This is a genomic window from Microbispora amethystogenes, assembly GCF_016863015.1.
In the GTDB taxonomy this organism is placed as follows: domain Bacteria; phylum Actinomycetota; class Actinomycetes; order Streptosporangiales; family Streptosporangiaceae; genus Microbispora; species Microbispora amethystogenes.
The window spans coordinates 114,156-171,826 of record NZ_BOOB01000003.1; the positions used below are offsets into that span (position 1 = coordinate 114,156).

At 73.2% G+C, this 57,671-nt stretch carries 52 protein-coding genes (2 of these 52 cut by a window edge); 38 read left to right on the forward strand and 14 right to left on the reverse strand.

All coding sequences use genetic code 11. From position 1 onward, the window contains the following. From ribD to Mam01_RS01750, 7 genes are all read left to right on the forward strand, one after another. Positions 1-251 carry the end of a bifunctional diaminohydroxyphosphoribosylaminopyrimidine deaminase/5-amino-6-(5-phosphoribosylamino)uracil reductase RibD gene (gene ribD, locus Mam01_RS01720; protein WP_239100955.1) on the forward strand. 964 nt of this gene lie to the left of the window's left edge, so only the last 251 of its 1,215 coding nucleotides appear in the window; its start codon lies off the left edge, out of view; it ends in the stop codon at positions 249-251. A gap of 1 nt (position 252) precedes the next feature. Further along, positions 253-861: a riboflavin synthase gene (locus Mam01_RS01725; RefSeq protein WP_204283595.1), complete on the forward strand. Its 609-nt coding sequence runs from the start codon at positions 253-255 to the stop codon at positions 859-861. Then, on the forward strand, positions 858-1,490 hold the full coding sequence (locus Mam01_RS01730; protein ID WP_204283597.1) for a nicotinamide mononucleotide transporter family protein: 633 nt from the start codon (positions 858-860) through the stop codon (positions 1,488-1,490). Before Mam01_RS01725 ends, Mam01_RS01730 begins: the two co-directional genes overlap by 4 nt. Then, positions 1,487-2,746: a bifunctional 3,4-dihydroxy-2-butanone-4-phosphate synthase/GTP cyclohydrolase II gene (locus tag Mam01_RS01735; protein WP_239100956.1), complete on the forward strand. Its 1,260-nt coding sequence runs from the start codon at positions 1,487-1,489 to the stop codon at positions 2,744-2,746. Before Mam01_RS01730 ends, Mam01_RS01735 begins: the two co-directional genes overlap by 4 nt. A gap of 76 nt (positions 2,747-2,822) precedes the next feature. Then, on the forward strand, positions 2,823-3,293 hold the full coding sequence (gene ribH / locus Mam01_RS01740; RefSeq protein WP_204283598.1) for a 6,7-dimethyl-8-ribityllumazine synthase: 471 nt from the start codon (positions 2,823-2,825) through the stop codon (positions 3,291-3,293). Positions 3,294-3,401: 108 nt separating this feature from the next. Then, positions 3,402-3,851 carry a PH domain-containing protein gene (locus tag Mam01_RS01745; protein WP_204283600.1) on the forward strand — a complete coding sequence of 150 codons (450 nt, stop codon included), beginning with the start codon at positions 3,402-3,404 and terminating at the stop codon, positions 3,849-3,851. Positions 3,852-4,161: 310 nt separating this feature from the next. Further along, positions 4,162-4,890: a hypothetical protein gene (locus Mam01_RS01750; RefSeq protein ID WP_204283602.1), complete on the forward strand. Its 729-nt coding sequence runs from the start codon at positions 4,162-4,164 to the stop codon at positions 4,888-4,890. Positions 4,891-5,138: 248 nt separating this feature from the next. On the opposite strand, the gene Mam01_RS01755 is transcribed toward Mam01_RS01750, so the two are convergent. The 9 genes from Mam01_RS01755 to Mam01_RS01800 form a co-directional block, all read right to left on the reverse strand. After that, a complete protein-coding gene (locus Mam01_RS01755; RefSeq protein ID WP_204283604.1) occupies positions 5,139-6,269 on the reverse strand; it encodes an LLM class flavin-dependent oxidoreductase in 1,131 nt (376 codons plus the stop codon). Beyond that, the gene (locus Mam01_RS01760) at positions 6,266-7,249 is read right to left on the reverse strand and encodes an ABC transporter substrate-binding protein (RefSeq protein ID WP_204283607.1); all 984 of its coding nucleotides are present in this window, start codon (positions 7,247-7,249) and stop codon (positions 6,266-6,268) included. Before Mam01_RS01760 ends, Mam01_RS01755 begins: the two co-directional genes overlap by 4 nt. Continuing rightward, a complete protein-coding gene (locus Mam01_RS01765) occupies positions 7,246-8,019 on the reverse strand; it encodes an ABC transporter ATP-binding protein (protein ID WP_204283609.1) in 774 nt (257 codons plus the stop codon). Before Mam01_RS01765 ends, Mam01_RS01760 begins: the two co-directional genes overlap by 4 nt. Beyond that, positions 7,992-8,843 carry an ABC transporter permease gene (locus Mam01_RS01770; protein WP_204283611.1) on the reverse strand — a complete coding sequence of 284 codons (852 nt, stop codon included), beginning with the start codon at positions 8,841-8,843 and terminating at the stop codon, positions 7,992-7,994. The genes Mam01_RS01765 and Mam01_RS01770 overlap by 28 nt, the downstream gene beginning before the upstream one ends. 105 nt (positions 8,844-8,948) lie before the next feature. Beyond that, the gene (locus Mam01_RS01775) at positions 8,949-9,539 is read right to left on the reverse strand and encodes a hypothetical protein (protein ID WP_204283613.1); all 591 of its coding nucleotides are present in this window, start codon (positions 9,537-9,539) and stop codon (positions 8,949-8,951) included. Positions 9,540-10,349: 810 nt separating this feature from the next. Next, on the reverse strand, positions 10,350-12,707 hold the full coding sequence (locus Mam01_RS37510) for a TSUP family transporter (protein WP_307819770.1): 2,358 nt from the start codon (positions 12,705-12,707) through the stop codon (positions 10,350-10,352). 17 nt (positions 12,708-12,724) lie between these two features. Further along, on the reverse strand, positions 12,725-13,264 hold the full coding sequence (locus Mam01_RS01790) for a rhodanese-like domain-containing protein (RefSeq protein WP_204283952.1): 540 nt from the start codon (positions 13,262-13,264) through the stop codon (positions 12,725-12,727). 74 nt (positions 13,265-13,338) lie between these two features. After that, positions 13,339-13,659 (reverse strand): hypothetical protein, encoded by a 321-nt coding sequence (locus Mam01_RS01795; protein WP_204283615.1) that lies wholly within the window; start codon positions 13,657-13,659, stop codon positions 13,339-13,341. A gap of 74 nt (positions 13,660-13,733) precedes the next feature. Continuing rightward, on the reverse strand, positions 13,734-14,003 hold the full coding sequence (locus tag Mam01_RS01800; RefSeq protein WP_076437939.1) for a metal-sensitive transcriptional regulator: 270 nt from the start codon (positions 14,001-14,003) through the stop codon (positions 13,734-13,736). Positions 14,004-14,132: 129 nt separating this feature from the next. On the opposite strand from Mam01_RS01800, the gene Mam01_RS01805 reads away from it, so the two are divergent. After that, positions 14,133-14,411 (forward strand): DUF4031 domain-containing protein, encoded by a 279-nt coding sequence (locus tag Mam01_RS01805; RefSeq protein WP_117409761.1) that lies wholly within the window; start codon positions 14,133-14,135, stop codon positions 14,409-14,411. An 11-nt stretch (positions 14,412-14,422) separates the two neighbouring features. Here the strand turns inward: Mam01_RS01805 and Mam01_RS01810 are convergent, their stop codons facing one another. Further along, a complete protein-coding gene (locus Mam01_RS01810) occupies positions 14,423-15,037 on the reverse strand; it encodes an HD domain-containing protein (protein WP_204283617.1) in 615 nt (204 codons plus the stop codon). A gap of 121 nt (positions 15,038-15,158) precedes the next feature. Between Mam01_RS01810 and Mam01_RS01815 the strand changes: the two genes are divergently transcribed. From Mam01_RS01815 to Mam01_RS01870, 12 genes are all read left to right on the forward strand, one after another. Further along, positions 15,159-16,061, forward strand: a complete 903-nt coding sequence (locus Mam01_RS01815; RefSeq protein ID WP_239100957.1) for an AAA family ATPase — start codon at positions 15,159-15,161, stop codon at positions 16,059-16,061. Next, positions 16,054-17,316, forward strand: coding sequence for a vWA domain-containing protein (locus Mam01_RS01820; RefSeq protein ID WP_239100958.1), 1,263 nt, complete (start codon positions 16,054-16,056; stop codon positions 17,314-17,316). The genes Mam01_RS01815 and Mam01_RS01820 overlap by 8 nt, the downstream gene beginning before the upstream one ends. Next, positions 17,309-18,406: an XdhC family protein gene (locus tag Mam01_RS01825; RefSeq protein WP_204283619.1), complete on the forward strand. Its 1,098-nt coding sequence runs from the start codon at positions 17,309-17,311 to the stop codon at positions 18,404-18,406. Before Mam01_RS01820 ends, Mam01_RS01825 begins: the two co-directional genes overlap by 8 nt. 6 nt (positions 18,407-18,412) lie before the next feature. After that, complete coding sequence (locus Mam01_RS01830; RefSeq protein WP_204283620.1) at positions 18,413-19,174, forward strand: nucleotidyltransferase family protein; 762 nt, start codon at positions 18,413-18,415, stop codon at positions 19,172-19,174. Positions 19,175-19,209: 35 nt separating this feature from the next. Further along, positions 19,210-20,010, forward strand: a complete 801-nt coding sequence (locus tag Mam01_RS01835; protein ID WP_204283622.1) for an SAM-dependent methyltransferase — start codon at positions 19,210-19,212, stop codon at positions 20,008-20,010. Positions 20,011-20,149: 139 nt separating this feature from the next. Further along, positions 20,150-21,184 carry an LLM class F420-dependent oxidoreductase gene (locus Mam01_RS01840; RefSeq protein ID WP_204283624.1) on the forward strand — a complete coding sequence of 345 codons (1,035 nt, stop codon included), beginning with the start codon at positions 20,150-20,152 and terminating at the stop codon, positions 21,182-21,184. 35 nt (positions 21,185-21,219) lie between these two features. Further along, the gene (locus tag Mam01_RS01845; RefSeq protein ID WP_204283626.1) at positions 21,220-22,356 is read left to right on the forward strand and encodes an aminopeptidase P family protein; all 1,137 of its coding nucleotides are present in this window, start codon (positions 21,220-21,222) and stop codon (positions 22,354-22,356) included. Between the two features lie 24 nt (positions 22,357-22,380). Then, entirely contained in the window at positions 22,381-22,941 is a 561-nt protein-coding gene (gene efp, locus Mam01_RS01850; protein ID WP_150933075.1) for an elongation factor P, read from the forward strand. Position 22,942: 1 nt separating this feature from the next. Further along, a complete protein-coding gene (nusB, locus tag Mam01_RS01855) occupies positions 22,943-23,353 on the forward strand; it encodes a transcription antitermination factor NusB (RefSeq protein WP_150933076.1) in 411 nt (136 codons plus the stop codon). Between the two features lie 18 nt (positions 23,354-23,371). Beyond that, positions 23,372-24,124, forward strand: a complete 753-nt coding sequence (locus tag Mam01_RS01860) for a methyltransferase domain-containing protein (RefSeq protein ID WP_204283628.1) — start codon at positions 23,372-23,374, stop codon at positions 24,122-24,124. Positions 24,125-24,180: 56 nt separating this feature from the next. Continuing rightward, entirely contained in the window at positions 24,181-25,425 is a 1,245-nt protein-coding gene (locus Mam01_RS01865; RefSeq protein WP_204283630.1) for a DNA polymerase IV, read from the forward strand. Between the two features lie 147 nt (positions 25,426-25,572). Further along, complete coding sequence (locus Mam01_RS01870; RefSeq protein WP_117409750.1) at positions 25,573-25,950, forward strand: SCO2097 family morphological protein; 378 nt, start codon at positions 25,573-25,575, stop codon at positions 25,948-25,950. Between the two features lie 405 nt (positions 25,951-26,355). Here the strand turns inward: Mam01_RS01870 and Mam01_RS01875 are convergent, their stop codons facing one another. The 3 genes from Mam01_RS01875 to Mam01_RS01885 form a co-directional block, all read right to left on the reverse strand. Next, positions 26,356-28,848, reverse strand: coding sequence for a transglutaminase TgpA family protein (locus Mam01_RS01875; protein WP_204283632.1), 2,493 nt, complete (start codon positions 28,846-28,848; stop codon positions 26,356-26,358). Positions 28,849-28,882: 34 nt separating this feature from the next. Then, the gene (locus Mam01_RS01880; protein WP_204283634.1) at positions 28,883-30,109 is read right to left on the reverse strand and encodes a DUF58 domain-containing protein; all 1,227 of its coding nucleotides are present in this window, start codon (positions 30,107-30,109) and stop codon (positions 28,883-28,885) included. A gap of 73 nt (positions 30,110-30,182) precedes the next feature. After that, positions 30,183-31,163 (reverse strand): AAA family ATPase, encoded by a 981-nt coding sequence (locus tag Mam01_RS01885; RefSeq protein WP_150933081.1) that lies wholly within the window; start codon positions 31,161-31,163, stop codon positions 30,183-30,185. A gap of 495 nt (positions 31,164-31,658) precedes the next feature. On the opposite strand from Mam01_RS01885, the gene mraZ reads away from it, so the two are divergent. The 18 genes from mraZ to Mam01_RS01975 all read left to right on the forward strand — a co-directional run bounded on the left by mraZ (position 31,659) and on the right by Mam01_RS01975 (position 54,256). Then, positions 31,659-32,090, forward strand: coding sequence for a division/cell wall cluster transcriptional repressor MraZ (gene mraZ / locus Mam01_RS01890; RefSeq protein WP_117409747.1), 432 nt, complete (start codon positions 31,659-31,661; stop codon positions 32,088-32,090). A gap of 288 nt (positions 32,091-32,378) precedes the next feature. Next, positions 32,379-33,302: a 16S rRNA (cytosine(1402)-N(4))-methyltransferase RsmH gene (gene rsmH / locus Mam01_RS01895; RefSeq protein ID WP_150933082.1), complete on the forward strand. Its 924-nt coding sequence runs from the start codon at positions 32,379-32,381 to the stop codon at positions 33,300-33,302. Then, positions 33,299-34,327, forward strand: a complete 1,029-nt coding sequence (locus Mam01_RS01900) for a hypothetical protein (protein ID WP_204283636.1) — start codon at positions 33,299-33,301, stop codon at positions 34,325-34,327. The genes rsmH and Mam01_RS01900 overlap by 4 nt, the downstream gene beginning before the upstream one ends. A gap of 872 nt (positions 34,328-35,199) precedes the next feature. After that, entirely contained in the window at positions 35,200-36,930 is a 1,731-nt protein-coding gene (locus tag Mam01_RS01905; RefSeq protein ID WP_239100959.1) for a peptidoglycan D,D-transpeptidase FtsI family protein, read from the forward strand. Positions 36,931-37,043: 113 nt separating this feature from the next. After that, positions 37,044-38,651 carry a UDP-N-acetylmuramoyl-L-alanyl-D-glutamate--2,6-diaminopimelate ligase gene (locus Mam01_RS01910; RefSeq protein WP_204283956.1) on the forward strand — a complete coding sequence of 536 codons (1,608 nt, stop codon included), beginning with the start codon at positions 37,044-37,046 and terminating at the stop codon, positions 38,649-38,651. 153 nt (positions 38,652-38,804) lie between these two features. Further along, positions 38,805-40,172 (forward strand): UDP-N-acetylmuramoyl-tripeptide--D-alanyl-D-alanine ligase, encoded by a 1,368-nt coding sequence (locus Mam01_RS01915; protein WP_204283638.1) that lies wholly within the window; start codon positions 38,805-38,807, stop codon positions 40,170-40,172. Continuing rightward, a complete protein-coding gene (gene mraY / locus Mam01_RS01920) occupies positions 40,169-41,245 on the forward strand; it encodes a phospho-N-acetylmuramoyl-pentapeptide-transferase (protein WP_150933085.1) in 1,077 nt (358 codons plus the stop codon). Before Mam01_RS01915 ends, mraY begins: the two co-directional genes overlap by 4 nt. Further along, the gene (murD, locus tag Mam01_RS01925) at positions 41,227-42,603 is read left to right on the forward strand and encodes a UDP-N-acetylmuramoyl-L-alanine--D-glutamate ligase (RefSeq protein WP_204283640.1); all 1,377 of its coding nucleotides are present in this window, start codon (positions 41,227-41,229) and stop codon (positions 42,601-42,603) included. Before mraY ends, murD begins: the two co-directional genes overlap by 19 nt. Before the next feature lie 173 nt (positions 42,604-42,776). Then, a complete protein-coding gene (gene ftsW, locus Mam01_RS01930; RefSeq protein WP_239100988.1) occupies positions 42,777-44,099 on the forward strand; it encodes a putative lipid II flippase FtsW in 1,323 nt (440 codons plus the stop codon). Between the two features lies 1 nt (position 44,100). Continuing rightward, positions 44,101-45,180 (forward strand): undecaprenyldiphospho-muramoylpentapeptide beta-N-acetylglucosaminyltransferase, encoded by a 1,080-nt coding sequence (murG, locus tag Mam01_RS01935; RefSeq protein WP_204283642.1) that lies wholly within the window; start codon positions 44,101-44,103, stop codon positions 45,178-45,180. Next, the gene (murC, locus tag Mam01_RS01940; RefSeq protein WP_150933088.1) at positions 45,177-46,601 is read left to right on the forward strand and encodes a UDP-N-acetylmuramate--L-alanine ligase; all 1,425 of its coding nucleotides are present in this window, start codon (positions 45,177-45,179) and stop codon (positions 46,599-46,601) included. The genes murG and murC overlap by 4 nt, the downstream gene beginning before the upstream one ends. Further along, the gene (locus tag Mam01_RS01945) at positions 46,598-47,269 is read left to right on the forward strand and encodes a cell division protein FtsQ/DivIB (RefSeq protein WP_204283644.1); all 672 of its coding nucleotides are present in this window, start codon (positions 46,598-46,600) and stop codon (positions 47,267-47,269) included. Before murC ends, Mam01_RS01945 begins: the two co-directional genes overlap by 4 nt. Before the next feature lie 252 nt (positions 47,270-47,521). After that, on the forward strand, positions 47,522-49,000 hold the full coding sequence (ftsZ, locus tag Mam01_RS01950) for a cell division protein FtsZ (RefSeq protein ID WP_204283646.1): 1,479 nt from the start codon (positions 47,522-47,524) through the stop codon (positions 48,998-49,000). A gap of 99 nt (positions 49,001-49,099) precedes the next feature. After that, a complete protein-coding gene (locus Mam01_RS01955) occupies positions 49,100-49,798 on the forward strand; it encodes a YggS family pyridoxal phosphate-dependent enzyme (protein WP_204283648.1) in 699 nt (232 codons plus the stop codon). Positions 49,799-49,933: 135 nt separating this feature from the next. Continuing rightward, positions 49,934-50,461 carry a cell division protein SepF gene (locus Mam01_RS01960; protein WP_150933092.1) on the forward strand — a complete coding sequence of 176 codons (528 nt, stop codon included), beginning with the start codon at positions 49,934-49,936 and terminating at the stop codon, positions 50,459-50,461. Between the two features lie 83 nt (positions 50,462-50,544). Further along, entirely contained in the window at positions 50,545-50,835 is a 291-nt protein-coding gene (locus Mam01_RS01965) for a YggT family protein (protein ID WP_150933093.1), read from the forward strand. Between the two features lie 49 nt (positions 50,836-50,884). After that, positions 50,885-51,748, forward strand: a complete 864-nt coding sequence (locus Mam01_RS01970; protein ID WP_150933094.1) for a DivIVA domain-containing protein — start codon at positions 50,885-50,887, stop codon at positions 51,746-51,748. Positions 51,749-51,793: 45 nt separating this feature from the next. After that, positions 51,794-54,256: a hypothetical protein gene (locus Mam01_RS01975; protein ID WP_204283650.1), complete on the forward strand. Its 2,463-nt coding sequence runs from the start codon at positions 51,794-51,796 to the stop codon at positions 54,254-54,256. Between the two features lie 399 nt (positions 54,257-54,655). Here the strand turns inward: Mam01_RS01975 and ileS are convergent, their stop codons facing one another. Beyond that, a protein-coding gene (gene ileS / locus Mam01_RS01980) for an isoleucine--tRNA ligase (RefSeq protein WP_204283652.1) crosses the window boundary here: on the reverse strand, positions 54,656-57,671 show its 3' portion. 158 nt of this gene lie beyond the right edge of the window; only the last 3,016 of its 3,174 coding nucleotides appear in the window; its start codon lies off the right edge, out of view; its stop codon occupies positions 54,656-54,658.

Below are 57,671 nucleotides of genomic sequence, written 5' to 3' on the forward strand. Positions count from 1 at the left end.
ACCGGGTCGTCGGCTACCTCGCCCCGGCGCTGCTGGGCGCGGGCGCGGCGGCCCTCGGCCCGGCGGGCGTCTTGACGATCACCGAGATCCACCGGCTGGAGTTCGCCTCGGTGACCCCCGTCGGGCCGGACCTCAGGGTGGTCCTGCGGCCCAAGGCCCCCGCGCACCAGTCCTCCCTTCCCGCATCTTCCCTGGTCACCGATCCCCTGGTTGCAGATCCCCAGGTCGTACAGTCCCCTAAGGAGAGCTGAGATGTTCACCGGAATCGTCGAGGAGCTCGGCGAGGTCGTGGCTCTGGAGTCCCTGGGCGACTCCGCGCGCCTCACGGTGCGCGGCCCGGTCGTCACCGGCGACGCCCGGCACGGCGACTCGATCGCCGTCAACGGCGTGTGCCTCACCGTGGCGGGCGCGGAGGGCGACTCCTTCACCGCCGACGTGATGAAGGAGACCCTCGTCAGGTCCGCGCTCGGCGCGCTGCGCCCCGGCTCGCGGGTCAACCTGGAGCGCGCCGTACGGGCCGACCAGCGGCTCGGCGGGCACATCGTGCAGGGCCACGTGGACGGGACCGGGGAGGTGCTGTCGCGCGAGCCCGGGGAACACTGGGAGGTCGTGCGGATCTCGCTGCCCGCCGGTCTCGCCCGCTACGTCGTGGAGAAGGGCTCGATCGCCGTGGACGGGGTCAGCCTGACCGTGGCCGCGGTGACCGGAGACTCCTTCGCCGTCAGCCTGATCCCCACCACCCTGGAGCTCACCACGCTCGGCCGTAAGGGGCCCGGTGAGCCGGTCAACCTCGAGGTGGACGTCATCGCCAAGTACGTCGAGAAGCTGACCGCGGCGACCGCCAAGGAGGTCGTGGCGTGAGCTGGACCGAGGCGGGATTCGACGTGTACGGCCAGCACGTCCTGTGGACCGACCTGGTGGGCAACGTGTGCGCGCTGGGCACGGTCTGGCTCGCGATCAAGAAGACGATCTGGACCTGGCCGGTGCAGCTGCTCGGGTCGGTCCTGCTGTTCGTGGCGTCGGTCGGCGCGCACATCACGGGCAACGCGCTCAAGCAGGCGCTGTTCGGCGTCCTCGCGGTCTACGGCTGGGTGAAGTGGTCGCGCGGCACCCGCGGCGGCGCGGAGCTGCCGATCCGGTCGGCGCGACCGGGGGAGCGGGCGGCACTCCTCGGCCTGCTGGTCGCCGGGACGGTCGCGGTCGCGCTCACCTTCACCTTCCTCAACTCCCGGGGCTGGAACATCTCCTGGAGCCCCTGGCCCGACGCGTACATCTTCGTGGGCAGCGCGGCGGCGACGTGGGCGCAGGGCAGGGCCCTGGTCGACTTCTGGATCATCTGGGTGGCCGTCGACCTCGTGGGCGTCCCGCTGGCGTTCAGCTCCGGGCTGGTCGTCTCCGGAGTGGTCTACGGGCTGTTCTTCCTGATGGTGATGATCGGCTTCCGCGACTGGCTGCGCCAGTCGCGCGCGCTGCGGGCGGTGATCGCGTGAGCGGGATCAGGCTGGACCCGATCGAGCGGGCCGTCGCCGACATCCGGGACGGCCGGCCCGTCGTCGTGGTCGACGACGAGAACCGCGAGAACGAGGGCGACCTCATCTTCGCCGCGTCCAAGGCGACGCCCGAGCTGGTCGCCTTCATGATCCGCCACACCAGCGGCGTGATCTGCGTGGGCATGGAGGGCGCCACGCTCGACCGGCTCGGCCTGCCGCTGATGGTGCAGGACAACCGCGAGCGGCTGCGCACGGCGTACACGATCAGCGTGGACGCCAGGGACGGCGTGACGACCGGCATCTCCGCCGCCGACCGGGCCAGGACCATCAGGACCCTGTGCGACTCGGCGACCGAGCCGTACGAGCTGGTGCGGCCGGGGCACATCTTCCCGCTGCGTTACCGCGAGGGCGGCGTGCTGGCACGACGCGGCCACACCGAGGCGTCGGTGGACCTCGCCCGGCTGGCCGGGCTGTCCCCGGCCGGCGCGCTCGCCGAGATCGTCAACGACGACGGCACGATGGCGCGCCTGCCGCGGCTGCGCGAGTTCGCCGACGAGCACGACCTCGCGCTCGTCTCGATCGAGCAGCTCGTCGAGCACCGCCGCCGGTCGGAGCGGATGGTCACCCGGGTCGCCGAGACCGGCATCCCGAACCGGTACGGCATGTGGCGCGCGTACGGCTACGCCAGCGCGCTCGACGGCGGCGAGCACCTCGCACTGGTGTACGGCGACCTCGGCGACGGCGAGAACGTGCTCGTCCGGGCGCACTCCGAGTGCCTCACCGGCGACGTGCTCGGCTCCCTGCGCTGCGACTGCGGGGTGCAGCTCGACACCGCGATGCGGATGATCGCCGAGTGCGGCCGCGGCGTGATCGTCTACCTGCGCGGGCACGAGGGGCGGGGCATCGGCCTGCTGGCCAAGCTGCGGGCCTACGGCCTTCAGGACAACGGCAGCGACACCGTCGACGCCAACCTGGAGCTGGGGCTGCCGGTGGACGCCAGGGAGTTCTCCAACGCCGGGCAGATGCTCGCCGACCTCGGCGTGAAGTCGGTGCGGCTGCTGACCAACAACCCCGCCAAGACGCGGGGCATGGACGGGTACGGCGTCAAGGTCCTCGGCCGCGAACCCATGCCGGTGGCGATGAACCCCTACAACGAGCGGTATCTCACGGCCAAGCGCGACCGGCTCGGCCACGAGATCTCCGGCGGCGTACCCCGCGACATCCACGGTGAGCACTTCGGCAGGGAGGCGTCATGAGTGAGCGAAGCGAGCGAATAAGCGGGCACAGCGCGATCCGCGCATGCGGCTCCGAGCCGTCGGGCGAGGAGGGCGCATGAGCGGTGTGGGACGGCCGGACGCGGCGGCGGTGGACGCGGGCGGGCTCACCGTCGGCATCGTCGCGGCCCGGTGGCACGAGAAGATCACCGACCAGCTCCTGGCCCGGGCCGTCCGGGCGGCCGAGGACAGCGGCGCGGCCGTGGTCACGGCCCGGGTGGCCGGGTCGCTGGAGATCCCGGTGGTCGCGCAGGCCCTGGCGCGGCGCTGCGACGCCGTCGTCGCGCTCGGCGCCGTGATCCGGGGCGACACGGCCCACTTCGACTACGTCTGCGACTCGGTGACCGCGGGGCTGACCAGGATCAGCCTCGACGAGTCCACCCCCGTGGGCAACGGGGTGCTGACCTGTGACACCCTTGATCAAGCGGTCGAGCGGTCCGGCGTGCCGGGCAGCAAGGAGGACAAGGGGTACGAGGCGACGATCGCCGCCCTGGAGACCGCGGTCCTCCTGCGCGGCCTCGCCGGCTGACACCCGCGCGATCCTCGCATCCGCAGCGCCGAGCCGGGAAGATGTCACTGGTGATCACGTTCCGTCCGTCCGCCGGGCACGCCGTACGCAGCCTTGAGGGGGATCGTCATGCCTGAGGGCGTGCCGTCGTTGCCCGTCACCTGGCGGCCCCGGAGCACGACGATCATCGCGTACGGCCTGGCGGCGGTGATGGTGGTGGGCGCGATCGTGCTGGCGGTCGGCCTGCCGGAGCAGTTCAAGCTGGCCGACCGGCTGGGCATGGTCGGCTTCGGGCTGCTCGTGGCGTTCGTGCTGCACCTGCTCGGCCGCCTGCGGGTGCGGGCGGACGAGCGGGGGATCACGGTGGTGAACCCCCTGCGGGTCCACCACTTCGAGTGGGCCGAGGTGCTCGACGTCACGATGGTGGAGGGCGACCCCTGGCCCAAGCTCGACCTCGCGAACGGGCTCAGCCTGGGCGCGATGGGCATCCAGAGCACCGAGAGGGAGCGCTCGCGCCGTGCGGTGGCCCAGCTCACCGCCCTCATCCGGGAACGCGGCGAGGCCCCCGACCATCTCTAGTCCGGAAAGGCCGCCGTAATCGGCGAATATCGGCAGTCCTGAAATAATTGACATGGCCCGAATGGGGCTCGCCTCCTGGACTCTGGACGTGGCCTCCAGCCGGGAGTCGCAAACGGGCGATAAGCCCAATTCGGGCGACATTGCGAGATCTGCCATTCCGTGGGGGAGAACACTGCAGGCGCGGCGGCTGGCCTGCGATCTCACCACCAAGGAGCCGGCCAGGCGGGCGGGTTGCGATCCGGCGTTCGTCGTCTGGCTGGAAATGCTCCCGGCCCGGCCGTCGGGCGGTCTGGCCGATCGGGTGGAAACGGTGCTGGATCTGCATCTCGATCCACCGTCGAGGACGCCGCCCGGACCCGGCCCCGAGGGGCGGATAAGCAGGAGGGCCTTCACCGGCTCGCTGAGCGCCATGGTCTACTACGCGGCGAGCCGCGGAGACCTCGCCGGCGCGGCCCTGCGGCCGAGGCTCGGCCGGGAGATGATCGACGATCTGGACGCGGCCCGGCTCGCTCTGGTGGCGCGCGAGCGTGCCTTCGGCCCGGCCGAGTTGCTCGCCTCGGCCGTCGGCTACCTGTCGCTGATCCGGCGCCTGCTGCGGGAGAGGGCCCACGGCGCTCTCGGCCGGGACCTGCTCATGACCGGCGCCCAGTGGGCCGACTTCGCCGGTTGGCTCCATCAGAGCGCCGGCGCCCCGGCCGCCGCCGCGATGCGGGCGTTCCTGTTGCAGCAGCAGGCGCACGCCTACAGCGGCATGGGAGTGCGGAAGATCGGCCTGCGGCTTCTCGACGAGGCCGACGAACTGGTCGACGGCGCGCACGCCCACGACGACTCAGGTGAGAGGAACCTGATCAGGGCGGATTACGTCACGCACGCCTATCTCGCTCTGCAACGCGGCAAGGTCCTGACCGACACCGGGCGTCCCCGAGCCGCCATAGAGGCGCTGGAGGCGGGCATGCGGAAGTGGCCGCGGGATTTCTACCGGACTTGTCCGCGGCGCTCCGACCTTCAGGCCGGTCATGAAGCGGACTCTTCCGCGTAGCGGGGCAGGAAAAGCGGATTCGCCGTCAAGGCGGATCGGCGTCCGGTAGCGTGAACGTGTCAGGTACCGCCGGATGGGCGGGAACGGAACCTTCGGGTTCGAAAGCCTGTGGAGACCAGGTGAGACCACTTCGGTGGCACAGGTCGCTGAAGCGGGAGGATCGACCTCGCGATGCGCACGCTCAAGGCCGTGAAGCGCGGAGAGCCCATCCTACCGGTCTAGCCTCCCCGCGCGTGAACGCGGAGCCGTCAGGCGGTCAGCCGTACGGGCGCGGCGCCGAGCAGGCCGCGGCGGCGCAGTTCGGGCAGCACGCCCTCCCCGAACCAGTAGGCCTCCTCCAGGTGCGGGTAGCCGGACAGGACGAAATCCTCCACCCCGAGTGAGGCGTACTCCTCGACGAGGTCGGCGACCTCCGCGTGGCTGCCGACGAGCGCCGTGCCGGCGCCGCCGCGCACCAGGCCGACCCCCGCCCACAGGCCGGGGTGGATCTCCAGGTCCCTGACCCTGCCGCCGCGGAAGCCCTCGTGGAGCGCGAGCATCCGCTGCTGCCCGACCGACTCGCTGCGGCGCAGGACGGCCCGCGCCGCGTCGATGTCCTCGGGGGAGATCTGGTCGAGCAGCCGCTTCGCCTCCGCCCACGCCTCCTTGGACGTGTCCCTCGTGATCACGTGCAGCCGGATGCCGAAGCGCAGCGTACGGCCCTCGGCGGCGGCCAGTTCGCGCATCCGGTCGAGCTTGGCCGCGACCTGCGACGGCGGCTCGCCCCAGGTGAGGTAGACGTCGACGTGCCGGGCCGCGACCGGGCCCGCGGCGGCCGACGAGCCACCGAAGTAGAGCTCGGGCACGGGGTCGGGCCGCTCGGCGACCGTCGCGCCCTCGACGTCGTAGTAGTGGCCGGTGAAGTCGAACGGCCCGTCCCAGGCGCCGCGGACGATCGTCAGGAACTCCGCGGTCCTGGCGTATCGCTCGTCCTTGGCCAGGTGGTCGCCGAAGCGCCGCTGCTCGGCCGTCTCACCCCCGGTGACCACGTTGAGCAGCAGCCGTCCGCCGGAGATCCGCTGGTAGGTGGCGGCCATCTGGGCCGCCAGCGTGGGCGACAGCGCGCCGGGCCGGAACGCGACCAGGAACTTCAGCCGCGTCGTGACCTGGGTCAGCGCGGCGGTGACCAGCCACGCGTCCTCGCAGTAGGTCCCCGTCGGGGTGAGCACGGCCTCGAACCCCGCCTGCTCGGCCGCGCGGGCCACCTGGGCGAGATAGTCGATCGTGGGCGGGCGGCGCGTGGCCGCCGCGGACACGCCGTGGCTCCGCGTCAGGCCGTGCCCGCCGCCGACGATCGCCCGGCCGTCGCCGGATGTGGGCAGGAACCAGTGGAATCTCATCGCGCGGCCTTTCCGACGACCTCGTTGAACCGGTCGTCAACGAACTGGGAGAAGGTGACCGTGCCGGGGATCAGGCCCTCGGCGCCGAAGGCGTCGGCGATCTCCTGTTCCGAGGAGACGACCGAGTCGTCGATCTCGACCGGGGTGGCCACGGCATTGGCGACGGCGGCGTTCGCCACCTCGGCGGGCAGGCCGGTCTCCTGAGCCCAGACCTTCGCCCACTCGTCCAGGTGGGCGGCGGCCCAGACCCGGGCCCTGGCCAGGCGGGTGAGGAAGTCGGCGATCGCGGCCCGCTTGCCGGTGTCCTCGATCGCGGCCGGCGCGGCGACCTGGAAGCCCAGGCCGTTCACGACGCCTGTGCCGTCGACCAGCAGCCGCGCCCCGTGCTGGATCTTCGCCTGGGAGGTGAAGGGGTCCCAGATGGCCCAGGCGTCGACCGTGCCGGAGGAGAACGCCGCCAGGGCGTCGGCCGGCTGGAGATACTGCGGCTGGATGTCCGCGAAGGACAGCCCGGCCTTCTTCAGCACGGCGAGCAGGTGGTAGTGGGCCGAGCTGCCCTTGGCCACCGCGACCTTCCTGCCCTTGAGCTGCTCTGGAGAGGTGATCGCGGACCCGCCGGGGACGAGGATCGCCGACCCCTTGGCGCTCTGCCGGTAGGCCGAGACCACCTTGATCTTCGATCCGGAGGCGGCGGCGAAGACGGGCGGGGTGTTGCCCACGCCGCCGATGTCGACCGCGCCGGCATTCACGGCCTCCAGCAGTGGCGGGCCTGAGGTGAACTGCGACCACGTGATCGTGTAGGAGGTGCCGCCGAGCAGCCCGGCGGCCTTGAGGATGGCCTCCGAACCGGCCTTCTGGTCGCCGACCCGCAGCGTGACGCGTCCCTGGGCCTCGCCCGGTTTCCCGGCGGCGTCCTGCCCGGCGCAGGCCGTGCCGGCCGTCAGGGCGAGCAGCAGCGCGGCGAGAAGTCTCCTGGTCATCGCGTTCCTTCCGGGGGCACGCCCAGGGCGGCCAGCAGGGCCGTGCGCAGGGCGAGGAGGTCGTGGTGGTCGCGGTGCCTGGGGCGCCGCGCGGTGACGGTCCAGGAGTGGGCGACCCGCCCGCCGTCGAGCACCAGGATCCGGTCGGCGAGGGTCAGGGCCTCGTCCACGTCGTGGGTCACCAGCAGTACGGCCGGGCCGTGCGCCGCCCACAGGTCGAGTACGAGGCGGTGCACGGTGATCCGGGTCAGCGCGTCGAGCGCGCTGAACGGCTCGTCGAGCAGCAGCAGGCGGGGCTCGCGGACGAGGGCCCGGGCGAGGCTCGCCCGCTGCGCCTCGCCGCCGGAGAGCGTGAGCGGCCAGGCCCCGGCGCGCTCGGTCAGGCCGACCTCGGCCAGCGCGGCGTCCGCCCTCGCGGCGGGGCCGGGCACGTCCAGGCCGAGCGTGAGGTTGTCGCGCACCCGCTTCCACGGCACGAGCCGGGGCTCCTGGAAGGCCACGGCCACCGAGCCGTCGACCTCGATGTCACCATCGACCTCCTCGTCCAGCCCGGCGAGCGCGCGCAGCAGGGTGGACTTGCCCGAGCCGCTGCGGCCGAGCAGCGCGACGAACTCGCCGGGCGCGATCGTCAGGTCGAGGCCGTCCAGCACCGCGCGGTCGCCGAAGCGCCGGGTGAGCCCGCGTACAGAGGCCGCCGACGGCGCGCCGGGGCGGCCCGCGTCGCCGGCGGGGGCCACGTCGCTCAGCGGGACAGGAACTCGCGCCGCCATCCGAGCGCCCTCCTTTCGAGCAGCCGGACCAGGGCGTCGGTGAGCAGGCCGAGCGCACTGTAGACCAGCAGGCCGACCACGATCACGTCGGTACGGAGGAACTCCCGCGCGTCGTTGATCATGTAGCCGAGCCCGGCGTCGGCGTTGACCTGCTCGGCGACGATCAGCGCCAGCCAGGCCACGCCGAGGCTCTGGCGCAGCCCGACGAGGGTCTGGGGGAGCGCGCCGGGCAGCACGATGTGCCGCACCAGCGCGGCCCGGCCGAGCCGGAGCGTACGGGCGAGCTCGGCGAGCTTGCCGTCCACGCCCCGGATGCCGGAGAACGTGTTGAGGTAGAGGGGGAAGGACACGGCGAGCGCGACCAGCAGCACCTTGGGCGCCTCACCGATCCCGAACCAGAGGATGAACAGCGGGATCAGCCCGAAGAACGGCAGCGCCCGGAGCATCTGCATGATCGGGTCGACCGCGTTCTCACCGGCCCGGCTCAGCCCGGCCACCAGCGCCAGGACGACGCCGGCCACTGCTCCCGCCGCGAAGCCCAGCAGGACCCGTTCGAGGGACACGGCGATCGCCGTCGGCAGCGTCCCGGACCGCACCAGGTCGAGCGCGGTCGCCGCGATCTCCGACGGCGCGGCGAGCAGCCGGGCGGGCAGCAGCCCGCTGCCGCTCGCGGCCTGCCACACCAGCACGACGACCACGGGGCTCACCCACCGGTACGACCGCCTCCCGGCGGCCCGGAGCGCGGCGCCCGCGGCGGTGACGCGGACGGCAGGGGCGCCGCCGGCGCGTGGGGCGGTGCCGGTTTCGATTCCGGCGACGGACATGGACACACCTCGCAGGGACGACGGAAGATTCCCCTCAAGGGTTGTCCATATTTCCTACCAAGTCAATAGGTTATGCCCACCCCCGATGGATGCCGGGCAGCCGGGTCACGAGGCCCCGGGGACGGTGACGTTCCGCTCCTTGAACCGGTAACCGGTCTTCGCGGCGTCGCTCTGCAGGCCGTTCATCGAGTACTCCCCGGCGTCGAGGTCGGCCTCCGAGGCGGTGCCGCTCCTGAGTTTGCCGGTGAGGGCCCTGACCTTGCCGTCGACGCCCTCGACGGCCTTGCAGAGCGTCGGGTTGGCCACCGCGAACCCCTTGGCGACCTTCAGTTCGTGCAGGGCGAACACTCCCGCCACCGCCGCCTTCGCGAACGTCCGCTTGCGCTTCTCCGCCCCCTGCTTGAAGCCGCCGCTGCGCAGCGGTTTGTAGATGTAGCGGTGGAAGGCCCCGAGGGCGAGACCCGCGTGCAGCGCGAAGCGCGTCTTGGCGAACCGCCTGGCGTTGCCGCCCTGCGGGCACGGCGAGTTGTACTCGCTCTCCGTCGCGGACGGCGTGGCGACCACCGCCGGGCCGGCGGCGGCCGCGTCTCCGGACGCCACGTGGGTGGTCGTGCCTCCGCAGCCGGTGAGCAGCGCCAGCGTCAGTATGACCGCGGCCGTGAGCGCGGTAAGGGATCGGGCATGTCGTGCGGCCATCGTTTCCCCCTGGGACCCTGTGGTTCCGCGGCTGTGGTTCCGCGGGCACGTTCTGGACGAGGTTGCCGTACGGATGCCAAATATTCGGGCTTTTGCCGTATGCGGGGGAGTCCATCGCAATGGTCGGCCGGGCGCTTGACAGAGGCGGTTCCGGGAGAACGTAGATATCGGGCCAGGAGAATGCAGGAACCGGTCATCACCGATCGATTCACCAGGGCCCTCGGCCGATCCACGTCGATGGGGATATAGAGACTCGCGATGAATTCGCCCCGGATTATTACGGGTGTCGGCCGTCGGTCTGGACGCGTTCGGGAGCCGATCCGGACTATGGAGGAGGAACACCCGAATCCACGTGTGCCGTGATCGGAGAGGAGAACGGCCATGCGAGGTAGGCGACTCGGCATGACCATCGGCTCGGCGCTGCTCACCACGGTCGCGCTCTGGCCGGCGGCGGGATCCCCGGCGCAGGCGTCCGCGATCTCCGGTGGCGCGGTCGTCGCGCAGACGGCTCCCGGCGCGTCCGTCGCGAAACCCAAGCCGCCCAAGTGCACCAACCGTTGCACGAACCACCGCAAGTTCAGGTGCTGTCCGAAGTGCAAACGCGTGCCGGGTAAATGTTAGCCGCCGATCGAAACGGAACGCGGGGGCGGCCGACGGCGTAGCGGGCGGCCTTTCGGCGGAGCCGCTCCGGATTTTCTCGCGGTCGCCCCTCGCGGATGTGACCGGCACGACGTCCGCCGGTCACATCCCCGCCCGCGACGCCGGAAGCGGGACACGCGCGATCACGCCGGCTCCCGCACCGCCGCGGGATCAGCGGAGGTCACCTGAGGATCGGGAACCGGCGGACGAGGGGGTGAAGGCGCTCAGCCAGGCGCCGTATCCGCCGATGAGGTCGCTCACCTGAGCGCGGCCGCTGTGCTCCAGCAGGCTGACCGCGATGGCGGAACGGGCGCCGCCGGCGCAGTAGACGACGACGGGACGGTCGTCCGGAACCTCGGCCAGCCGTGCCGGGAGCTGGGCGAGCGGGATGTTGACCGCTCTCTCGACGCCGCCGTCCGCGACCTCGCTCGCGTTGCGGACGTCGAGCAGGAACGGAGGCCGCTCGGCTCGGAGCGCCTCGCGCAGCTCGGCGGCGGTCAGGCGGGTGGAGTGGGCGATCTGGCCGGACCCGGCGAGGAAGGCGGCCTCCGGTTCGCGCAGGTAGCCGGTCACCGTGTCGAAGCCGATGCGGGCCAGCCGGGTGACGACCTCCACCTCGCGGTCCTGCGGGGCGACGACGACGATCTCGCTGCCCGGTTCGATGACCGTGCCGGCCCGTTCGGCGAACCGGCCGTCCGCCGGGACGCTGAGCGAGCCGCGCAGGTGGGCCAGGGCGAACTCCTGCGCGTCGCGGGCGTCGAGCACCACCGCGCCGGCGGCTCGCCGGGCGATGAACTCCTCGGCCGTCAGCGGCCGGGCGTGCGCGGCGACGTCCAGCAGGTCGTGGTTCTTGCGGTTGAGCACGGCGTCGAAGACGAAGTAGCCGGGCGCGGGCGGCTGTCCCTCGGTGACGATGGACAGGAACTCCTGCTCGCTCATCGGCCGGCAGGCGTAGTTGGTCAGCCGCTGCGTGCCGATCGTCGAGGTCCGCTCGGTGGACAGGTTCTTGCCGCAGGCCGAGCCGGCGCCGTGGGCGGGGAAGATCCGCACCTCGTCGGGCAGGCCCATCAGCTTGTGCTGGACGCTGTCGTAGAGCATGCGCCCGAGCTGGTCGGAGGTCATGCCGAGCGAGGCGAGCAGGTCGGGCCGCCCCACGTCGCCGATGAACAGCGCGTCTCCGGTCAGCACGCCGTACGGGACCGGGTCGGCGGCGTGCTCGCGGACCAGGACGCTGATCGACTCCGGCGTGTGCCCGGGCGTCTCCCAGATCTCCAGCACGACGTCGCCGAGTTCGATCCGTTCGCCGTCGGACAGCTCGCGGATCGCGTACTCGGTCTCGGCGGCGCGACCGTAGCCGATCCAGGCACCGGTGCGCGCGGCCAGCTCCAGGTGGCCGGCGAGGAAGTCGGCGTGGAAGTGAGTGTTGATCACTCCTTCGATCCGCAGCCCGTGCGCCTCGGCGTCGGCGAGGTATTCGGACACGTCGCGCCGTGGGTCCACCACCACCGCCCGGCCCGTCGACGTGTCTCCGATCATGTACGAGGCCTGCGACAGGCAGTCCAGGTAGTACTGCGTGAAGAACATCGTTTTTCTCCTGTTCGCTTGGTACCCCAGGGGTACCGATCGGTGATGGTCGGGTGAGGTGCGGCTGCGTTCCCCGGTGCGCGGGCCCGGGTGGTCACGGTGGCGTCCCTTGCGCAGGAGTGAATAGACGGTCCCTGCTGCCGCGGCGGAGGCGCCGGTCAGCAGCGCGGCGACGCCCCACGTGGTGGGGAACAGCGCGGGCGGGGCCTGCTGGATGAGCACGAAGCCGCCCATCACGAGCACGAACCAGCCGAACCCCTTGCGCAGGCGGTCGGCCTGGATGCGCCCGGCGAGCCAGCCCCCGGCCAGACCGCCGGCGACCGCCGCCGCGGTGACGGGCAGGGCGATCGACCAGTCGACCGGGACGGTCCGCAGGTAGCCGGCCAGCCCGGCGAAGGACTTCATCGCGATCACCACCAGGGAGGTGGCGACGGCCGGGCCCATCGGCATGCGGCCGAGCAGCACCAGCGCGGGGACGACGAGGAACCCGCCGCCGGCCCCGACCACTCCGGTGACCAGGCCGACGACGACGCCTTCGGCGACGACGTGCAGGATCGGCAGGTCCTCGCGGGCCGTCGGGGGCCCGGCCGGCCCGCGTCCCCGGATCATGGCGGCGGCGGTGGCCATCATCATCAGCGCGAACCCCGCCAGCAGCGCCGTCGCGGGCAGGTGCGGCCCGAGCAGGCCGCCGCCGTACGCACCGGCCATTCCGGCGAGGCCGAAAAGCAGCCCGGTCCTCCACCGGATGCGGCCGGCGCGGGCGTGACCGACGGCGCCGACCACGCTGGTCGCTCCGACGACGAACAGGGACATGGCGATCGCCGCCTTGGCCGGGACGCCGGCGACGTAGACGAGCAGGGGGACGGTCAGGATCGAGCCTCCGCCGCCGAAAAGGCCCAGGGCCAGACCGACGACGACGGCGCCGGCGAGGGTGAGAGCGGTCATGGTGTTTCCCTGATCCGTCAGGCCGCGCCGCGGCCGGGGCGGCGGATACAGGCGAGGGCGGCGTCCACGTCGGTGCCCGCGCCCCGGTTGTAGGGCAGGCGGGCGAGCAGCGTGCCCATCGCGCAGGTGCCGGTAAGACCGGCGAACATCAGGCCCGCGCCGACGAGGGCGCCTGCGAAGCGCGCCCCCGGCAGCCACAGGTCGGCCACGATCGAGGCGAGCACGAGGCCGCCCGCGACCAGGCGAACCTGGCGCTCCAGGCTCCACCGTTGCCTTCCGCGCACCACCGGAGCGCCGGAGGCGATCCAGGCGTTCATCCCTCCGGCGAGCACGACCGTGTCGGGCAGTCCCGCCTCGCAGAGCCTCTTGTGCGCCTGGGTGGCGCGGCCGCCGGACTGGCAGACGAGCAGCATCCGCCCGCCGGCGTCGGCGACGATCCGCCGCAGGTGGGCGTCGACCTGGTCGAGCGGCAGGTTGATCGCGCCGCTGATGTGCGCGGTCTCGAACTCAGCGGGGGTCCGCACGTCCACGACGAGCACGTCGGGGTTGGCGGCCATCAGCGCACGGGCGGCGGCGGTGTCGATGTCCGGGGATCCGGTGTTCGAGGATCCGGTGTTCGGGAATTCGGTGTTCACGGTTTCCTTCTCGGTTTCTCAGGTGGGGTGGCCAGGCCGCGTGGCCGGGCCGGGGCCGCGTACGACGAGGCGACCAGGAGGCTGCCGCGGGAGAACACCGCGACCGGCTCACCCTCGATCGGCACCGAGGGGAAGACCTCTCTCCTGGTACCCCCGGGGGTATGTGACGAGCAAAAAAAGGGACTTCCGGCGAGCCGCCCGCGTCGCGCGTCACCCGGCCGCCCGAGCACCTCCAGCCCGGCTTCCCGGACGTCGGCCACCGTGACACCCTCGCCGTACATCTGCCCGAAGCGGGTCGGATCGACATCCAAAGTCACTGCGACCTCCAGGCGCATATACCCCGGGGGGTATCGTCGAGATATGGAAAAGCGAACCTTTCCGGCAGGGCCGCCTATGCCAGGGCCAGGAACAGCTTCTCCAGCTCGGCCACGCTCATCGGAGCCTCCTCGCCCCGCTCCTGCGCCGCCTGGCAGTGCCGCAGGCCGCTGGCCACCAGCTTGAACCCCGCCCGGTCGATCGCCTTGGAAGCCGCCGCCAGCTGGGTCAGCACCTTGGTGCAGTCCTCGCCGGCCTCGATCATCGCGATCACCCCGGCGAGCTGGCCATGCGCCCGCCGCAGTCGCGTCACCGCGTCGCCGACCATCGCCTCGTTCATCTGCATGCCTCCCTTATACCCCCAGGGGTACCTGACGGGCAAATCTGGGGAGTGCCGGCGAAACCGGCCTCGGCTTGGGCCGCGACCCACGCCCGTGCCGTCGGCCTATGCTGATCGGCGACGACGGGAGGGCGCATGGCGGTGCTGATCGACCGGCCGAACTGGCCGGGTCCCCGGGGGCTGCTCTGGTCCCACCTGGTCAGCGACTCGTCACTGCGGGAACTGCACGAGTTCGCCCGCCTGCTCGACGTGCCGGAACGCGCCTTCGACCGGGACCACTACGACGTGCCGGAGACGGTCTACGACCGGGCGGTCCTGCTCGGCGCCGAGCCGGTCGGCAGCCAGGAGCTGGTGCGGCGGCTGCGCGCGTCCGGCCTGCGTCTCCCGAAGACGCGCAATAGATCTACATTGTAAAGGCGCACGCTTCAGAGGGCACTCAGCTCCCGGGTCATGTTCTCGCGCGCCCGGTCCTCCCACAGGTCCCGGCCCACGGGGGTGCCGTACAGGCGAGGTTTGCCGAGCAGGGCGCGCAGCACGGCGGCGCGGCCGGCCCGGAAGGCGTCGCCGGGCACGTGCCGATACTCCTCCCGTACGGCCCGCGTGTACGCGTCGTACGTCTCGGGCGGCGCCCCGAGGATCGCGAGGTCGGCGTCGCACAGGACGGCCGCGTTCGCGTCGCCGGGCTCGTACGTGTGCCCGGCCGTGAGCCGCACCAGCCGGGCGACCTCGGCGACCCGTTCCGGGGACAGACCGCAGGCGGGCAGCCGTGCCTGGGCGAGCTGGGCGCTGCGTTCCTCGTCCCGCCCGGGCCGCCCGTCGTAGACGGCGTCGTGGAACCACGCGGCCAGCCGTACGGCGTCGGCGTCCGCGGCCTGGGCGGCCAGCGGCTCGATCGCGGCCAGGACCGCCCGCAGGTGGGCCGTCGTGTGGTAGCGGCGGTGCGGCTCCGCCCATCGGGCGGTGAGTTCGGCGGTGAGCGCCCGGCCCGCGGGGGAGCCGGTGAGGCAGGCGGGCCGGGGCAGGCTCCGGTCGTCGGACATGCTCCGACCCTAAGCAGTGACCGCCCGCTGTGGGATCGTGCCAAGGCGGTGTCCCAGGCGCGGGCGGCTTTGGCGGATTCGGCCAGCGCGGCGCGCGACGCCCTGCGCGTAGCCTGTCCGTGTGCTGCGGCGGACCACCACCATCTCCGACATCGACTCGCCGGCGGGGCTGGCGGAGCTGCTTGACCACCACGACTACCTCGCCGACGAGGGGCTCACGACCGCGGCCTATCTCGCGCTCAAGATGGGGCGGCCGCTGTTCCTGGAGGGCGAGGCGGGCGTCGGCAAGACCGAGCTGGCCAAGACCCTGGCGGCGATCCTGGGCGCGCCGCTCATCCGGCTCCAGTGCCACGAGGGCCTCGACGCCGCGCAGGCCATGTACGACTGGGACTTCCCCCGCCAGCTTCTCCACCTCAGGGCGGCCGAGGCGGCGGGGGCGGCCGACGTGGCCGCGCTGGAGGGCGAGATCTACGACCGGCGGTTCCTGATCGCCCGGCCGCTGCTGCGGGCCCTGGAGACGCAGCCCAGCGTGCTGCTGGTGGACGAGATCGACCGGGCGGACGACGAGTTCGAGGCGTTCCTGCTGGAGGTGCTGTCGGACTTCACGATCTCGGTGCCGGAGATCGGGACGATCAGCGCCCCCACGCCGCCGGTCGTCGTCCTGACCTCCAACCGGACCCGCGAGGTGCACGACGCGCTCAAACGGCGCTGCCTCTACCACTGGCTGGAGCACCCGGATCTCGACCGGGAGGTGGCCATCGTGCGGCGGCGCCTGCCCGGATGCGCCGAACGGCTCGCGGCGGACGTGGCGCGGGCCGCCGGGCGGATGCGCGCGGCCGGCCTGATCAAGCCGCCGGGCGTCGCGGAGACCCTCGACTGGGCCGAGGCCCTGCTCACGCTCGGCGCGGCGGAACTCGACCCGGCCCTGGCCGCCGCCACGCTCGGCGCCCTGCTCAAGCACCGGGAGGACCAGGAGACGGTGCGCGCGGGAGGGCTGCTCCACGCGGACGGCGGACGTGACTGACCCGGGCGACCGCCGCCCCGCCGAGCGCCGCGCGCCAGAAGCGCAGGGGCCCGAAGCGCAGGGGCCCGAAGCGCGGGGATACGGAGCGCAGGGGATCAGGCCAGGCCGGGCGGGCGACGCGGAGCGGATCACGGGCGGGCTGGTCGGCTTCGCCCGGACGCTGCGGGCGGCCGGGGTGCCGGCCGACCCCCAGCGCACGCGGAACTTCCTGGCGGCCCTCGCCCACCTCGACGGCGCCGTCGCGCGGGACGTCTACTGGGCGGGCCGCCTCACGCTGTGCGCCGGGCCGGGCGACCTGCCCCGGTACGACCGCTGCTTCGCCGCCTACTTCTCCGCCTCCCTCCGCACGGCACGCCGCGTCCGCGGAACGACGGTGTCCGTGACCCGCCCGGTGGCGGCGCCGTACGGCACGGGCGGCCCGGAGACCACCGGCGAGCCGGGCGCGCCGCCGGCCACGGCGAGCGAGATCGAGGTGCTGCGGCACCGGGACGTGGCGCGGATGAGCGAGGCCGAGCGGCGGGAGGTCCACCGCCTGCTCGCGCTGCTGCGCGGCACGAGACAGGCGCGCAGGTCGCGGCGCTACCGCCCGTCGCCCCACGGTCCCGCGTACGACCGGCGGCGCACGATCAGGGAGATCCTGCGCGACGGCGGGGAGCCGGCCCGGCCGCGCCGCCGCGCCCGCGGGCAGCGGCCGCACCGGGTCGTCCTGGTCGTCGACGTCAGTGGTTCGATGGCCGCCTACGCCGACACCCTGCTGCGGTTCGCGCACGCGCTGGTGCGGGCCGAGCCCCGGGCGACCGAGGTGTTCAGCGCGGGGACGCGGCTGACGAGGATCACCGGCGCGCTGCGCCACCACGATCCCGATCTCGCCATGGACGAGTGCTCGGCCGCCATCCCCGACTGGAGCGGCGGCACCCGGCTGGGCGAGGAGGTGCGGGCCCTGCTGCGGCTGCCCGACCCCCGGGGCGCGATCGTCGTGATCGCCTCCGACGGCTGGGAGAGGGGACCGGCCGACCTCCTGGGCGCGCAGATGGCCCGGCTCTCGCGGCTCGCCCGCCGGGTGGTGTGGGTCAACCCGCACAAGGGCGACCCCGCCTACCGCCCGCTGACCGCGGGGATCCGCGCGGCGCTGCCGTACGTCACGGACTTCGTGGCCGGGCACAGCCTGGCCGCGTTCGAGGACCTGGCCGCGCTGCTGGCCGGCCGGCGGGCGGATCCGCGCGGGGCCGTACGGAGGGGAGGGGCCGATGCGTGACGTGCTCGACGAGGTGCTGGAGTGGTGGGAGTCGGGGCGGCGGTTCGGGCTCGCCACCGTCGTCGGCACGTTCCGCAGCGCGCCGCGGCCGCCCGGGGCGGCGATGGCCGTGCTGGACGGCGAGGCGGTCGGCAGCGTGTCGGGCGGCTGCGTCGAGGGGGCGGTGTACGAGCTCGCCACCCGGGTCGCCGGGGACGGGACGCCGGTCCTGGAGCGCTACGGCGTCAGCGACGACGACGCGTTCGCGGTCGGGCTGACCTGCGGCGGGATCATCGACGTGTTCGTGGAGCCGGTGTCGCGCCGCGACTACCCGGAGCTGGGGGAGATCGCCGCGGCTGTGGCGACGCGGCGGCCGGTCGCGGTGGCCACGATCATCGACGGTCCCGGCCGCTTGGGCGCCCGCCGCGTGGTGTGGCCGGACCGGGCGTCGGGCTCGCTCGGCTCCGCCCGGCTCGACGACGCGGTGGACGACGACGCGCGCGGCATGCTCGCGCAGGGCTCGACGGGCGTGCGGCGGTACGGCCCGGACGGCGAGCGGCGGCTGGACGACCTGTCGGTGTTCGTGCTCTCCTTCGCGCCGCCGCCGCGCATGCTGGTCTTCGGCGCGATCGACTTCGCCGCGGCCGTCGCGCGGATCGGCCGCTTCCTCGGCTATCACGTGGTGGTGTGCGACGCCCGGCCGGTCTTCGCGACGGCCAAGCGGTTCCCCGAGGCCGACGAGGTCGTGGTGGCCTGGCCGCACGACTATCTGACCACCACCGAGGTCGACGGGCGCACCGTGATCTGCGTGCTCACCCACGACCCGAAGTTCGACGTGCCGCTGCTGGAGGAGGCGCTGCGCACCCCGGCGGCGTACGTGGGGGCGATGGGATCGCGGCGCACGCACGAGGACCGGCTGGCGCGGCTGCGCGAGGCCGGGCTGTCGGAGGAGGAACTGTCCCGGCTGCGCTCGCCGATCGGGCTCGATCTCGGGGCGCGGACGCCCGAGGAGACCGCCGTGTCGATCGCGGCGGAGCTGATCCGGCTCCGCTGGGGCGGCAGCGGCAGGCCGCTCACCGAGACCTCCGGCCGCATCCACGGCGAGCGGTGACGCGGCGTGGCGGACGAGGGGATCGTCGCCGGGCTGCTGCTGGCCGCCGGGGGCGGCAGCAGGTTCGGCGGGCCCAAGGCACTGGTGGAGTTCGAGGGGGAGCGCCTCGCCGGCCGCGGCGTCCGGCTGCTCGCCGAGGGCGGATGCCGGCCCGTGCTGGTCGTCGTCGGAGCCGCCCAGGCCGCGGTCGAGGCCGACCTCAAAGCCATGACCGAGAACACGGCCGAGAGCATGGTCGGGGGTGCCGCTGGAGATGTGGCGGCCGGCGATGCGGAGGGTGGCGCGAAGGCCGGCGCGAAGGCCGGCGCGGAGGTGGGCGTGGCCGCGGACGCGGGATCTGATGCGAAGGCGGGCGCGGAGGTGGGTGCGGTCGTCGTGCGCAACGCGCTGTGGGAGACGGGCATGGGCTCGTCGCTGCGGGCCGGGCTGGGCGCGCTCCCGCCGTCCGCCGCGGCGGTGGTGATCGCCCTCGCCGACCAGCCCCTCATACGGCCCGAGGCGGTGCGCCGGCTGATCGCGGCGTTCCGGGGCGGAGCCCGGGTCGCCGTCGCCGCGTACGGAGGCGTGCCGCGCAACCCCGTGCTGATCGCCCGGGAGCACCTCGCGGAGGTCGCGGCGCTGGCCGTGGGCGACGTGGGGGCCCGTCCCTTCCTGCGCGCCCATCCCGAACTCGTCACCGTCGTGGCCTGCGACGACGCGGGCGATCCCGCGGACGTGGACACCCCGGACGACCTACGGCTACTGCGCGGAGACCGCCCGGCCTTATGATCATGAGGAATCATCCGGCGGAGCGGGAGCGTGTCATGGCGGAGCAGGCACCCGGTGGGTTCGACGTCACGCAGCCCAACGTCGCCCGAATGTACGACTACTACCTGGGCGGCAAGAACCACTTCCCCGCCGACCGGGCGGCGGCCGAGCGGGTGATCGAACTGTCGCGGGGCCATGTGCGGGAGGCCGTACGGGAGAACCGCGCGTTCCTCGGCCGGGCCGTGCGCTTCCTGGCCCGCGAGCGCGGCGTCCGCGCGTTCCTCGACCTCGGCGCCGGGCTGCCGACGCAGGGCAACGTCCACGAGATCGCCCTCGACGTCTCGCCCGACGTGCGGGTGACGTACGTGGACAACGACCCGGTGGTGGCGGCGCACGCGCGGGCGCTGCTCGAAGGCGATCCCCGGGTGCGTTTCGCGCAGGCCGACCTGCGGCGGCCGGAGGAGGTCGTCGCCGCGGCGGAGGCGAACGGCCTCGCCCTCGACCGGCCCGTGGCGCTGCTGCTGGTGTCGTGCCTCCACTTCGTGCGCGACGAGGAGGACCCGGAGGGGCTCATGGCCGCCTACCGCGAGTTGCTCCCCTCCGGCAGCCACGTCGTGATCTCGCACGTCAGCTCCGACCCCCTTCCGGACGAGATGGCCGCGATGAGCGGTGTGTACAGCAGGGCCAACGCGCCGTTCGAGGCCCGGCCCGCCGCCCAGATCGCCAGGTTCTTCGACGGGTACGACCTGGTGGAACCCGGGGTCGTCGAGTTGCACCGGTGGCGGCCCGAGCCCGACGCGCTGCCGCTGAGCGGGCCGGTCCTGCCGGTGCTCGGCGGAGTCGCCCGCCGCGCCTGAGCCGCCACCGGACCCCCTGTGCCACCGCTGTGCCGCTCTTGAGCGGAGTGGCCGCGGCCGGTCCGTGTCGTTAGCCTTGGTCACGCCGACGGAACATCATTCGGTTACTCACCGGTGTACGCGCGGAAGGACGAGGCGGATGCGGATCGGGATGGCCCTCAACTACTCCGGGGGCTTCAAGGAGACGGTCGCGGAGCTGGCCGACTACGAGAGGGCCGGGCTCGACATCGTGTTCGTCGCCGAGGCGTACAGCTTCGACGCGGTCAGCCAGCTCGGCTACATCGCGGCGCGGACCGAGCGGTTGCGGATCGCCTCGGGCATCCTGCCGATCTACTCCCGGACGCCGGCCCTGCTGGCCATGACGGCTGCGGGCCTCGACTACGTCTCCGACGGGCGTTTCACCCTCGGCCTCGGCGCCTCCGGCCCGCAGGTGATCGAGGGCTTCCACGGCGTGCCGTACGACGCGCCGCTCGGCCGCACCCGCGAGATCATCGAGATCTGCCGCAAGGTCTGGCGGCGTGAGCGGCTGGAGTACGAGGGACGCCACTACACCCTTCCGCTGGAGGGCGGCACCGGCCTCGGCAAGCCGCTCAAGCTGATCAACCACCCGGTGCGCGAGCGCATCCCCATCGTCGTCGCGGCGATCGGGCCGAAGAACGTCGAGCTGGCCGCCGAGCTCGCCGAGGGCTGGGAGCCGATCTTCTACATGCCCGAGAAGGCCGGAGAGGTGTGGGGCGCGTCGCTGGCCGCCGGGCGGGAGCGCCGCGACCCCGCGCTCGGCGAGCTGGACGTGATCGCGCAGGCCGTGCTGGCGATCGGCGACGACGTCGAGGACGTGCTGGACCTGGGCCGCTCGATGGCCGCCCTCTACATCGGCGGCATGGGCGCCAAGGGCAGGAACTTCTACAACGACCTCGCCCGCCGCTACGGCTACGAGAAGGAGGCCGAGCAGATCCAGAACCTCTACCTGGAGGGCAAAAAGAAGGAGGCCGAGGCGCTGGTGCCGCGGGAACTGCTGGAACGCGTCTCCCTGGCCGGGCCCGAGGGCCACGTCAGGGAGCGGATCGCGGCGCTGCGCGAGGCCGGGGTCACCACGCTCAACGTCGCCCCGTTCGCGCACACCCACGAGGAGCGGGTCGCCCTCATCGAGAAGATCAAAGACCTGGTGTCCTGACGGGGGCGTCCGGAGGACGGCGGTAAAGTCCGTTTGTGACCGATGTCGACAGGACCGCCGACAGGACTGCCGGAAGGACCGCCGAGGAGACCCACGCCGCGCGGCGCGCGCGGCTGGCCGAGGCACTGGGGGAGCACGAGGCCGGGGCGGTCCTCGTCACCTGGCCGGTCAACGTGCGTTACCTGACCGGGCTGACCAGCTCCAACGCCGCCGTGCTGGTCACCGCGGCGGGGGAGGCCGCGCTCGCCACCGACTCGCGCTACCGCGAGACGGCGGAGGCGGTGTGCGCGGGAGTCGAGGTGATCGAGGACCGCGACGTGACGGGTGCGCTGCTCGACCGGTGCGCCGGCGCGGCGCGGGTCCTGGTGGAGGGCGACCACATGCCGGTCGCGCTGTTCCAGCGGCTCTCCGAGCGGCTGTCGGGCCGTCCCCCCGGCCGCCGCCCCGCCCTCACCCCGGCAGGTGGCCTGGTGGAGACCCTGCGCGCCGTCAAGGACGAGGCGGAGATCGAGGCGCTGCGGCGCGCGTGCGCGCTCACCGACGAGGCGTTCTCCCTCGTCGTGGAGCGCGTCGCGGCCGGCGTCACGGAGCGGGAGATCGCCCGGTGGCTGGAGGCCGCCATGGTCGAGCTCGGCGCGGACCGGCCCGCCTTCGACTCCATCGTGGCGAGCGGCCCGAACGGCTCGATCCCGCACCACTCGCCCTCCGAGCGGCGCGTCGAGCGCGGCGACCTCGTGACGATGGACTTCGGCGCGCGGTACGGCGGCTACCACGCCGACATGACCCGCACGGTCGCGGTGGGCACGCCCGCCGCCTGGCAGCGCGACCTCTACGACCTCGTACGGCGGGCGCAGCGCGCGGGCCGCCACGCCGTACGGCCGGGGGCGACGGCCGGCGAGGTGGACGCGGCGGCGCGCGAGGTGATCGCCGAGGCGGGCCACGCCGAGCGGTTCGGCCACGGGCTGGGGCACGGAGTCGGCCTGGAGATCCACGAGCTGCCGTTCCTGGGCCCTGGCAGGACCGGTAGACTAGAGGATCGAGTTCCGATCACCGTCGAGCCGGGGGTCTATCTTCCGGGCGCGGGCGGTGTGCGCATCGAGGACACGCTGGTCACGCGTGCTGACGGGCCGGAGCTTCTCACACTGACGACCAAGGAGCTGCTCGTCCTCTAGGGCAGCCGCACGCGGGAGACGCACGTGGCGACGACGAACGACCTGAAGAACGGACTCGTGCTCAAGCTCGACGGCGGAGAGTTGTGGACCGTTGTCGAGTTCCAGCACGTAAAGCCGGGTAAGGGCGGCGCGTTCGTCCGTACCAAGCTGAAGAACATCATGTCCGGGAAGGTCGTCGACAAGACCTTCAACGCCGGCGTGAAGGTCGACGTGGCGAACGTCGACAAGCGGGAGATGCAGTACTCCTACCTCGACGGCGACGACTTCGTGTTCATGGACACCGAGACCTACGACATGGTCAACATCGCGCGTTCCGTCGTGGGCACGGCCGCCAACTACATGCTGGAGAACACCACCGCGACCATCGCCTTCAACGAGGGCAACCCGCTGTACGTCGACCTCCCGGCGGCCGCCGAGCTGACGATCGCCCACACCGACCCCGGCCTGCAGGGCGACCGCTCGACCGGCGGCACGAAGCCCGCCACGCTGGAGACCGGCGCCGAGATCAAGGTCCCCCTCTTCATCACCACCGGCGAGAAGGTCAAGGTCGACACTCGCACCGGCGAGTACCTCGGTCGGGCCTGACGTGTCGGCTCGGGGGAAGGCCCGCCGCCGCGCGCTGGACGTCCTCTTCGAAGCCGAGGCCCGGCAGGTGAGCCCGCTCGACGTGCTCGCCGAGCGGGTGGAGCGGGCGGACCCGCCGGTCAACGAGTACACCTCCTTCCTCGTCGAGGGCGTGGTCCGGCACCTCGACCGCATCGACGAGCTGATCTCGACGTACGCCGAGGGCTGGACCCTGGAGCGCATGCCCGCCGTGGACCGCAACGTCCTGCGCGGCGGCACGTACGAGATGCTGTGGTCGGAGGAGGTCCCCGAGGGCGTGGTGATCAGCGAGTGGGTGCACCTGGTGGGGGAGCTGTCGACCGACGAGTCGCCGCAGTTCGTCAACGGCCTGCTGGCCCGTTTCAAGCAGCTCAAGCCCTCGCTGTCGCTCTGAGCCGGGAGGAGCCCGCAAGTGCGTGACGCCACACGCCGTGCCGTCGTCTGGGAGGCGCTGCGCGCGGCCCTCGCCGAGCGGACGGCCGCCCTCGGGCGCGAGACCCTCGACATCGTGGACGCGGGCGGCGGCACCGGCGGCTTCGCCGTGCCGCTGGCCTCGCTCGGCCACGTCGTGACCGTGGTCGACCCGACCCCCGACTCGCTGGCCGCCCTGGAGCGCCGCGCCGCCGAGACGGGCGTCGGGGTCAAGGGCCTGCAGGGCGACGCCGCCGACCTCGGCGACCTGCTGGAGCCCGGCAGCGCCGACCTGGTCGTGTGCCACAGCGTGCTGGAGTACGTCGAGGACCCGGAGGGCGCCCTGCGCGCCGTCGCCGGCATCCTGCGGCCGGGCGGCGTGGTGAGCGTGCTCGCCGCCAACTCGGTCGCCGCGGCCGTCCACCGCTCCCTGGCCGGGCACTTCGACGAGGCCCGCCGGGTGCTGTCGGACCCGTCGGGGCGCTGGGGCGACCGTGACCCGACGCCGCGCCGCTTCTCCCGGGAGACGCTGGCCGCGCTGCTGGGCACGGCGGGGTTCGCCGTCGGCGAGGTGCACGGCGTGCGCATCTTCGCCGACCTCGTGCCGGGCATGCTGGCCGAGAGCGACCCCGACGGCCTGGTCGCGCTGGAGCGGGCGGCGGCCACCCACCCCGTGCTGCGGGACGTCGCCACCCAGATCCACGTCATCGCGTACCGCGAACAGACGCGGACGGGCGCGGGCGAACGGGAATAGAAAAGACGTTCGGGTGGGGTGAGGTTGGCGGGGCGGCGGTCGGGTAGGGTGACGTCATGTCCCGGAACCAGCTGCTGCCCCGGGATCCGTCGCCGCCGCCGGAGGGGCCCGTCGACGACAGCGGCTGCCCGATCCTGCACGTGGACATGGACGCCTTCTTCGCCAGCGTCGAGCTGCTCGACCGCCCCGAGCTCCGGGGCACCCCGGTCATCGTGGGCGCGGCGGGCGCGCGCGGGGTCGTCCTGAGCGCGACCTACGAGGCCCGCCGGTTCGGGGTCCACTCCGCGATGCCGATGACCCGCGCCCGGCGCGTCTGCCCGCAGGCGACCGTGATCCCGCCCAGCCACGGCAAGTACGCCGAGGTGTCCCGCGGCGTCATGGAGATCTTCAAGGCGATCACCCCGGAGGTCGAGCCGATCGCCTCCGACGAGGCGTTCCTCGACGTGGGCGGGGCCAGGCGCAGGCTCGGCAGCCCCGCCGCCATCGCCCGGATGATCCGCGCCCAGGTCGCGGAGCAGTACGGCATCACCTGCTCGGTGGGCGTGGCGAGCACGAAGTTCGTGGCCAAGCTCGCCTCACGGCAGTGCAAGCCGGACGGCCTGCTCGTGGTCCCGGCCGGCGAGGTGGTGCAGTTCCTGCACCCGCTGCCGGTGGCCGCCCTGTGGGGAGTGGGCGAGCGCACCGAGCAGGCCCTCGTACGGCTCGGCATCCGGACCGTGGGCGACCTGGCCCAGGTGCCGGTGACGACGCTCCGGCGCGAGCTCGGCGCCGTCGGCGCGCATCTGGCGGCCCTCGCCTGGGGGCGCGACGAACGCCGGGTGGTGCCGCACGCGCCCGACAAGAGCATCGGCAACGAGGAGACGTTCCCGCACGATGTCGACGACCCCGAGACGATCAGGCGTGAGCTGCTCCGGCTGTCGGAGCGGGTCGCCGCGCGGCTGCGCGCCGCCGGGCACGTCGGCCGCACCGTCAGCGTCAAACTCCGCCGCTCCGACTTCACCACCATCACCCGGTCGCGTACGCTGCGCGAGGCTACGGACGTCGCGAAGGAGATCTACGACACATCATGCGAGCTCTACGAGGCGGCAGGGCTGGAACGGGTGCGGCTGCGGCTGGTCGGGGTGCGCGTGGAGAACCTCGGCCCGGCCGCCGCGGCGACCCGCCAGCTCGGTCTGGGCGAACGGGAGACGGGCTGGCGGGAGGCCGAACAGGCCATGGACCGGGCCGCCCGCCGCTTCGGCCCGGACGCGGTGAAGCCGGCATCGCTTGTTCGCCGTCCGTTTGGTCCAATAGGTCCATGACGTCGCCTCCGGTTTGGACCGCGTTGGTCGTTTTCTTTCGCCTACGTCTGAGGCCTCGTATTCTGGGGATAACCGACCGCGAGGTTCGGACACCCCGTGTCGTCCGTTGCCGTCTTCCCCTGAATGGGGCCGTCCTTGGGAGGCGCCGTGCCGCTGTCTGAGCACGAGCAGCGCTTGCTCGACCAGATCGAGCAGGCCCTCTACGCCGAGGACCCGAAGTGGGCGAACACCGTACGGATCAGTGATCCGCGCAGCCACTACAAGCGCCGCCTGGTGAAGGCCTCCATAGGCTTCGCACTCGGCGTGGTCCTGCTGATGGTCGGCGTCGTCGCGGCATTGATCTGGCTCGGTGCCGCCGGCTTCGTGGTCATGCTGGCCACCTGCCTGTGGGGCCTGTCGAGCTGGAAACGCATGAACGGGTTCGGTGACTCCCCGTCGTCCCGCACCCGGGGCCGCCGCCCCCAGCGCCGCAGCTTCATGGAGCGCATGGAGGAACGCTGGCGCCGCCGCCACGACGAGCACTGATCCCCGAGCTAGGTCGTGTCTGATAAATCAAGCCCTGCTGCGCGTGGCCCAGGCGGCGCCTCGCTGCGTTGTCGCCCCACCCACGAAGATTCCTCGCAGGCTCGGAATCTCCGCGGGGCCCGGAGTCGTCGCCGATAACGCTGTTATCGGCTCCTCCTCCGCCTTGCGATGCAGCCACCTGGATCCACGCTCGCGACGGGCAGCATTTATCAGACACTCCCTCGCACACACGTCCTGAACCACCTCCGGTGGGCCCGCACAGCGGGCCCACCGATTCGTCTGCCCGGGCTCGTCTGCCCGGGCTCGTCTGCCCGGGCTCGGGGGCCGGGCTCGTTTGCTTGGGCTCGGTCTGCCCCGGGCTCGTCCGGCCGGGCTTGTCCGCCCGGCCGGAGCCGGCCCCGTCGCTCAGCGGCGGGTGCCGGTGAGGGTTCGCTCCCGTGCCGCCCCGGCGTCGTCCCCGGCCGCCGGCCGGCGGAACGGCCCGTCCGGGCCGCCCGGGCGCGTCCCGCCCTCCCGGGCTCCGCTCCGCCGTGTCCCGCCCAGCGGCGCCCTGCTCAACCGTGCCCTGCTCAGCCGGGGCGTCAGGTTCTCCATCCGGTCGAACACGTCGAGCGCGCCCTCGCCGAACGCCCGCACCCGCAGCAGCGTCGACGCCGGAGCCAGCGCGGTCCCCAGCCTCCGCCACCGCGACAGGTGCGCGGCCAGCCCGCGCCTGATCCGGTGCAGGTCCGCGGCGACCGGCCCGGACGCCGGGGGAGCCGGCGCGTACCGCAGCCGCTCCTCGGCCGTGACGACGCGGGCGAGCGACTCGGCGGCCCGAGGGTCCAGCGCGTACCGCTCGGCGATGCGGCGGCCGAGCGCCCGCGGCGTCTCGCCCGGCTCCCCGGCCATGCCGAAGTCGGTCAGCGTGTCGCGCAGCTCCGCCCACGCCGCGTGCGGCCCGCCGGACGGACGGGCCAGCCGGCGGACGCGGCCGCGCCGCACCAGCAGGCGTGCCGCGCCGGGCAGCAACAGCAGCACCAGCGCGCCCGCCACCCCGAGACCGGCTTTGACGCTCGTGGGCGTGCCCGGCTCGGCGGCGACGGCCGTGCCCTGCGACTCGCGGTCGAGCTGGCGCGGGTTCGGCCGGGACGGACCGCCGGCGCCGGTCGTCTCCTCGTCGTCGTCCGACTGTCCCGCCGAGGGACCGGCCGATGGCTCGGCCTCCGGCGCGACGGGCCGGGTGTACTCCGGCACCTGGGCGCTGCCCTGCCCGCCGACGCCGGCCGGAGTGGGCTCGAACCGCAGCCAGCCGACGCCGTCGAAGTACAGCTCCGGCCAGGCGTGGGCGTCGTGGGTGCGGACCGTCCACCTACCGTCGATCTTGCTGCCGCCCGTGTAGCCGATCGACACCCGGGCCGGGATGCCGGCCATCCGGGCCATCGCGGCCATCGCCCCGGCGAACTGCTCGCAGTAGCCGGTCCGGTTGCGCAGCACGAAGCGCGACAGCGCCTCGGCCCCTGACCCCGACGCGCGGAGGCTGTAGGTGAAGCCGCCCTTCCGGGTGAACCACTCCTGGAGCCTGACCGCCTTCTCGTACGGCGTGTCGGCCCCGGCGGTGACCCGGCGGGCGAGCGCGTTCACCCGCGGGTCGAGCCCGTCCGGAAGCCGCAGGAAGGGCTCGCTGTCGGGCCGCGCCACCGCCGAGCGCAGCGCCCCGAGGCCGGGATCGGGCTCGTCGGTGACCACCTGGTAGTCCAGGCCCGCCACCTCGTCGCGGGTGGAGAAGACCATGAGCGACCCGCGGTCGGCCCGCCAGTCGCCGTCGGCGTCGACCTGCCGGGCAGGGTACGGCAGGGGCAGGAAGTGGAGCCGGTCGAGGTCCTCGCTGATCGTGACCCGCATCGTGGCCCGCTTCACCGGCACCCCCGGGCCGAGGCCGGGCACGGGCGGCAGCGGCCCCTCCGACACGCGGTCCTCCGGGCGTCCCCGCAGCGGGCTGAAGGTCCACTTGGCGCCGTCGAACACGTCGAGCGCGTATATCCGCAGATAGTGCGGCTTGTCGTCGCTGCTGCTGTAGGTGAGGACGGTGGCGTTGCTGTCCTGCCTGAGCTGGCCGCCGAGCTTGGCGATGGCGTCGGGGATGCCGATGTTGCCGCCGCTCCCGCCCAGGCCGTTGCCCACACCGAAGCCGAACAGCGGGTCGGGGGACAACGCCGGCAGGATCGCGGGCACCAGCACCGCGAGCACGATCGCCGTCACGCCGACGCGCTTGCCCGACAGGGCCAGCCGCTCGGTGTCCGGCGTGACCCCGGACGCCGGACCGCCGGAGCGGCGGACCACCACGGCCCGGCCCCAGCCCTTCAGCCGCTCCCGGCCGTCGGCGACGAGCAGGCCGATGTATCCGAACGCCGCGACGACGAACGCCGGCCATCCGATCGGCTCGGGGAGCACGGCGGCCGGCACGGTGAACAGGGCGAGCATCGGCAGCCCGGCCAGCGCGGCGCGGCGCAGCCGTACCGCGAACAGGTCCACCAGCAGGGCGATCAGCGCCACGCCCGTCGTGGTGAGCAGGGTGATGCCGGGGTTGGCCGGCACCGGGGCGGCGTACTGCTGGATGTCGTCGAAACCCTCCCCGACGAGCGCGGCGAGCCCGGCGAGCGAGTCGAGGGTGGGAATCACCCGGAGGAACGCCTCCTCCGCGGTGAAGGCCGCCGTCAGATAGACGAGCACCGCGACGGGCGCGACCGCGGGCGCCACCCAGGGACGGGCGCCCAGGCGGGAGGCCACCGCCCCGGTGGCGGCGACGACCAGGATGACCCCCATGCAGGACCAGAACCAGGCGCCGCCCTCGAAGAGCGGATAGAGCGTGATCGTGACCGCCGCCGTGGCGAGTCCCGCCGTGATCGGCAGTTTCAAGGGGTCCACCTCTTCTCCGGGCAGCCCGGCCGGCTCAGGCCGCGCTCCTGCTGTTTCCGGCCTCGGGCCACACGGTCGCGAGCGACGCGCCGGCGGGCAGGTCGAGCACCCGCCAGCCGGCCCCGGTCAGCACCGATCGGGAGGCCTGCGCGTGCTCGGCGCCGGAGCCGTCCCATCCGGCGAGGTCGAGCAGCACCGCCACGGCGGTCACGCCGGGGTGCCGGAGCCGCGCGAGGGCGAGGGCCTCCTCGGGGTCGACCGCGCCGAGGACCGCGATGATCAGGCCTTCCCCGCCGCCCTGGCGCAGCACGCCGATGCCGTGCTCCAGCGACCGCGACGAGCTCTGCTTGACGACCGCGAGCGTGTCGAGCAGCGACCACGACTGGCCGGTGTCCACCGTCTGTCGCGCGCCCTGGTCGGTGACCAGGCGCAGGGCGAGCCCCTCCGCGGACAGGTGCACCCCGATGGACGCGGCGGCGGAGACCGCCACCTCGAACGACGAGCGCGGCCCCTCGCCCCGGTGGGCGTACCTGCGGGTGTCGAGCAGCAGCGCGCCGCGGCTCTGCCACTCCTGCTCCTCGCGCCGGACCATCAGCTCGCCACGCCGCGCCGTCGATCGCCAGTGGACCCGCCGCAGGTCGTCCCCCTGGCGGTACTCGCGCGGCGCCACGTCGTCGTCGCCCGCCGCCGCGACCGACCGCGTACGGCTGTCGCCCCCGCCGGTGTAGTCGCCCGACAGGCGTACCGGCGGCAGCGGCACCACCTCGGGGGTGACCACGAGCGTGTCGGTGATGGTGAACGAGCGGGCCAGCTCCACCAGCCCGAACGGGTCGGCGATCCGCACGGACAGCGGCCCGATCGGGAAACGCCCGCGCAGGTCCGAGCCGACCTTGTAGTCGATCTCCCGGACGCCGCGCGGCTCCATCCGGTCCAGGACGAACCTCGGCCGGGTGCCCAGCGCGTACTGCAGGGTGTCTTCCACCAGCAGCAGCCCGGTGGGCAGCCGGGTGACGTTCTCCAGCCGCAGGGTGACCGTGCTCTCCTCGCCGGCCTGCACGCGCGCCGGGCCGAGCCGGCGGGTGCAGGACAGGCGGTAGCGGGTCCGCGTCACGACCAGCGACGCGATCAGCGGCATCGCGATGATCAGTACGGCCACGCGCAGCAGGTCCTGCTCGCCCAGGACCAGGGCGCACACCAGGGCCGCCACGCCGGAGGCGAGGAACGACCGTCCCCGCGGGGTCAGAGCCTTCAGCCCGGGCATGGGCCCTCCGTCGCTTTCTCGTTCGTGCGCGTCCGGGACAGTACGCGTCCGGGAGTCGGTGCGCGTCTGGGAATCAGTGCGCGTCCGGGACGGGGACGCGCCGCAGCAGCTCGGCGACGAACTGCTCCGGCTGGCGGCGCTGCCCCTGCGCCTCCAGGCTGGGCAGCAGGCGGTGCGCCAGCACCGGAACGGCCAGGTCCTGCAGGTCGTCGGGGATCACGTAGTCGCGCCCCGACAGCGCCGCGTGGGCCCGCGCGCTGCGCACCAGATGGAGGGTGGCCCGCGGGGAGGCGCCCAGCCGCAGGTCGGTGGAGCTCCGGGTGGCCGCGACCATGTCGACGGCGTAACGCTTGACCGGCTGGGAGACGTAGACGGCGCGGACGGCCCGGATCAGCGCGGCCACCTCGGCCGTGGTCGCCACCGGCTCCATCTTGTCCAGCGGCTGGGAGGCGCCGTGGACGTCGAGCATCTCCAGCTCGGCGGCGGGCTCGGGATAGCCCATCGCGATCTTGGCGGTGAACCGGTCGCGCTGCGCCTCGGGGAGGGGATAGGTGCCCTCCATCTCGATCGGGTTCTGCGTCGCGATGACCATGAACGGCGACTCCAGCGCGTAGGTGACGCCGTCGACCGTCACCTGGTGCTCCTCCATGCACTCCAGCAGCGCCGACTGCGTCTTGGGGGAGGCGCGGTTGATCTCGTCGCCGACGACGATGTTCGCGAACACCGGGCCCGGCTTGAACTCGAACTCCCGCGTCTGCTGGTTGTAGGCGCTGACCCCGGTGATGTCGCTCGGCAGCAGGTCGGGCGTGAACTGCACCCGCTTGACCGGGCAGTCGATGGAGCGGGCCAGGGCCTTGGCGAGCATCGTCTTGCCGACGCCGGGCACGTCCTCGATCAGCAGGTGGCCCTCCGCCAGGAGCACGGTGAGAGTCAGGCGGACGACGTCGCTCTTGCCCTCGATCACTGATTCGATCGCGTTGCGGATCCGGTGCGCGGTGTCGACCAGATCCTCAAGCGGGGCTGTCGCGTCGGTGACGTCGGGTGTTACAGCCACCAGGCCTCCATGAGGGTGCGTCCCCGAGAATGGGGCGTTAAACGTTCCTTTTCCATTCTGTGTACTGACCTTATGTCCCCTCTGGTTCGCGGGCGACTTTGTCCGGAAAACAGGGTGAACTGCGCGTAGAGTCCGTACCTTTCGCGGTCACGTACCGCGACCAGCCGAATCCCGGGAGGCGACCCCGGCCGCTCCACTTCTCCCCACCCGTTCCAGGGCCGCTTTCCCCCACCGGTCCCCACCCGGCCGCGCGCCCGGCCGGAACCCCCGTACGCGCCGGGGTTCGCGCCGTGGGCCGACACGCCCGTGCGCGGGCGGGGGCGGCGCGGCGCCCCACTCCGCACCACCCCGTTTCACCTGCGAAAACGCCGCCGATTTTGAATGCGGACACGGCCGGAATCAGTTGACGGTGGGGAGAAGTGGAGTATGGTGGTGCGCAGTGGAGGGCAGAGGCTACAGAGCTGAGCGCTCCGCAAGGCACAGGAGGTGGGTCCGGTGTTTCTCGGCACCCACCACCCGCGCCTAGACGACAAAGGACGGCTGTTCCTGCCGGCGAAGTATCGCGAGGAGCTGGCGGAGGGTCTGGTGATCACCAAAGGCCAGGAGCGCTGCCTCTACGTCTTCCCCGTAGAGGAGTTCCAGCGCATCACCGAGGCCCTGCGCACCGCACCGGTGACGGCCAAGGCGGTCCGCGACTACAGCCGTGTCTTCTTCGCCAGCGCGTCCGACGAGATGCCGGACAAGCAGGGGCGCATCACGATTCCCCAGACGCTCAGGCGGTACGCCGGGCTGGAACGCGACTGCGTCGTCATCGGCGCCAACACGCGTCTGGAGATCTGGGACGCCCAGGCGTGGGACACCTACCTGGATGCCCAGGAGCAGGCATTCTCCGATCTGTCGGAGGAGGTGCTGCCCGGGATCCTGTAGCTCGATTCCCTTTCTCGTTCGATCAGAAGACCCGTCGGTGACGTTCGGCGAGGTCTCCACCCGCTCCCAAAGGGCAGCTGATGCACCTTCCCCGGTGTCAGACGCCACGGAAGGCGACGCGGATGGGGACCTGGCCGGGCGGGTCGGTTCCCCGGGGGAACCGGCATGGGTGGGGATCCGTTGGGTAGTCACCGGCGGCACAGCCGCGAATCCGCGAGTACAGCGGCGTAATGGGGGTTGGAAGCGTTGTCGCACGAGCCCGGTCAGCCGGGTGGTCACGTTCCGGTCATGCTCGATCGCGTGCTGGAGTTGCTCGCTCCGGCGCTCACCGGACCGGAGCCGGTGGCCGTGGACGCCAACCTCGGTCTCGGCGGGCACGCCGAGGCGCTGCTTGCCGCCCACCCCTCCCTCCATCTCGTCGGAATCGACCGCGACCCCACCGCCATCGCGCGTTCCACCGCACGGCTCGCGCCGTACGCGGACCGGATCACCCTGGTGCGCGCCGTCTCCGACGAACTGGCCGACGTGCTCCATGACGCCGGACGGCCCCGCATCGACGCCGCGCTGTTCGACCTCGGCGTGTCCTCCCCTCAGCTCGACGAGGCGGAGCGCGGTTTCGCCTACTCCTACGACGCCCCCCTCGACATGCGGATGGACCGCGACCAGGAGCTCACCGCCGAACTCGTGGTGAACACCTACCCGGCCGCGGACCTGATCCGCATCCTGCGCGACTACGGCGAGGAGCGCTTCGCGGCACGCGTCGCGAACCTCATCGTCAAGGAGCGTGCCAAGGACCCCATCACCAGCACCAAACGGCTCGCCGACCTCGTACGCGCGGCGATACCCGCCGCGACGAGGCGGACCGGGGGCAACCCGGCCAAGAGAACGTTCCAGGCGCTGCGCATCGAGGTGAACGGAGAGCTGACCGCGCTGGAGCGCGCGCTCCCGGCCGCGCTCGGCGCGCTCGCACTGGGCGGGCGCGTTGTCGTGCTCGCCTACCACTCCCTGGAGGACCGGCTCACCAAGCGGGTCCTCGCGGCGCGAACCAAGGACACGAGCCCTCCGGGGCTGCCGGTCCCGCTCGAGGCGCACCAGCCTCGGTTCCGCCTTCTGACGAGGGGAGCGGAGCTCCCGGACGACGAAGAGGTGGCCCGCAACCCGCGGGCGGCCTCGGCCCGCTTGCGGGCGGCAGAGAGGATCCGCGAGGGATGAGGACAGAGCAGGAGAGCAGGAGGGCGGCCGGACGCGTGGCCGCGCCGTCCCGCGTGCCCGGTCGCGTGCCGGGCCAGGCCGCCGGATCGGCGGGCGAGACCGTCGCGACTCCCGACAGGCCCCTCGGCGGCGCGCGCCGCCGGCGTGAGGACGACCAGCCGCGCCGGACCCGGTCCGCCGCGGGCGACGCGCTCCCGCGCGAGGCCGTCCCGGCTCCCCGCGGCGGCGCGGCCGGACGCGGCCGTGCGGCGGCCCCCGTCGCCACGCCCGCCGACGCGAGGACCCGCCAGGACGCTTCCGCCCGTGCCGGTGCCGCCGCACGCGGCCGTGCGGCGGCACCCGCCACGCCCGCCGAGACGAGGACCCGGCAGGAGGCGCCCGCGGCTCCCCGGAAGGGCAGGGCCGCGGCGAAGACCGCCGCCGGGCCCGCCGCGGCCCCCAGGCGCGACGCCGTACGGACGTCCGCGACGGGCCGTACCGCGCCGCCCACTGAGAGGCCGCCCAGCGAGAGGCCGCTCCGTGTGAGGCCGGGCAGGCAGACGCCGGAGCGCGAGACGCCGTTCCGGGAGGGCCCGGAGCGGGAGGGCCGGGACACGGCAGAGGCCGCGCCCGCGCCCGGACGTGCCCGGCGTGGCGCGGGCGCCGCTGCCTCCCCGGCGACGTCCCCGCGTGCCAGAATGGCGCGGCGAGCGTTCCGGCGGCCGCCGCGTGCGCCGTTCGTGCTGCTCGTCGTGGGTCTCATGTGCGGAGGTCTGGTGACGCTCCTGCTGCTCAACACGGTCCTCGCGCAGGACTCGTTCAAGCTGAGCGATCTGCGGTCGAGCATCGACGATCTGCACCAGCAGGCCGACGAGCAGGAGAACCTGCTCCGCACGTGGAGCCAGCCCGGCGCGGTGGACGAGGCGGGCCGCGGGACGGGTCGCGTGCAGCCGGACCCTTCCGCCCCCCGGTTCATCAGGGCGGGCGAGGGCACGGCCGGGCAGCAGGGCAGTGAGGCGGGCACGGAGGAGGGCACGGACCGGTGAGTGACAGCGGCCGGAACCCGGGTCCCGGCCGCGGGGGTCCCACCGGGCGTGGCGGCGGCCAGGGCCCGGGCGGCGGCAGGCGTAACCCGGGGTTCCCGGGGCGGTCCGCCCGCCAGGACGGGCCGCCGAAGCCCGGACGTCCCGGCCGCCCGTCCGATCCCGGGTCCGGCGACGCGTCCGGCCGCCCGGCACGCCCGGGCGCCGACGGCGGAGCCGGGCGAGGCCACGACGCCGGCCGCGCCGGCCGCACGCGCGGCTCCGCGGACCGCGACGCCGCGACCCCCAACCGTTCCGCCCGCGCGGCGACCGGCCGCACCGGCAACCGCGCGGCCCGTGACCGTACGGACGGCGACCGCGCCCTTGGAGGCGGTCGCGCGGAGGGCAACCGCGCGGCGAGCGGCCGCGCGGGAGGCGAGCGGGCGGCCGATCAGCGTGTGCCGGGCGACCGCGCGTCGAGGGCCGAGAGCGGCGGCTCGGACCGGGGCCGTGGGGGAGCCGCAGGACGGGCCCACGGCGCCGGAAGTGGCGGTCAGACACCGGCCCGGTCCCGCACGGCCACTGGGGGCGACGCACCGTCCCGCGGCACCGGCGGGGCCCGTCCGCCTGCCGGAGCGGCCTCGGGCGGGGGAGGGGCGGCCAGAGGCGCGTCCTCCGGGGGCTCGCCGGGCGGAGGCTCCTCGGCCAAGGGATCGTCGCCGGGCGCGGGCCAGGGCCGGGCCCGGACGGGCGGCACGCCGCCGCGTACATCGGCACGCACCCCACAAGGCACGCCGCCACGCACGCCATCCCGCGCACCGGGGGCCGCGTCAGGGCGCACACCGCCGCGTCCGCCTCGTGCGCCGGGCCCGCCGCCGCCTCCGCGTCCGCCGGCCGTGCTGCGGCTGGGCAACCCCGTACGGCGGCTGCGGGCGGCCATGCTGGTGATGGCGATCGTGCTGTCGCTGTTCGCCGGACGGCTGGTGCAGTTGCAGGGGCTCGACTCGAAGGTGCTCCAAGCGAAGGCCGTCCAGCAGCGGGTGCAGCCCGAGATCCTGCCGGCGCGGCGCGGCGCGATCACCGACGCGGAGGGCCACGAGCTCGCGGTGACGGTCGAGGCCAGGGAGGTCTACGTCGACCCCAAGGACGTCGACCCGGCCAAGCGCGAACTGGTCGCCACCACGCTGGCGCGCGAGCTGAACAAGCCCAAACAGGACATCGACGCCGCGCTGGCCAAGGTCACCCAGCGCTACATCCCGCTGGCCCGCGACGTCGAGCCGCTGCGGGCCAAGCGCATCATGGGCTTCAAGCTCAGGGGCGTGGGCACCAAGGAGACCTACCGCCGTCTCTACCCCGGCAAGTCGCTCGCGGGCGGCCTGCTCGGCTTCACCGGCGTGGACGGCCGGGGCCTGGAGGGCCTGGAGAGCGCGTACAACGACGTCCTCGCGGGCCGGGACGGCAAGCAGAGCATCGAGCTCGGCGCGAACCGCCAGCGCATCCCGATGACGCGCAGCCAGCGCGAGGCGCCGGTGCCCGGGCGGGACGTCCGGCTGACCATCGACCGGGACCTGCAGTGGGCCGCCGAGCAGACGCTGGCCCGGCGGGTGAACGACACCGGGGCGCGCAGCGGCAGCGTGATCGTGATGGACGTGCTCACCGGCCGGATCCTCGCCATGGCCAACGCGCCCCAGGCCGACCTCAACGACTGGCAGTCCGCCCCGGCGGAGGACCGCGCCAACCGCGCCGTGTCGGAGATCTTCGAGCCGGGCAGCACCAACAAGGTCATCACGGCCGCCGCGGCGATGGAGGCGGGGGTGGTCACGCCGGACACCGTCTTCCGGGTGCCCGACCACATCCAGTGCGCCGACCGGCAGCTCAAGGACGCCCATCCGCACGCGCCCGAGTCGATGACGTTCACCGGCGTCCTCGCGGAGTCGAGCAACGTGGGCACCATCATGGCGGCGGAGAAGATCTCCAGCCAGCGGCTGTACGACATGTTCCGGTCCTTCGGGTTCGGCGCGAGCAGCGGGTCGCGCGTCCCCGGCGAGCAGGACGGCCTGCTGCCGCGGTGGGAGACGTGGTCGGGCAGCCAGCGCTGTACGATCGCCTACGGCCAGGGAATCTCGGTCACCGCGCTGCAGATGGCCAGCGTCTACCAGACGATCGCCAACGGAGGAGTGCGGGTGACCCCCACGATCGTGGCGGGCACCACCGACGCGCACGGCGCGTTCGTCCCCGCTCCGGCCGCCAAGGGCACCCGGGTGATCAGCGAGACGACCGCCCGGAGCATCGCACTCATGCTGGAGGCCGCGGTCGGCCACGAGGGCACGGGAGAGGAGGCCTCGATCGAGGGCTACCGTGTCGCGGGCAAGACCGGCACCGCCATGCGGTACGACGAGAAGTGCGCGGGATACTGCGGATACACCGCGACGTTCGTGGGCTTCGCCCCCGCGGACCAGCCCCGGCTGATGGCCCTGGCCGTCATCCAGGATCCCAAGAAGGACCACTACGGCGGCGCCGTCGCCGCCCCGGTGTTCAAGGACGTCATGACTTTCGCGTTGAAGAACAGGAAGATCCCCCCGACCGGCACGAAGGCGCCCGCGATGGTCCTTCGCCCCGCGGGGTGACCGGGACCGTACCGGCCGGGGTGGGAAGCACGCGGGCCCCGGCGGCGGAGGGCGGCGTGGCGGAGCCGGACGGCGGAGGGGAGTACGCTCTCGCCGTGCGTTCCGCGTCGTCCATGCGTCCCGAGGCCGTCCAGGCCCGCCCGCTGTCCGCGCTCGCGTCCCTGCTCGGCCCGTCGTCGTCGGCCGTACCCTCCCCCGGAGCGCGGGTGGTCCGCGGCGCCGTCACCGGCGTCACCCTCGACTCGCGCCGGGTGCGGCGCGGCGACCTGTACGTGGCGGTGGCCGGGGCCTCCCGGCACGGCGCGGAGTTCGCCGGCGCCGCCCTCGCGGCGGGCGCGGCGGCGATCCTCACCGACCCCGAGGGCCGTGACGCGGCCGTGGCCACCGGCCTGCCGGTGCTCGTCGTGCCCGACCCGCGGGCGGTGCTCGGGCAGGTCGCCTCCTGGGTGTACGGCAAGCCCGCGGCCGGCATCACCCTCATCGGCGTGACCGGCACCAGCGGCAAGTCCACCTCCACCTTCCTGCTGGAGGCGGGACTACGGGCGGCGGGCCACCGCACCGGCCTCGTCGGCGGTGTGGAGATCCGCGCCGGGGACGTGCGGTTCACCCCCGACCTGACCACCCCCGAGGCGACCGACCTGCAGGGCCTGTTCGCGCTGATGCGCGAGCAGGGCGTGAGCGCCGCGGCCATGGAGGTCTCCAGCCACGCCCTGGCCCTCGGCCGGGTGGACGGCCTCTTCTACGACGTGTCGATCTTCACGAACCTGTCGCAGGACCATCTGGACTTCCACCGGGACCTGGACGACTACTTCGCGGCCAAGGCGCGCCTGTTCACCCCCGAGCTCAGCCGCCTCGGGGTGGTGAACGCCGACGACGCCCACGGCCGCGAGCTGGCCGGCACGGCCAAGATCCCGATCACCACGTTCTCCGCCTCGGGAGCGCCGGAGGCCGACTGGCGCGCCGAGGACGTCCGCCTCGGCTCCACCGGCAGCCGGTTCCGGCTCGTCGGCCCCGGCGGCGTGGAGGCCGACGTGGCGGTGGGCCTGCCCGGGCCGTTCAACGTGGCCAACACGCTCGGCGCGCTGGTCGCGCTGGTGGAGACGGGCGTCCCGCTGCAGGCCGCGGTGACCGGCGTCGGCGAGTTCACCGGCGTCCCCGGCCGGATGGAGCGGGTGCGGGGCGACGGCGACGTGCCGGGGGACGTGCAGGTGATCGTCGACTACGCGCACAAGCCGGGCGCGGTGGAGTCGGTGCTCAACTCGCTGCGGGCGGTGCTGGACGACGGTCCGGACAACAGACGTGCCGAGCCCGGCGGACGCCTGGTCGTCGTGCTGGGCTGCGGCGGCGACCGCGACCGCGGCAAGCGCCCGATGATGGGCGAGGCCGCCGCCCGCCTCGCCGACGTGGCGATCCTGACCAGCGACAATCCTCGTACGGAGGACCCGCTCGCGATCCTCGCCGCGATGCTGGAGGGCGCTCTGCGGGTACCCCAGCAGGAGAGGGCGCACGTCGTCGTGGAGCCGGACCGGGCGGCCGCCATCCGTCTGGCCGTCGGCGGTGCTTCGCCCGGAGATGTGGTAGTTGTGGCGGGCAAGGGACACGAGCTGGGGCAGTATGTCGGGGGCGAGGTCATCCCCTTCGACGACCGTGAGGTGGCCGCCGCGGCCATCGCGGAGCGGAACCGGGCACGGCGGGCCGCAGGGGAGACCGCCGGTGCGTGAGGCGGTGTTACAGGGCGCCCCAGGCGTCCCGGTCCACAGCGCTCCGATGCACGGTGCTCCGAGCCACGGCGCTCCGGTTCACGGTGCTCCGGTGTATGGCGCTCCGGTTCATGGGGGCCCGACAAGCGACGCGAAAGAGAGCAGGACAGACACATGATCCCGTTGCCGCTGGCCCGGGTCGCCGAGATCACGTCCGGAGCCCTGAACGGCCTGGCCGACCCCGCGGCCGTGGTCCGAGGACCGGTCGTGATCGACTCGCGGGCGGTCGTGCCCGGCTCGCTCTTCGTGGCGATCAAGGGGGAGCGGGCCGACGGGCACGACTTCGCCCGGCAGGCCCACGAGGCGGGCGCCGTCGCGGTCCTCGCCACCCGGCCGGTCGACGCGCCGGCCGTGATCGTGGGGGACCCCCAGGCCGCCCTGGCCGCCCTGGCGCACGCCGTGGTGACGGAGCTTCCCGGCGCGACCGTGGTGGGGGTGACCGGCTCCGCAGGCAAGACCACCACCAAGGACCTGCTGGCCGGTCTCGCCGCCCGGATGGGCCCAACGGTCGCGCCGGTCGGCTCGTACAACAACGAGATCGGCCACCCGCTGACCGTGCTCAAGGCCGACGAGGGCACCCGGTTCCTCGTGCTCGAACTGAGCGCGCGCAACATCGGCCACATCGCCTACCTGGCGGAGATCGCCCCGCCGCGCATCGGCGTGGTGCTGAACGTCGGCACCGCCCACCTCGGCGTGTTCGGCGGCAAGGAGGCGATCGCCCGGGCCAAGGGCGAGCTCGTCGAGGCGCTGCCCGCCGACGGGACCGCGGTGCTCAACGCCGACGATCCGCTGGTCAGCGAGATGGCCGGCCGTACGAAGGCCCGGGTGACCTGGTTCGGCCGCTCGGCCCGCGCGCACGTGCGCGCGGAGGACGAGACGCTCGACGAGGCCGGACGCGCCTCGTTCACGCTGCGCACGCCGTCCGGCGCCGCCCCGGTGCGGCTGCGCCTGTACGGCGCCCACGCCGTCGAGAACGCCCTGGCCGCCGCGGCCGCCGCCTACGAGCTGGGCATGCCGGTGGCGGCCATCGCCGAGGAGCTGTCGGCGGCCGAGCCGCGCAGCCGCTGGCGGATGGAGGTCACCGACCGGCCCGACGGGGTGACCGTGATCAACGACGCGTACAACGCCAACCCCGACTCCATGCGGGCCGCCTTCGGCAGCCTCGGGGTCATCGGCGCGGGGCGGCGGCGGTTCGCCGTGATCGCCGCGCTGCGCGAGCTGGGCGAGGACGGCCCGGCGCTGAACGAGGACCTCGGGCGGCTGGCCGCCGGCGCGGGGCTGGAAGCGGTGGTCGTCGTGGGGGAGGACGCCGAGCCGGTGCTCAAGGGCGCCCCCGGCGCGATCCACGTGCCCGACGCCGCCGCGGCGGCGCGGGAACTGTCGGACCGGCTCGCGCCCGGGGACGCGGTGCTGGTGAAGGGGCCGCGCGCGGCCGGGCTGGAACGGGTCGCCGAGGCGATCCTCGGAGGTGACGCCCGGTGAGGAACATCCTCATCGCGGGGGCGATCTCGCTGCTGCTGTCCATGGTCGGCACGCCGCTGGCCATCCGGCTGTTCGCCCGGCGAGGGTACGGCCAGAACATCCGGGAGGAGGGCCCGTCGGGTCACTACGACAAGAAGGGCACTCCCACGATGGGCGGCACGGTGATCGTCATCGCCGCCCTGATCGGCTATTTCACGGCCCACGGGGTGACCGTCTTCTCGGCGGTCAGCGACCCCCCGACGGCCTCCGGCCTGCTGGTGCTGTTCCTGATGACCGGCCTCGGCGCGGTCGGCTTCCTCGACGACTTCATCAAGATCTACAAGCAGCGCAGCCTGGGCCTGCGCAGCGGCGCGAAGGCCGCCGGGCAGCTCGTGATCGGTGCGGTCTTCGCAGTGCTGGTGCTGCGCTTCCCCAACGCCTACGCCGTCACCCCGGCCGACACCCACGTGTCGTTCCTGCGGGACATCGGGCCGTCCATCGGGCTGATCGGCTTCGTCGTCTGGGTCCTGTTCTTCATCGTGGGCTTCTCCAACGCGGTGAACCTGACCGACGGGCTCGACGGCCTGGCCTCCGGCGCCACCTGCCTGGTGCTCGCGGCGTACGTGCTGATCGGCAACTGGCAGCTGCGCAACAGCTGCACGACGGTCGGCTTCGGCCCCAACTGCTACTGGGTGCGGGACCCGCTCGACCTGGCGGTGGTCGCGGCGGCGGTGCTGGGGGCCTGCCTGGGCTTCCTGTGGTGGAACGCCCCGCCCGCCAAGATCTTCATGGGCGACACCGGCTCGCTGGCCCTCGGCGGCGTGATCGCCGGCCTCGCCTTCACCACCCGGACCCAGCTCCTGCTGGTCATCCTGGGCGGCCTGTTCGCGCTCATCACGATGTCGGTGATCATCCAGGTCGGGTTCTTCAAGATGACCCGCAAACGGGTCTTCCGGATGGCTCCGCTCCAGCACCACTTCGAGCTGTCCGGCTGGGCCGAGACCACGATCGTGGTCCGCTTCTGGCTGATCGCCGCGCTGTGCGTGGCCGCCGGTCTCGGCCTGTTCTACCTCGAATGGATGCCGAAGCAGTGAGCGTGGTCGTCGCCGGTCTCGGCGTGTCGGGCGCGGCCGCGGCCCGGGCCCTGGCCCGCCGCGGCGAGCGGGTGATCGTGCTTGAGGCGGTGGACGGCGAGCGGCAGCGCGCCGCCGCCGCCGATCTCGACGCCCTCGGGGTGGAGGTGCGGTTCGGCGAACCCGCCCTGCCCGACGGCGCCTCGCTCGTCGTCACCTCGCCCGGCTGGCGGCCCGGTCATCCGCTCCTCGTCGCGGCGGAGAAGGCCGGCGCCGAGGTGATCGGGGAGGTCGAGCTGGCCTGGCGGCTGCGCGGGGAGCACGCCGCCCCCTGGCTGGCGCTGACCGGGACCAACGGCAAGACCACCGCCGTCCGCATGCTCGCCTCGATCCTGACGGCCGCCGGGCACCGGGCCCTCGCCGTGGGCAACGTCGGCGTGCCGATCGTGGAGGCCGTCGACGGCCCCTACGACGTGCTGGCCGTCGAGCTGTCGAGCTTCCAGCTCCACTGGTCGTCGAGCCTCGCGCCGCTCGCGGGGGCCGTGCTCAACGTGGCGCCCGACCACATCGACTGGCACGGCTCGATGGAGGAGTACGCCGCGGCCAAGGCGCGGGTCTTCACCGCCGCCGGGACGGTGGTCTTCAACGTCGACGACGCGTGGTCGTCGCGCCTGGCCGAGCCGTACGCCTCCCGGGTGGGCTTCACGCTCGCCGTGCCGCGGCCCGGTCAGCTCGGGATCGTGGAGGACCTGCTGGTCGACCGGGCCTTCGTGGCCGACCCGGCGCGTACGGCGGAGGAACTGGCCTCCCTGGAGGACGTGCGCCCCTTCGCGCCGCACAACGTCGCCAACGCGCTCGCCGCCGCGGCCCTGGCCCGTGCCCACGGCGTGCCGCCCGAGGCCGTACGACGGGGCCTGCGGGAGTTCACGCCCGACCCGCACCGCATCGCGCACGTCGCGACGGTGGGGGAGATCGACTACGTGGACGACTCCAAGGCGACCAACCCGCACGCGGCCGCCGCGTCGCTGGCCGCCTACCCCTCGATCGTGTGGATCGCGGGTGGTCAGCTCAAGGGCGCCGACGTGAACGACCTCGTACGGCAGGCCGCGCCCCGGCTGCGCGGCGCGGTGCTGCTGGGGGCCGACCGCGAGCTGATCCGCCAGGCGTTGGCGCGACACGCCGCGAATGTCCCCGTCGTGGACGTGCCGGGGCAAGACACTGGGGTCATGGACCGTGTCGTCGCCGAAGCCGCCCGGCTCGCCTCTCCGGGTGACACCGTGCTGCTCGCCCCCGCCGGGGCGTCACTGGACATGTACGCCGGCTACGGAGCGCGTGGGGAGGCCTTCGCCCGAGCCGTGCACCGCCTGGCGGCACGGTGAGCGGCCGGACGGTGAGCGGCCGGACGGTGAGCGGCCGTACGCCGAGCCAGGCCGCCGACCCGGCCGACGCCCGGGCCGGCGGGGGAGCCGGCGCCCGGGCAAGCCGGGCCCAGGGTGAGCGAGCCGAGAGTGAGCAGGCGCCGGGCGGCTGGGCCGGCGCCCAGGTCGCGGCGCTGCGCGAGCTGCTCGGCCGCCCGCTGACGTCCTACCACCTCGTGCTGGGCTGCAGCGCGCTGCTGCTCGCCCTCGGGCTGATGATGGTGCTGTCGGCGTCGAGCATCGAGGCGCTGCAGCGCACCGGGAACCCGTTCTACTGGTTCCTCAAGCAGGTCACGTCGGTGGCGATCGGGCTGCCCCTCATGTGGGTCTGCTCCCGGCTGCCGCAGCGGTTCTTCCGCCTGACCGGCTACCCGCTGATGGGCCTGGCGATCCTCGGCCTGCTGATGGTCATCTTCCTCGGCCAGGAACTGCTGGGCGCCCAGCGGTGGATCGTCATCGGCCCGTTCTCCGTGCAGCCGTCGGAGCCGGCCAAGCTGGCCCTGGTGCTGTGGGGGGCCGACCTGCTCGCGACGCGGGCGCGCGGCGGCCGCATCGAGTGGCGTCAGCTGCTGATCCCCCTGATGCCGGGCGTGGCCCTGCTGGCCGTCCTGGTCATGATCGGGCGCGACCTCGGCACGACGTTCGTGCTCATGATGATCTTCCTGGCGCTGCTGTGGGTGGTCGGCGCGCCCGTGCGGCTCTTCGGCGGCATCCTCGGGCTGCTCGCGCTGGCGACCGCCACTATGATCATCGCCGAGCCCTACCGGTTCGACCGCCTCACCGGCTACCTGCATCCGTGGGAAACCGCGCAGCACGAGGGGTTCCAAACCGTGCAGGGGCTGATGGCGATGGGGTCGGGCGGCTGGTTCGGCATCGGGCTGGGCGCGAGCCGGCAGAAGTGGAACTATCTGCCCCACGCCGAGAGCGACTTCATCTTCTCCATCATCGGAGAGGAGCTCGGGCTGCTGGGCACGCTCGTGGTGGTCGCGCTGTTCGGCCTGCTCGGCTACGCGGGCCTGCGCATCGCCATGCGGACCAGGGACCCCTTCGTCCGGCTGGCGTCCGCCGCCGCCACCGCCTGGATCGCCGGGCAGGCCGTCGTCAACATCGGCGCGGTCATCGGGGTCCTCCCGGTCACCGGGATCCCGCTGCCGCTCGTGTCGTACGGCGGATCGGCGCTGCTGCCGACGCTCGCGGCGCTCGGCATGCTGCTGTCGTTCGCCAAGCGGGAGCCGGGCGCGGCCGAGGCGCTGGCGGCCCGTGGCCCCGGACCGGCCGCGCGGGCTCTAAGCTGGCTTGGCCTGAACGCCCGAGCCTGGCGCCGGCCCGCGTCCCCGCGCGAGGCCGTCCGGCGGACGGCACGGCCGCGTCCGGCACGAGTGGGAACGACGCGGAAGCAGCCGCGGGAGCAGTCGCGAGAACGTCCGCGGGAACATCCGCGAGAGAGCAGGGAGTGACATGAGGGTGGTCCTCGCCGGCGGCGGGACGGCCGGCCACATCGAGCCGGCGCTCGCGCTGGCCGACGCGCTTCGCCGGCTCGACCCGAGGATCGGCATCACCTGCCTCGGCACCGAGCGCGGGCTCGAGACCCGCCTGGTGCCCGCGCGCGGCTACGAGCTGGAGCTCGTGCCCGCCGTGCCGCTGCCCCGCTCGCTCAGCCCCAAGCTCCTCACCGTGCCCGGCCGGCTCGCCGGGGCCATCGGCAGCGCCGCCGGGATCCTGGAGAAGGTCGGCGCGGACATCCTGGTCGGCTTCGGCGGCTACGTCGCCACCCCCGCCTACCTCGGCGCCCGGCGGCGCGGCGTGCCGATCGTGGTCCACGAGGCCAACCCGCGGCCCGGCCTGGCCAACCGGCTCGGCGCGCGCCTCACCGACCACGTCTTCACCGGGCACCCGGACGCCGTGCTCCCCAACGCGGAGTACGTCGGCATCCCGCTGCGCCGGGAGATCAGCATGATGGACCGCCTGTCGATGGGGGACAAGGCGCGGTCCTACTTCGGGCTGGAGTCCGACCGGGTGACGCTGCTGGTGTTCGGCGGGTCGCAGGGCGCCCGCTCGGTCAACCAGGCGGCGCTGGAGGCCGCGCCCTACCTGCGCGCCGCGGGCGTCCAGGTGCTGCACGTGGTCGGGCCGAAGAACACCGTCGAGATCGAGCCCCCGCCCGGCGACCCGCAGTACGTGATCCTCCCGTACGTCGACCGGATGGACCTCGCCTACGCCGCGGCCGACCTCGTCCTGTCCCGCGCGGGCGCCATGACCTGCGCCGAGCTGACCGCCGTGGGGCTGCCCGCGGCGTTCGTGCCGCTGCCGCACGGCAACGGCGAGCAGCGCCTCAACGCCGAGCCGATCGTCCGGGCCGGGGGCGGCCTGATGGTCGACGACGCGGACCTGTCGGCGGCCTGGATCGTCCAGACGCTGCTGCCGATCCTGAACGACCCCGAGCGCGTGGTCGCGATGTCCGAGGCGGCCTCCCGGATGGGCCGCAAGGACGCCGACACGACGCTCGCCCGCAAGGTGCTGGAGATCGCTCACCGATGAGTCTCGTCAAGCTCGTGGATCCCGTCCCGGCGGCCGACCTGGGGCGGGTGCACTTCATCGGCATCGGCGGCTCCGGGATGTCCGGCATCGCCCGGATCCTGCTCAAGCGGGGAGTGCCGGTGTCGGGCAGCGACGCGCGCCCGTCCGCGCAGCTGACCGAGCTGCGCGAGCTGGGGGCCACCGTCCACGTCGGCCACGCCGCCTCCCACATCAAGGACGTCGACACCGTCGTCGTCTCCACCGCGATCCGCGACTCCAACCCCGAGCTGGGCGAGGCGCTGCGCCAGAACCTGCGGGTGATCCCGCGCGCCGCGGCGCTGGCCTCGGTCATGTCCGGCCGCACCGGCATCGCCGTCGCCGGCACTCACGGCAAGACCACGACCACCTCGATGCTCACCGTGGCGCTGCAGAAGTGCGGCGAGGACCCGTCGTACTGCGTCGGCGGCCAGCTCGTCACGACCGGTCTCGGCGCCGACGACGGCACGGGCGAGGTGTTCGTGGCCGAGGCCGACGAGAGCGACGGCTCCTTCCTCATGCTCGCGCCGCGGATCGCCGTCGTGACCAACGTCGAGGCCGACCACCTCGACAACTACGGAGACCCCCAGGCCGTCCACGACGGCTTCGCCCGCTTCGTCGAGCATGTCGGGTCGCTGCTGGTCGTCTGCGCCGACGACCCCGGGGCCGCCGCCCTCGTGCCGATCGCCCGTGAGCGGGGCCTCGCCGTCGTCACGTACGGCGAGAGCGCCGGGGTGGACCTGCGCACGACCGACGTCGCCCCGCGCGGGCTCGGCGTGGAGTTCCGCGTGGAGCTCGGACCGGGGGCGCCCGGCGGGCCGGGACGCGGAGAGGTGCGCCTGGCCGTGCCAGGCCGGCACAACGCGGTCAACGCCACCGCGGTGATCGCCGTGGCGCTGCACCTCGGCCTGCGCTTCGACGACGTCAAGGAGGGCCTCGCCGCCTTCACCGGCGCCAAGCGGCGGTTCGAGTCCAAGGGCGAGGCCGGCGGCGTGACGGTCTTCGACAGCTACGCCCACCACCCGACCGAGCTGACCGCCGACCTGCGCGCCGCCCGCGACGTGGTCGGCGGCGACGGCCGGGTCATCGCGGTCTTCCAGCCGCATCTCTACTCGCGCACCCGGTTCTTCGCCGACGAGTTCGGCGCCGCGCTCGGCCTGGCCGACGAGGTCGTCGTGCTCGACGTCTACGGCGCGCGGGAGGACCCCGAGCCCGGGGTCTCCGGGGCGCTCGTCGCCGGGAAGGTGCCGCTGCCGGCCGAGCGGGTGGTCTACGCCCCCGACCGCGCGGCCGTGCCCTCCCTCGTCGCCGGCCGGGCCCACGCCGGGGACATCGTCCTTACGATGGGCGCGGGGGACGTCACCGAGCTCGGCCCGCGAATCGTCGCGGAGCTGTCCGCCCGGTGAGGCGGGCCGTCCGGCGCTCGGCGCTCGCCACCCTGCTGACCGGCGGGGTCGTGGGCGTCGCCACCTGGGTCGTGTTCTTCTCGCCCGTCCTCGGCGTGCGGGAGGTCGAGATCACCGGCAACGGCCGCGTCCCGGCCGAGGAGCTGCGCCAGGCGGCGGGAGTGCGGACGGGCACGCCGCTCGCCACCGTGGACCTCGCCGGCGTCGAGGCGCGGGTGCGGGCGCTGCGCGCCGTCGAGTCGGCCACGGTCGGCCGCGTCTGGCCCGGCACGCTGCGGATCGGCGTGGTCGAGCGCGTCCCCGCGGCGGCCGTTCCCCTGGGCGCCGAGACCGCGGTGATCGACCGGTACGGGGTCGTCCTCCAGCAGGTGACGGTCGCCCCGCCGCGGCTTCCGGTGCTGCGCGTCGAGCGGGCCGCCGCCGACGATCCCGCCACCAGGGCGGGCCTCACCGTGCTCCGGGCGCTGCCGGGCGACCTCCTCGACCGGCTGCGGGAGCTGCGCGCCCCCTCGCCCCGGTCGATCACCCTCAAGCTCACCGACGGCCGCTCCGTGACCTGGGGAGACGCGCGCGACTCGGCCCGCAAGGGGCGGGTGCTGCTCGCCGCCCTGGCCAAGCCGGGGAAGAGCTACGACGTCAGCTCACCCGGGGTGGTGACGGTCAGGTGACAAATCTCACTGACCGTGCTCGGACCGGCCGAAGCCGCCCTGGACCGGGGCATCGTGCGAAAAGGACAGCGCGCGACACGCCGGACTGCCTTGCGGCGCGGTTAGTTGACCCTGGGGGAGGCGCAACCCTACTGTCCGTATCAATCCTCAGGTTGACATAACTCTAAATCTCAACTTGAGGGTGAGAGTTCAAGAGAAGAGACGGCGGGCCCTGCCCGCATGAAACGCAAACGAGCGGAAAGGCCCCTCGTCGTGGCAGCACCGCAGAACTACCTCGCGGTCATCAAGGTCGTCGGCATCGGCGGCGGCGGAGTGAACGCCGTCAACCGGATGATCGAGGAGGGACTCAAGGGCGTCGAGTTCATCGCCATCAACACTGACGCCCAGGCGCTGCTGATGAGTGACGCCGACGTGAAACTCGACGTGGGGCGCGAGCTCACGCGAGGCCTCGGCGCGGGCGCCAACCCGGAGGTGGGCCGCAAGGCGGCCGAGGACCACCGGGAGGAGATCGAGGAGGTCCTCAAGGGGGCCGACATGGTCTTCGTCACCGCCGGCGAGGGCGGCGGCACCGGAACCGGCGGCGCGCCGGTCGTGGCCAGCATCGCCCGCTCACTTGGTGCGCTCACGATAGGAGTCGTCACCCGGCCCTTCAGCTTCGAGGGCAAGCGCCGGGCCATGCAGGCCGAGGCCGGCATCGAGACCCTCCGCGAGGAGGTCGACACGCTGATCGTCATTCCGAACGACCGGCTGCTGTCGATCTCCGACCGCCAGGTGAGCGTGCTCGACGCCTTCAAGGCCGCCGACCAGGTGCTGCTGTCCGGTGTGCAGGGCATCACCGACCTCATCACCACGCCCGGTCTGATCAACCTGGACTTCGCCGACGTCAAGTCGGTCATGTCCGGCGCGGGTTCGGCCCTCATGGGCATCGGCCACGCGCGGGGCGACGACCGGTCGGTCGCCGCCGCCGAGATGGCCGTCTCCAGCCCGCTGCTGGAGGCGAGCATCGACGGCGCCCACGGCGTGCTGCTGTCCATCGCCGGCGGCTCCGACCTCGGCCTCTTCGAGATCAACGAGGCGGCCCAGCTCGTCAGCAACGCCGCCGCGATCGACGCCAACATCATCTTCGGCACGGTCATCGACGACGCGCTCGGCGACGAGGTGCGGGTGACGGTCATCGCGGCCGGGTTCGACGAGCCCGCCCCGGTCAAGCCGGTGGCCGCTCCGGTGGCGCGGCCGCAGCAGGCCCGCCCGGCGCCGGCCCAGCCCGCGCGCCCCGCCACCCCGGCGCCGGTCCGGCCGGAGCCGCGCCCGGAGCCGGCCCAGCCCTCCGTACGGCCGGCCGGCTCCGTGACGCCGCCCACCTCGGCGCCCACGCCGCCGCCCGCCCCCATCCAGGCAAGCACCATGCAGCCGGCCACGGCACAGGCCGCCATGAACGCCGCGGCCCAGCCGCAGGCGAGCGCCGTGCCGCCGCCGGCCCAGCCGGTGGGCCAGCCCGCCCAGCAGGCGGCCGCGCCGCAGGCACAGCAGGCCGAGGGAGTCACGCCGTTCCCCCGGGACGCGGCCGACGGCGGGCGTGACCAGGGCGTCGCCGGCCCGGTGTCGATCCCGAGGCCCACACCCGAGCCGCCGACTCCGATCACCTCCCGCACCTCCCAGCCGGGCCCCCGGCGTCCGGTGGTGTTCGAGGAGCAGGAGGAGGAGCTCGACGTGCCGGACTTCCTCAAGTGACCTTCCCGCCCGGCCCGCCCGGCCCGCCCGGCCCGCCCGGCCCGCCCGGCGTGGCCGGGGTGAGGGGCGCGACGGGGCGGACGCCCGCGGGCGTGGTCCGTGAGTGACCGGCGCGAGGAGCTGGCCGCCGCCTTAACCGAGGTCGAAAGGCGCGTCGAGGAGGCGTGCCGGGCGGCCGGCCGGTCGCGGAAGGAGCTCACCCTCATCGCGGTGACCAAGACCTACCCGGTCTCCGACATCCGGCTGCTCGCCGGTCTCGGCGTCTCGCACGTCGGTGAGAACCGCGACCAGGAGGCGGCGGGCAAGGCCGCCGCCTGCGCGGACCTCGGCCTCACCTGGCACTTCATCGGCCAGCTGCAGTCGAACAAGGTCCGCTCCGTCGTCGCCTACGCGCACATGGTTCACTCGGTCGACCGTCCCCGCCTGGTGGAGGCGCTCGGCCGCGAGGCCGTACGGGCCGGGCGCGAGGTGGACTGCCTCATCCAGGTCTCCCTCGACGAGGGAGCCGGGCGGGGCGGCGCGCGGCCGGAGGAGGTGCCCGCCCTCGCGGAACTCGTCGCGAAGACCGAGGGGCTGCGGCTGCGGGGGGTCATGGCGGTCGCACCGCTGGGGGAGGACCCGGCGCCGGCGTTCGCCAGGCTGCGGGCCGTCTCCGGGCGTCTCCGCGAGGACCACCCCGACGCGGACGTGATATCGGCCGGAATGAGCGGAGACATCCCCCAAGCCATCGCGAACGGCGCGACACACCTGAGAGTCGGTACGGCGTTGCTCGGCCGCAGAAAGCCCTTCGTCAGGTAATGTCCCCCAAGTGGACCATGGTGTCCGCGCTCCAGGTAGAGGTCGATCAGCGGTGAGCTCCAAGGGGGGTACGGCTACCGCCCTGGCCTTCCCCAGGGACCTTGTAGGCACCAGAAACGCGGAGGACGACGAGCGATGGCCGGCGCGATGCGCAAGATGGCGGTCTACCTCGGTCTCGTGGAGGACGACCGCTACGAAGACAGGTACACGGCGGAGTACGGCACCGACGAGGACTACGGCGACGAGGAGTACGAGTCGCCGCGGCGCGGCTTCGCCGCATCCTCCGGTGCGCACGCCGGGGCTCCGGAGCGCGACGAGGACACCGAGACGTCCGTCCCGGCCCCGCGTCCCCCCACGGCCGTGCTGGAGCGCCGTACGACCGATCTGGCGCGGATCACCACCCTGCATCCGCGCACGTACAACGAGGCGCGCACGATCGGCGAGCACTTCCGAGAGGGCACGCCGGTCATCATGAATCTGACAGAGATGGTCGACAGCGACGCCAAGCGCCTTGTCGATTTCGCGGCAGGTCTCGTCTTTGGCCTACACGGCAGCATCGAACGTGTTACCAACAAGGTGTTCCTGTTGTCCCCCGCCAACGTTGAGGTGACCGCCGAGGACAAGGCCAGAATCGCGGAACGCGGCTTCTTCAACCAGAGCTAGAGTTCCATACATGAACAGTGCAGAGCTGAGCGGTGCCCGTGCGGCCCGCAGGCGGCGGAACCGAGGGGAGGCGGGGCTCGACCGTGGGGATCATTAGCGAGATCTTGGTCATCGCCCTGACCCTCTACCTGGTTCTGCTGATCGGCAGAATGATCATAGATACGGTGCAGGCGTTCGCCCGCGCCTGGCGGCCCACGGGGGTCGTCCTGGTGCTGGCGGAGGTCACCTATACGGCGACCGACCCACCCCTCAAGTTCCTCCGCCGTTTCATTCCGCCCCTCAGGTTGGGTACGGTGGCCTTTGACCTGAGCTTCACAGTGCTGTTCATTGTGGTTTTGGTCTTGATCCAAGTCGTGAACGCGCTTCCACGTTGATCGGGTACCGCTCTACCGGACAGACTCCAAGCGCGCCAAGGAGACCCAAATGCCGTTGACGCCCGCTGATGTGCGGAACAAGCAGTTCAGTACCACCCGGCTGAGGCCGGGGTACGACGAGGAGGAGGTCGACGCGTTCCTCGACGAGGTCGAGGCCGAGCTTGACCGTCTCATCCAGGAGAACGAGGAACTCCGCGCGAAGCTGGCCGAGTGCCTCAGGGGCAAGGTCCCCGGCGGCATGGGCATGCCGGGCCAGATGCAGATGGCGTCCGCTCCCGTGGCCGAGCCCAAGCCCGAGATGATGGCCCCCCAGCCGGAGCCGATCAAGCCTCCGGAGCCGGTGCGCCCCGAGCCGGTGCCGGTCGGCATGGGCCTGCCGCCCGCCGAGGACAACATGGACACCGCGGCCCGCGTGCTCGCCCTCGCGCAGCAGACGGCCGACCAGGCCATCGCCGACGCTCGCCGCGAGGCGGACGAGACGGTGACCCGCGCCCGGCGTGAGGCCGACGACATCCTCGGCAAGGCCCGCCGCCAGGCCGAGCAGATCATCGGCGACGCCCGCGCCCGGGCCGAGACGCTGGAGCGCGACGCCCAGGAGCGGCACCGCCAGGCCATGGGCACGCTGGTGCAGACCCGCGACGAGATCGAGCGCAAGGTGGAGGACCTGCGGATCATCGAGCGCGAGTACCGCAGCCGCCTCAAGCTGTTCCTGGAGGACCAGCTCAGCAAGCTGAACGTGTCCGCCGAGGGCAGCGGGCCCTTCCCGATCCTCGGTGGCGGTCCGGCCATGGCCCACGCCGCCGCGCCGGGACCGCAGCAGGCCGCGGGCGCGCCCAACCCGTTCGCCCAGGAGCCTCCCCAGCACTCCGGCGCCTTCCCCGGTCCCGACGGCCCCCACAACGACCGCCGGTAAGCAGTGGCGGGTCCCAGCAGGGACCCGGTAGCTCGGAGAACCCCCGTGATCCTCATCAGTGCCGCACTCGTCCTCGCCGCCATCGTCCTGCTCATCGCGGGCGTCGTGCTGGGGACGCCCACCCTAGTGATGTGGTCGATCGTCGTCAGTGTGCTGTCGGCGGTCTGTCTGCTGATCGGGGCACTGCTGAGGCGCCACGAGCTGTTCCCGTCCGGCGGGCGTGCCGCCGAGGGGACCGCTCCCACCCCCCAGGGTTCGACCGCGTCCCAGCTCGCCCCCGTGGGCGCCATGAGCGGGGCGTACGGCGGAACCCTCGCCGGGGCACCGGCGCACCCGGTGGCGACGCCCATGGTGGCGGCACCACCGGTCACGCATCACGGGGCTGTGCCGCCCCAGCCTTTCCCAGGACAGCCCTTCCCCTCCCAGGCGTTCCCCGCGCAGCCCTTCCCGCCGCAGCCCTCCCAGCGGACGGCGCCGGTCTCCCGGCCGCCGGCCACCTCCGGCCGCGGCCTCGCCCCCGACGCGATCGTCCTGGTGATCCCCGGACGCCGGCGTTTCCACCTGGCAACCTGCCGCCAGCTCGCGGGGCGCGAGACCGAGGAGCTCACCTACGAGGAGGCTCGCGAGGAGGGCTTCACCCCCTGCACCACCTGCCTTCCCGAGATCTCCGCCCGTACGGCGGGGCCGGAGGAGCCCACACCCCGCGACAGCGCCCCCGGCGACGACAAGGTCCGGGCCGACGCGGCGCCCGGCGACACAGCCTCTCGCGACACAGCCTCTGGTGACGCAACCCCCGGAGAGACAGCCTCTGGTGACGCGGCCGCTGACGGCGCGGCCCAGGGGAAAGCGGCCCCGGGTGACAGCGCTGTGAGTGACGCCGCTCTCCGCGCCGACGCTCCTGGTGCCGAAGCCGGACCCACGACGACCCCCCGCCCCGCAGGGGCGCCCGCGGCCACCGACCCGAAGACGCCCCGTTCCGCGCCTGCCGACCCCAAGCCGCCCGTGGCCGGGCTCCCCGAGACCGGCGTGCAGGGATCACGCCCGTCCGGGCCCGCCCGCCCGTCCGGCACCTCGGCGTTCAAGGCCGCGACACCCGGGGCTGCGGCATTAGGAGCTGCGGCATCGGGCGCCGCCTCCTCCGGGGCCGCGTCTTCCGGCAGCACGACTTCCGGCGCTGGGACGTCCACCACCAAGACCTCTGGCGCCACGTCCTCCGGCTCTGTCGCCGGGAGTGCGTCCTCCGGCGCCACCGCGTCCGGCGATGAAGCCGAGAGCACCAGAGCCTTCGGTGGTGCGGTGGGCGGCGCATCCTCCGGCGGTGAGACTTCTGCCACCCGGGCGTCCGGCGGGGAGTCCGCGAGCACGAAGGCAGCCGGCAGCGCGTCGCCCGGCACCGCGTCTTCCGGCGCTGGGACGTCCACCACCAAGACCTCCGGCACCGCGTCTTCCGGCACCGCGTCTTCCGGCACCGCGTCTCCTGGCGCCGGCGCGTCCGGTTCGGCCTCGTCTGGCATCGGTTCGTCGGCCACCTCGTCGCCCGCGTCCCGGCCGTCCGCGGCCGGTTCGTCGGCAGGGCCGGACAAGACGGACGAAAAGCGTGAGAAGTCGTCCGGCGGGACCGATGACGAGGTCGATGGTCACACGCCGGTGGACTGGTTCGGACGGAGCACGTCGAAGCCGTCCGGAGCCGCGAGCCCGGCGTCCGGTACCCCGTCGACCGGGTCGTCGGAACCGTCAGGGTCGTCCGCATCATCCACATCGTCCGGAGCGGCCGGGTCCTCGGCGTCTTCTGTGTCGTCCTGGTCCGTGCGGTCCTGGTCGCCGTCCGGCACCGGGGACGAAGCCGGCCGGGCCGACGACGAGACGGACGAGTCGATCACCGACACGGCGGAACACGACTGGTTCAGGCCTGGCAAGGTCCGGCCCTGGGACCCGGCGCCGGCCAACGCCGCTGGAGGCGAGGACCCGGGGGAGAACGCTTCCTCCCGTTCCGCCACGCCCGGTGAGACCAAGGCGCCGGGCAAGAAGCCGGTGGAGCCGGCGGAGACCACCGAATCCGGGCGCGCCGGGTTCGAGGCATCCGCCGGCCCCACCACCTCAAAGCCCGCCCCCGCCACATCCGGGGGCGACGCGGGCGTCACGTCAGCCGCGGACGACGACGGCGATACAGGCGGCGGTGCGGGTAAGAGCGGTGCGGGTAAGAGCGGCGGCGCAGGGAAGAGCGGCGCGGTGGCCGAGAGAGCCGCTAACGCCGGCAGTGCCGACGACGCCGATGATGCCGGCGACGCCGAAGACGCCGGTCAGCCCGCCGGGGCGTCCGTAGACGAGGACCGGGAGGCGGACCGGGACGGGGACGCGCGGGTGCGGGTGATGATCGGCACGCGGCGCTACCACAACGCCGAATGCCCCCTGGTCAGCGGAATCGACGACAGCGGTGTGGAGACCATGACGCGGGCCGAGGCCGACGCGTCCGGCCTCACCCCCTGCTCGGTCTGCCGGAACGACTGATCCTCGCGGCCAGACCAGGCCGGAGACGGCTCCTGCCACCCCCGCCCACCTCTGCCCGGAACGGCGGCTGATCCTCGCGGCCCGATCGGGCCGGAGACGGCTCCTGCCACCCCCGGCCACCTCTGCCGCCACCCATGGTGGACCGGCCTCCGCTGTCCTCCTCGTCCAGGCGGTCGAGCACGTGCGTGCACGTCTGGTCGCACGGGATGACGCGTGCGGTGGACGTCTGAGGGTCGACTCCCGGTCCCGCGCCGTTCTCCCTCCACCCGGAGGCGCGGCGAGGGCGGCGTGCTCGCACATCCCGACTGAAAGCGCGATGGGGCCGGTCGGGTGACCGGCCATCGGGGGCGGGGAAAGGCGGGCGGTGCCCGGCAGGTCGCCGGACACCGCCCAGCTCGTTCAGGCCTTGCGGAGCCGGAAGGACAGGCCGAGGTCGGTGTCCTCGTGGACCGGCAGGTCCTCGTCCGGGCCGTCATCGCCCCCGGTGATCTCGGTCATGCTCGCCGCCAGGACCTCCTCGGCGACGGCCGCCCCGCTCTCGCGCAGCGCCCCGGCCAGCTCGCCGTCCGCCGACCACCACAGGTCGATGCGGTCGGTGATGGACAGGCCGGTGGACTTGCGGGCCTCCTGGACGAGCCGGATCACGTCGCGCACCAGGCCCGCCCGGCGCAGCTCGTCGGTGATCGCCAGGTCGAGGGCCACGGTTTCGCCGGTGCCGGTGTCGACCGCCCCGGTCTCCACGGCCCAGCCCGACTTCGGCTGCTCGGTGACGATCACGTCGTCCGTGCCCAGCTCCACCGTGCCCAGCTCCCCGGCCTCGACCGTCGCGGAGCCGCCCGAGCGCAGCGCACGGGCCAGCTCCGCCGGGTCGGCGGCCGACACGGCGGAGGCCACGAGCTTCGTCTGCGACCCGAACCGCTTGCCGAGGCTGCGGAAGTTCGGCTTGACCGTGAACGTCACCAGGTCGGCGGAGAAGCCGGACAGGTCCTCCAGCCGCTGGACGTTCAGCTCGTCGGCGATCAGCTCGCGCAGCTCGCCGGGGAGCGCGGCCCAGCCTGGAGCCCCGACCAGGGCCCGCCCGAGCGGCTGGCGGGTCTTGACCGAGGAGGAGGCGCGGGCCGACCGGCCCAGCTCCACGAGCCGGCGCACCAGCGCCATCCGCTCCGACAGCTCGGGGTCGAGCAGCGCCGCGTTGGCCTCCGGCCAGGACGCCAAATGCACCGAGGCCGGGGCGTCCTGGTCGCGCAGCGCGTCCCACAGATAGTCGGTGAGGAACGGCACGAGCGGGGCCATGAGCCGGGTGACGGTCTCCAGGCACTCGTACAGCGTCGCGAAGGCGGCGGCCTCGCCCGTCCAGAAACGGCGGCGCGAGCGGCGGACGTACCAGTTGGAAAGGTCGTCCAGGAACTCGGTGAGCCGCCGCCCGGCCCGGGCCGTGTCGAACTCCTCCAGCGAGGCGGTGACCTCCGTCACCGTGCGGTGCAGCTCCGCCAGCGCCCACCGGTCGATCAGCGGCCGGTCGGCGTACGCCGGCGCGTCGGCCATCCGGGCGGGCGACCACGACTCGGCGTTGGCGTAGAGGGTGAAGAACGACGCGGTGTTCCAGTAGGTCAGCAGGACCTTGCGGACGATCTCCTCCAGCGCGGCGTGCCCGATCCGCCGGGGCGCCCAGGGGGAGCCGGAGGTGGCCATGTACCAGCGCAGGGAGTCGGCGCCGTGCTGGTCCATCAGCGGCATCGGCCGCAGCACGTTGCCGAGGTGCTTGCTCATCTTCCGGCCGTCCTCGGCGAGGATCAGCCCGAGGCACAGCACGTTCTCGTACGACGAGCGGTCGAAGACCAGCGTGCCGACGGCCATCATCGAGTAGAACCAGCCGCGGGTCTGGTCGATCGCCTCGCAGATGAACTGACCCGGGTAGGACTTCTCGAAGACGTCCTGGTTGACGAGCGGCGCGCCCCACTGGGCGAACGGCATGGCGCCCGAGTCGTACCAGACGTCGATCACGTCCGGCACCCGGCGCGCCTCCGCCTGACACGCCGGGCAGGGGAAGGTGACGTCGTCGACGAAGGGGCGGTGCGGGTCGAGCGCGGTCAGGTCGCGGCCTGCCAGCTCGCCCAGCTCCTTCAGCGAGCCGACGCACGTGACGTGGTCCTCGTCGGCCGAGCAGACCCACAGCGGCAGCGGCGTGCCCCAGTAGCGGGAGCGCGACAGCGCCCAGTCGACGTTGTTACGGAGCCACTCGCCGTACCGGCCGTGCTTGATCGTCTCGGGGAACCAGTTCGTGCCCTCGTTCTCGGCGAGGAGCCGGTCCTTGACCGCTGTGGTCCTGATGTACCAGGAGGGGAGCGCGTAGTAGAGCAGCGGGGTGTGGCAGCGCCAGCAGTGCGGGTAGCTGTGCTCGAAGTGCTCGCCGCGGAACAGCAGGCCGCGCTCGCGCAGGTTCTCCGTCAGGGGCTCGTCGGCGTCCTTGAAGAACAGCCCGCCCACGAACGGCACGTCCGGCGCGAAGCGCCCGTCGGGGCCGATCGGGTTGACGACCGGCAGGCCGTACTGCTTGCAGACGGCCATGTCGTCGGCGCCGAAGGCCGGCGCCTGGTGGACCAGGCCGGTGCCGTCCTCGACCGTGACGTACGTGCCGAGCACGACGTAGTGGGCGTTCTCGATGTCCACCAGGTCGAAGGGCCGCCGGTAGGCGGTGTGCTCCAGCTCCGCGCCCTGGTAGGTGGCCAGCACCTCGGCGTCCTCGCCGAGGACCCGCCGCAGCAGCGGCTCGGCCACCACGAGCACCTCGTCACCGCGCCGGGCCGCGACGTACGTCACGTCGGGGTGCACGGCGACGGCGGTGTTGGACACCAGGGTCCAGGGGGTGGTGGTCCAGATCAGCAGGGTGGCGCCCAGGTCGGCCAGGGGGCCGGAGACGACGGGCATCCGGACGTAGACCGACGGGCTGGAGACGGTCTCGTAGCCGCCGGGCTGGCCGAGCTCGTGGTCGGACAGGCCCGTGCCGCAGCGGGGACAGTACGGCGTGATCCGATGGTCGCGGAACAGCAGGTTCTTGTCCCAGACGACCTTGAGCGACCACCAGACGGCCTCGACGTACTGGGGGTCCATGGTGCGGTAGGCCTGGGACATGTCGACCCAGTAGCCCATCCGCTCGGTCATCTCCTCGAACGCGTCCACGTGCCGCAGCACCGACTCGCGGCAGCGTTCGTTGAACTCGGCGATGCCGTACGCCTCGATCTCGGGCTTGCCGGACAGGCCGAGTTCCTTCTCCACGGCGACCTCGACGGGCAGGCCGTGGCAGTCCCAGCCCGCCTTGCGGGGCACGTGGTAGCCGCGCATCGACTTGTAGCGGGGGAAGACGTCCTTGAAGACCCGGGCCTCCACGTGGTGGACGCCCGGCATGCCGTTGGCG

Excerpts from the sequence above, each read along its gene's own strand:
- Mam01_RS01725 (WP_204283595.1), top strand. The coding sequence starts at position 253 with ATGTTCACCGGAATCGTCGAGGAGCTCGGCGAGGTCGTGGCTCTGGAG.
- ribH (WP_204283598.1), top strand. The coding sequence starts at position 2,823 with ATGAGCGGTGTGGGACGGCCGGACGCGGCGGCGGTGGACGCGGGCGGG.
- Mam01_RS01745 (WP_204283600.1), top strand. The coding sequence starts at position 3,402 with ATGCCTGAGGGCGTGCCGTCGTTGCCCGTCACCTGGCGGCCCCGGAGC.
- Mam01_RS01755 (WP_204283604.1), bottom strand. The coding sequence starts at position 6,269 with ATGAGATTCCACTGGTTCCTGCCCACATCCGGCGACGGCCGGGCGATC.
- Mam01_RS01760 (WP_204283607.1), bottom strand. The coding sequence starts at position 7,249 with ATGACCAGGAGACTTCTCGCCGCGCTGCTGCTCGCCCTGACGGCCGGC.
- Mam01_RS01765 (WP_204283609.1), bottom strand. The coding sequence starts at position 8,019 with ATGGCGGCGCGAGTTCCTGTCCCGCTGAGCGACGTGGCCCCCGCCGGC.
- Mam01_RS01770 (WP_204283611.1), bottom strand. The coding sequence starts at position 8,843 with ATGTCCGTCGCCGGAATCGAAACCGGCACCGCCCCACGCGCCGGCGGC.
- Mam01_RS01775 (WP_204283613.1), bottom strand. The coding sequence starts at position 9,539 with ATGGCCGCACGACATGCCCGATCCCTTACCGCGCTCACGGCCGCGGTC.
- Mam01_RS37510 (WP_307819770.1), bottom strand. The coding sequence starts at position 12,707 with ATGACCGCTCTCACCCTCGCCGGCGCCGTCGTCGTCGGTCTGGCCCTG.
- Mam01_RS01790 (WP_204283952.1), bottom strand. The coding sequence starts at position 13,264 with ATGGCCGCCAACCCCGACGTGCTCGTCGTGGACGTGCGGACCCCCGCT.
- Mam01_RS01800 (WP_076437939.1), bottom strand. The coding sequence starts at position 14,003 with ATGCAGATGAACGAGGCGATGGTCGGCGACGCGGTGACGCGACTGCGG.
- Mam01_RS01805 (WP_117409761.1), top strand. The coding sequence starts at position 14,133 with ATGGCGGTGCTGATCGACCGGCCGAACTGGCCGGGTCCCCGGGGGCTG.
- Mam01_RS01810 (WP_204283617.1), bottom strand. The coding sequence starts at position 15,037 with ATGTCCGACGACCGGAGCCTGCCCCGGCCCGCCTGCCTCACCGGCTCC.
- Mam01_RS01825 (WP_204283619.1), top strand. The coding sequence starts at position 17,309 with ATGCGTGACGTGCTCGACGAGGTGCTGGAGTGGTGGGAGTCGGGGCGG.
- Mam01_RS01835 (WP_204283622.1), top strand. The coding sequence starts at position 19,210 with ATGGCGGAGCAGGCACCCGGTGGGTTCGACGTCACGCAGCCCAACGTC.
- Mam01_RS01840 (WP_204283624.1), top strand. The coding sequence starts at position 20,150 with ATGCGGATCGGGATGGCCCTCAACTACTCCGGGGGCTTCAAGGAGACG.
- Mam01_RS01865 (WP_204283630.1), top strand. The coding sequence starts at position 24,181 with ATGTCCCGGAACCAGCTGCTGCCCCGGGATCCGTCGCCGCCGCCGGAG.
- Mam01_RS01880 (WP_204283634.1), bottom strand. The coding sequence starts at position 30,109 with ATGCCCGGGCTGAAGGCTCTGACCCCGCGGGGACGGTCGTTCCTCGCC.
- rsmH (WP_150933082.1), top strand. The coding sequence starts at position 32,379 with ATGCTCGATCGCGTGCTGGAGTTGCTCGCTCCGGCGCTCACCGGACCG.
- Mam01_RS01900 (WP_204283636.1), top strand. The coding sequence starts at position 33,299 with ATGAGGACAGAGCAGGAGAGCAGGAGGGCGGCCGGACGCGTGGCCGCG.
- Mam01_RS01910 (WP_204283956.1), top strand. The coding sequence starts at position 37,044 with ATGCGTCCCGAGGCCGTCCAGGCCCGCCCGCTGTCCGCGCTCGCGTCC.
- Mam01_RS01915 (WP_204283638.1), top strand. The coding sequence starts at position 38,805 with ATGATCCCGTTGCCGCTGGCCCGGGTCGCCGAGATCACGTCCGGAGCC.
- murD (WP_204283640.1), top strand. The coding sequence starts at position 41,227 with ATGGATGCCGAAGCAGTGAGCGTGGTCGTCGCCGGTCTCGGCGTGTCG.
- murG (WP_204283642.1), top strand. The coding sequence starts at position 44,101 with ATGAGGGTGGTCCTCGCCGGCGGCGGGACGGCCGGCCACATCGAGCCG.
- murC (WP_150933088.1), top strand. The coding sequence starts at position 45,177 with ATGAGTCTCGTCAAGCTCGTGGATCCCGTCCCGGCGGCCGACCTGGGG.
- Mam01_RS01960 (WP_150933092.1), top strand. The coding sequence starts at position 49,934 with ATGGCCGGCGCGATGCGCAAGATGGCGGTCTACCTCGGTCTCGTGGAG.
- Mam01_RS01970 (WP_150933094.1), top strand. The coding sequence starts at position 50,885 with ATGCCGTTGACGCCCGCTGATGTGCGGAACAAGCAGTTCAGTACCACC.